Consider the following 57671-nt stretch of genomic DNA (forward strand, 5'->3'; position numbering starts at 1 on the left):
GGCGGTGCTATGGGAGAAGAAAAAGATCTGATGGGGAACCTGGTCTCTGAACTCAGGAGGGGAACCCTGATTTTAAGTGTACTGAGCCAGTTAGGGGAAGCAAAGTACGGATATGCACTCGTACAAAGTCTGGAGCTGAAAGGTGTGGAGATAGACCCGAATACTCTCTATCCGCTGCTGCGGAGACTTGAGAAGCAGGGACTGTTAAGCAGCCAGTGGGATGTAGGAGAGGCGAAGCCAAGGAAGTATTACAGAAGGACACTTCTGGGAGATGACATTTTCAGAGAACTGAAGGAACAGTGGGAAAGATTATCGGCTAATATGGAGCAGATTTTACGGGAGGAATTGATATGACAGACAGAGAGCGGGAGTTGGTTAACCGGTATATATATGAAGTGACGAAACGTGTTCCGAAGGCACAGCGGGAAGAGATCGAGCTGGAGCTTAAGGAACTTATAGATGATATGCTGGAAGGGCTGACGCTGGAACAAGTATTTGCAAAGCTGGGGGATCCGGCCGTGTTTGCAAAGAAGTACAGGGAAGATAAGAACTATATGATCAGTCCGGAGTACTATGACAATTATATGTGGGTGATGAAGATTGTACTTATATGTACGGCCGGGGGACTTTTTATATCTGCAGTTGTGAAGTGCATCATTGACTATAGTAGTATTTTTTATATCATCGTCCGCTTCTTAAATGACATCATCATAGCAGGGCTGACAGTATTCGGGGCAGTGACACTGATTTTTACATTTATGGAGCGGCAGAAGGTCAGGATCGACCTGAAGAAGGAGAAGGCATGGACACCGGATATGCTGAACCCCATACCGGACAAAAAAGCAAGGATCAGCCGGGGAGACTGTATCGCATCCATCGTATTCCTGATCCTGTTCAGCTGTCTGCTCATTTTTGCACCACAGCTGTTCGGTGCATACTCGGTGAAAGGGGATAAAGTGGTGAATGTTCCGCTGCTTAATCTGGCGAAGTGGGATATCATCCTGCCGGTGTTCCTGTTTAGTATGCTGGTTAGTTTTGTGGATGAGATCATAAAGCTTGTGACGGGATGTTACTGCAGGCTTGTAATGCTGAGCAGTATTATAACAAACGCAGTGGGACTTATTTTATCCGTGATTGTGCTGAAAGTGCTTCCGTTTTGGAATACTGATTTTGTCCGGGAAGTAGCACAGTTTGATAATGATTTTAAGTTGAAAGTATTCTGGCAGAAGAAGATGGTATTGGGATGGGACGGTCAGACGCTTTCCAATGTTATTCTGGCAATTATTGTATTTGCGTGTGTAATTGAAGTTGCAACAACAGTATATAAAACAATGCGGTATGGCCGCGATATGTGACAGTATATGGCTAAATAGACAGAATAGCCTGCCAATGAAGTTCAAAAGGGTCAGACCCCTCTGCAGAGGGGTCTGACCCTTTTGAACTTTTTGGATTCTCCATGCATGTTGACTAGATACTCTATCCTATTTTCAGATAAATTATGTTAACTTTATCTTATCAAGTATGTAGGAGGAACGAGTGATGTTAGGTTTATCCAGAATTCTAATTAATTATCAGGAGAATCCTGTCGGGATTGAAAAAATTGAACAGGTTGGCTGGGTGATTGTGTCGGATCAGAAACATGTGATACAGAAGAATTATGAACTGCAGATCAGCAGGGACGAGGAGTTTGGAGAGCTGGTTTATGACAGTGGTGTAACAGAGAGCGGGGAATCGGCCCATGTTGTAATCGACAATGAATCTCTGAAACTCCAGTCATCCACGAAGTATTTCATCAGGGTAAGGATCTCTGCAAAAGATGGGGGGCCAAGTGAATGGAAGACAGGCTTCTTTGTGACAGCGCTGCTGTCTGAGGAAGATTGGAAGGCGGAGTTTATTACGATTGAGACAGAGGCGGATAAGGATGACAGCAGAGGGTCTTATGTGAGGAACGAGATTGTAATCGGAAAAAAGGTAAAGGCTGCATACGCGCATGTGACCGCACTTGGCCTGTACCAATTGTATATCAATGGGAAAAAGGTCGGTGATGATGAGTTTACACCCGGATGGACTTCTTATAATAAGCACTTGCTTTATCAGACCTATGACGTCACGGATTATCTGTATGGTGAAACAGGGGAAGAGGGCAGTGTAAATGCAGTAGCGGGCCATATCGGGGCAGGCTGGTATAAAGGTACGGTTGGATTCGTGCGTATGCGGAATCATTATGGGACAAGAGCGGCCTTTGCCTGCCAGATTGCAGTGGAGTATGTGGATGGGTCACGGGAAACATTTTTGACGGATACATCCTGGAAGGGAATATACAGCCCGGTGCTGTTTTCAGAAATATATGACGGAGAGATTTATGATGCACGCAGAGAGATTCCCGGCTGGAATGAGGCGGGGCTGAATACGGAAAACTGGGCGGACGTGGCGGCAGTACCTTTCCGGGCTGATGTGCTGTCAGCGCAGAGTGGCTGTAAGGTGAAACAGATTACAGAGGTTCCGGCGAAAAGAATCTTTCAGACACCGCAGGGGGACACGGTCATTGATTTTGGACAGAATATGACGGGCTGGATCGAGTTTAAGGTCAAGGGCAGATCAGGCGACAGGGTAGAACTGAACTGCTTTGAAGTGCTGGATGCAGAAGGGAATGTTTATCTTGATAATCTGCGTTCGGCGAAGGAAACGATTATCTATACATGTAAAGACAGCGAAGAAGTAACATTCCACCCTCACTTCTCATTTCAGGGATTCCAGTTTGCGAAAGTTTCCGCATATCCGGGAGAGTTGAAAGAGGAGAATTTTACAGCGTATGCACTGCATTCGGACATGGCTGTCACGGGAGAGTTTGAGTGTTCTAATCCGGATATCAATCAGCTGCAGCACAATATTATATGGGGGATGAAAGGCAATTTCCTCGATGTGCCGACCGACTGCCCGCAGAGGGATGAACGTCTGGGCTGGACGGGGGATGCACAGATTTTCTGCCGTACGGCTACATTTTTAAAGGACACCTATACCTTTTACAGCAAATGGCTCCGTGATGTGGAGGCAGACCAGACAGATGAGGGCGGGGTGCCCCATGTCATACCGGATATTCTGATCGGGAAGTCTTCTGCTGACCGGCTGATGAAGGACGGGGACCATTCTGCGGCGGCGTGGGCCGATGTGGCGATTATTATGCCCTGGACACTTTATCTGACTTACGGGGACACAACCGTTATCGAAAGGCAGTATGACAGTATGAAAGCATGGATCGGATTCATGCAGGAACATTCCGTAGGAAACATCTGGAATTATAAGCTTCAGTTTGGCGACTGGGTGGCTCTGGATGCCGAAGAGGGCAGTTACTTCGGCGCAACGCCGAATGACCTGACCTGTACCGCATATTATGCGTATTCCACAAGGCTGTTTGTGAAAATGGCAGAGATCATCGGACGCACGGAGGATGCAGAAGAATACAGGAAGCTGTACAATGAGATTGTGGATACCTATCAGAAGACATTCTTTGATGAGACGGGACACATGAATGTGCAGACACAGACCGCACAGATCGTTTCTCTGTACTTTGACCTTGTGCCGGAGGCGTTCAGACAGAATGTGGTGGATGATCTGTTAAGGCTTCTGGATAAAGAAAACGGACATCTGGTGACGGGATTCGTCGGCACTCCTTATTTCTGCCATGCACTCAGCCAGAACGGGCATACAAAAGAGGCTTACGAACTGCTTCTGAAAGATGATTTCCCGTCATGGCTGTATCAGGTCAGAATGGGTGCGACGACAATCTGGGAGCACTGGGACGGCATGAAGCCGGACGGGACGATGTGGAGTCCGGATATGAATTCCTTCAACCACTATGCTTACGGGGCCATCGGCGAGTGGCTGTACCGGGCGGCGGCAGGAATTGAATGCGACGAGAAGCATCCGGGCTACAAGCACAGCATCATTGCTCCTCATCCGGGAGGCGGGCTGGTTTACGTGAAAGCTTCCTATGAAAGTGTATATGGAAAAATCGTATCTGACTGGAATGTGGATGGAAATAGGGTGACACTCCACGTAGAAGTTCCATGTAATACAACCGCATCGATCTGCCCTTACAATGCGACAGAGATACTGGACTCATGCGGGCTGGCTTTTGAGGAAACAAGAGAGGGATACCGGGCAGAGGCAGGTTCCGGAATCTACGAGATTACCTATCTTATGGAATAAAAACATTTGACTGGATTTTCAATATCGGTTTGTAAGATTATCCATGTTAAGCGAAAAAGAATCATGTTAACATAAATTTATCAAAAGCAAGGAGGAAATTAAGAAATGAAAAAGAAAATAGTTGCAGTGCTTTTATGTGCCACCATGATCGCGGGGATGGCGGCAGGATGCGGATCTTCTGACAAAGGATCAGGCACATCATCAGACGGAAAGGATATGACAGAACTGACACTTTTGATCGACACGGATGTTACCACGGCAGGATTTGAAGCAGTTGCGAAAAAGGCAGAAGAGAAGCTCGGGATTAAGGTGAATATTGAAACAAGGCCGGGCGGGGCAGACGGAGACAACATTGTGAAGACAAGACTTGCATCGGGCGACATGGCAGACCTTTGCCTTTACAACTCAGGTGCCCTGTTAAACGCACTGAATCCGGCGGAATACTTTATCGATATCTCAGGGGAAGATTTCGTATCAAGGATCGATGACAACTACAAATCAGCAGTTTCCGTCGGGGATAAGGTATTCGGTGTCCCATACCAGTCCGCACAGGCGGAAGGAATCGTTTACAGCAAACCGATGTATGAGAAATACAATCTGGAAATCCCGAAGACATGGGACGAGTTCCTGGCTAACTGTGATGTGTTAAAGGAAAACGGCGAGACAGCCATCTTAGGTACATATGCAGATTCATGGACAGCACAGGTCCCATTCTTAGGAGACGCCTACAATCTGGAACAGAGTGATCCGGAGTTCGCAGAAAAATTTGATGCGGGAGAGGCAAAATGGGCGACTACACCTGCAGCCTTAAGAAGCTTTGAAAAACTGGCCGATACAACAGAATACTATAACAGCGATTACCTTGCAACGACATATGATGACGGCTGCGATATCATGGCTAACGGCGAAGCGGGCCACTGGTTCATCTTATCCCAGGCATTATCTAACATTTATGAGCTGTACCAGGATCAGGTCAATGACCTCGGCGTGTTTGCAGTACCGGGAGATAGTGCAGAAGATAACGGAATCACACTCTGGTACCCGGCAGCTCTTTACGGCAACAAGAACAGTGATAAGACAGACGCGATCCTGAAATTCATGGAATTCTATATTTCAGATGAGGCACTTGACGCATACTCAGAAGCAGTTCTTCCGGACGGCCCATACTGTGTAAAAGGTTACGAGATGCCAGATAACGCGTACGACCCGGTAGCAAACGATATTCAGGCATACTTTGAATCCGGAAAAAATGCACCGGCGCTGGAATACATCAGCCAGGTAAAAGGTGCTGATTGTCCGGCAATCTGTCAGGAGCTTGGCTCAGGGCAGACAACAGCAAAAGAAGCTGCTGAAAAATACGACAAAGACTGTGCAAAACAGGCAACGCAGCTTGGATTAGACTGGTAAAAATTTAACAAGCAGGCTCAAAGGGGTCAGACCCCTTTGAACCTTTCGAAAATTGGAGGGTGGAAATGGACAAGAAAAAAATATATTCGAATTGGTTTATCGTACCGGCGATGGTGATTTTCACAGTATTCTTCCTCCTGCCGATGGTCATATCATTTTTCTTCAGTATGACGGTATGGGATTTCAACAGTTTTACGTTTTGCGGATTTGATAATTTTAAGACATTCTTCTCAGATTCGTCTTTGTACAGCTCTGTTATCAACACTCTGATTTATGCAATACTCACATGCGGGCTGAAACTTATCATTGCATTTTTCCTGGCGGTATTTCTGACAAGTAAGATTAAAACGAAAAATTTCTTGAGATCTGTAGTATTCTTTCCAAACCTGATCAGTACTATTGCAGTAGGTATTACATTCTGCGCTTTAATGCATCCGTCCAAGGGTCTGATCAACCAGGTGATTACTATGCTCGGCGGGACAGGGATGGACTGGCTCGGCAATACAAAGACAGCTTTATATGCAGTCATTCTTACGGATGTCTGGAAGGGCGTCGGGGTTGCAACCGTTATTTTCATTGCGGGCATGCAGTCGATTGACAAGACTTATTATGAGGCAGCTTCGATTGACGGCGCTACTGCATGGGAACAGCTGAAGGCAATCACAGTGCCGCTCAGCCGGCCGGCCATGAATTCCGTTATCATACTGGCATTCATCGGCGGCATGCGGACATTTGACCTGATCTGGGCGATGACAGGCGGCGGCCCGGGATATGCGACAGAGGTCATGGCATCCACCGTTTATAAGCAGTATGCAGCAGGATTCTACGGATTGTCCACGGCAGGAAATGTAATTATGTTTGCTGTCATAGCACTTCTGGCATTCCCGCTTCAGAAATTCCTGCTCAGCAAGGAGGCAGAATAACCATGAAAAAGAAAAAAAGATTATATCTTCTGGGTGATGTATTAGGAGTTGCGGCTGCATTTATCATATTTATTGTACCATTCGCTTTTATGCTGGTAAATGCACTCAAAGAACGCAGGGAAGCCAATCTCCTGAGTATCGCACTGCCGACAGAATTCCACTGGGAAAACTTTGCCGAGGTGTTTAAGGCGAATAATTACCAGATACTTACGGCTTTTAAAAACAGCGGACTGATCGTGGTCGGTTCCGTCCTGATCCTCATTATCGTAGGTTCTATGGGAGGCTATGTTCTCCAGAGAAGAAAAGACCGTGTGATGGGTATTGTAAATTCACTGATCATGGCAGGGCTGATGGTTCCGGCCGCAATACTGCCTACGATCTGGGTATTGCAGAGAATTCACCTTTATAAAACAATATGGGGAATGATCCTGATAGAAGTGGCCCTTCAGATTCCATTTACGATCATGCTTTTCAGAGGATTTATGAGTTCAATCCCGATAGAACTGGAAGAGGCAGGGTATATGGACGGATGTTCAAAATGGAAGATCTTTTCCGCTATTATTTTTCCCTTGCTCAAGCCGGTTACATCCACTGTGATTATCCTGAATGCAGTTACTATCTTTAATGACTTTACCAATCCTCTGTACTTCCTTCCGGGGGCAGAGAACGCAACCGTACAGCTTACACTTTATAACTTTATGGGGCAGTACTCCAGTTCTTACAATATGCTTTTTGCCGATGTAATACTGATAACAATTCCGATGCTCATACTTTTCATATTCTTCAACAAGAGGATTGTAGAAGGAATGGTTGCAGGAGCAGTCAAAGGATAAATAAGAAAACTATAAGACCGGATGCAGAACCGTGACAGATACGGTTCTGCTGCCAGTCTTTTTGTGATATAATGCATTTACTTGGAGAGGGGGGACGGCATGAAGTTCCAGAAGAAAATCATTCTTGTTTATACAATTTTTTCTGTCCTGATCACAGGAATCTTCGGGGCGGCATACTATACTTTGAATGTCAGGCAGTACAAGGAGCGGGAATACGGGAATATCCGGACTGTCTCGAATGTGAAGCTCCAGCAGATGGAGGATACGCTTGAGAGCATGGAATCTGCCATTACATATGTCCTGTCGGATATTGAGGTGCTGGATGCCCTGAAAAAGCTTGCCACACTGAAAACAGACTCCTATGCGGACATGTATTTCAGCGACTCCACTGCCACTGTCCGTGCAAAAATTAACTCCTACTATTTAATGGAAGAATTTTACCGCATGGTCTTTTTCAATAAGAACGGGAGGACCATTGCAAATAATAACTATACAAACACCGCCCTGAATACAGATGCCTCCTATCAGACCTACCCGTGGGTGGAAAGGGTGAGCGGGAAGGGCGGCAGGAATGTGCTCATAGGACTCCATGAGGATGACTGGGGCAGCCGTTCCAAACCGCAGGTGATCTCTGTCGTGAAAGAGATACAAGGGATGGAGATGGGATATCTGGAGGTGCAGAAGGACAAGGCTTCACTGGATAAAATGATCGCGAATACAGATGAAAACATAACCTATATTTTCATGACGAAAGAAGGGGAATTCCTGTATTCGGATGCACGTCAGGTCAAGGCAGAGTATTACTGGAACCTGATGCAGGGCCGTGATAAGGATATCGAGGAGATTGAGACCGCGGATGGTGAGAAGGCATTGTGCCTGATGCAGGAGTCGGATACAGATGATATTGTCCTTATGACAGTCGCACGCATGGACATCAGCCAAAGCGCAGCTATGGAGGTGCTCCCGGTATCTTTGCTTCTGTTGTTCGTGGCTCTTGCCCTCTCACTTGGGTATATTTACCTGACTTCACGGCAGCTGACCCGGCCGATCCAGCAGCTGCAGCATTTTATGGAGACGACCCGGCTGGATAATATGGAGGCTGAGATTCCGGAAAAGATTTCAAATGATGAGATTGAATCCCTGTATGTCTCCTACAAAGACGTGCTGAACCGCCTGAACACATCTATGCTAAAAGAAAAGCGTATGTCACTGCTTTCGCTCCAGGCACAGTTCGACCTCCTTCAGGCACAGGTGAACCCGCATTTTATCTATAATGTACTGAACGTAATTTCCAACCGGGGCATGGTGTCGGATGATGAGGTGATCTGTGATATATGCAGTGAACTGGCGGGGATGCTGCGCTACTCGACAAACACGAAGGATAAGTACGCATCGGTGAAACAAGAGATCGAATATCTGGAACTCTATCTCGGCCTGCTGAAACACCGTTATGACTATAAGCTCTCCTATGAGATCCGGATAGATGAGGCACTTTATAACAAGCCGCTCCCGAAAATTGTCCTTCAGCAGATCGTGGAAAATGCGGTTAATCACGGGTATGGGTCAAGTTCTGATATCATCAGGGTGGAGGTTGCCGGGGCACTGACAGAGGATGGCTGGTTCTTGAAGGTGCATGATGATGGAAATGGAATAACGAAAGAGAAACTGGACGAAATAAATAATAATATTTCTTCCATAAGGAATAAACTGACAAATGACCGCAGCAGTGTAGAACTTGAAATTGGTGGAATGGGATTGGTTAATACTTATGCACGCCTGTATCTTTTGTACAACGATGATCTTATATTTGAGATCCGTCCGGGAAAAGAAAAGGGGACGGATGTGATCATCGGATGCAGGGAAAAAAGAAGGCAAAGTGCAGAAGATCTGAGTATAGAACAGAGGAATGATAAAAATGTATAAAATTATGGTAGTAGAAGATGAGCCTACGGCGCTGAACCATGTATGCATGATTCTGGAAAAGAAATGTCCACAGTATGAGATTATGGGGACGGCGGAAAATGGCGGTGAAGCACTCAGGTTGATCCGGGAAGAACAGCCGGACATCCTGATCTCTGATGTAAAAATGCCCGTGATGGACGGAATACAGCTTGTTGCAAAGGTGAAGGAAGAGTTCCCGGAGGTGCTTTCAGTAATCGTCAGCGGCTATTCTGAATTTGAATATGCCAAGGGTGCCCTCCAGTCAGGGGTATGTGATTATCTCTTAAAACCGCTGGCTCCATCGGATATGAAGAAGCTGATGGACCGGCTGGAGCCGAAGCTGAATACGTTATATTATGAAAAACGAAACAGGCTGTTAAGATCACTCTGCAATGGGAAACAGGCGGAGGATGCAGACCGGCTTTACCGCTATTTCCCGGCAGGAAATTACTATGCGGCCATATACCGGAAAAACGGCCTTCCCAAAAGATTTTCCAGAAGAACAGGCGTCGAAATATTTTCTATGGAAGAGGAAAAAGTGTATATCTATGGGCGTGACGAAATGGAGGCACTGTATCTTTTCCCCGAGGAACTACTGTTTTCCGGAGACTTCAAGGGAATGGCGGAGCGCATTTTTGAGAGGGAAAAAAGTGGTTATACATATCAGACGGCAGTTGTGTACAACGAATCATTCCCTTTGGAAGCACTTCCCGAAATCGTGAAAAAGCTGTACAGGAGGCTGGATGAATCGGTGGTAATCGGAGAAAACCAGGTGTTGTACCTGAACGGCGACAGCCAGGAATGCCGGAATCCGGGGGAGGAGGAGACGGCCAAAAAGCAGCTTGAACAGGTAGAATACTGCATCCGATATAAAGAGGATAAGAAGTTTCCAACAGAATTGAAGAAATTATTCGATATATTTAGGAAACAGAAAAGTAGTCAGATTTATGTGGAATCTGCAGTGAAATATATTTTTCAGCTGGTACGCAACCTTTATCCAATAGAGAGGGAATTTGTCGATCTGGAGTTTATGATAGACGATGCCTTTTACTATGCGTCCGATATGGATGAACTGAAGGAGAATATACTGACGGTCATCAGACAGTGCATCCCGGATATGGGGAAGGAAAAGATTGATAATAAAGAACAGCTTTTCCATTCTATCTGTTCTTACATGAAGGGACATATGGATGAGGCAATGACGCTGGGCAGTATCTGCAGGCAGTTTGGTGTATCCCAGACATCCTTAAGCAGGATGTTCCGTACGTATGAGGAGACATCTTTCAGCAATTACCTGACCAGTATCCGTATGAAAAAAGCGATGCAGATGATGGAACAGGATCCGGAGGCCTATATCAAGGATATTGCGGAACGGGTGGGATATACAGACCAGTTTTACTTCAGCCGCATCTTCCGGTCAGTGACCGGGGTCTGCCCTAAGGAATATATGGAAAAAGCAATGTTGCAAATTTAGTTCAGAAGGGGTAAAATCCTTTTATAAAACGATTTATGGAAGGAACAGGGGATATGCATAAGGACAGCGGCACGGATAAGAAGAAAGCAAATTTAATCAGGGTAGCCAGGTTCATCCTGCACAGGCGTGTGACCTCTAAACCCGAGATCGCGGCAACATTAGGTTTAAGCATGCCAACCGTCCTGCAGAATGTAAAAGAGCTTATCCAGCGTGGGATTATCATTGAGAGCGGGGAATATGAGTCTACAGGCGGCCGGAAGGCAAAGGCACTTTCTGTCAATGCAGGCTTAAAGTTTGCCGCTGGTATTGATATAACGAGCAACCATATCAGCTATGTCATGATCGACCTGACAGGGGAACTTACGGCAAAGGTAAGAGTCCGTGAGAAATTTGAAAATTCACTGGAATATAATGAAACCGTATACCGCCATTTCAGGGAATTTGCAGGCCAGTCAGGGATTGCGCACGATAAGCTTCTGGGGGTCGGGATTTCCTTCCCGGGAATCATAGATAAGCAGTATGAGACACTGCTTATTTCCCACATTCTGCGGGTTCAGAATTTAAGCCTGAGAAACTTAAGCCAGCTCTTTGAATATGACGTGCGGTATGAAAATGATGCAAACAGTGCCGCGATGGCAGAGATGTACAGACTGGAAAAAAATGCAGTGTACCTGTCCCTGAGCAATTCTGTAGGCGGATCATTCTATGTCCACAACGGGATATATGAAGGCGACGACTACAGAAGTTCCGAGTTCGGCCATATGGTCATCGTTCCGGGCGGCCGCACCTGCTACTGTGGAAAACAAGGGTGTGTCGATGCATATTGTTCTGCGCAGGTACTGGCCGGGCACACAAACGGAAATCTCGAACAGTTTTTTGAAAGGCTGGATAAGGGCGATACCGATTTTCAAAAGATCTGGGATGAGTATCTTGAGTATCTCGCAATTACTGTGACCAATCTCCGCATGGCTTACGACTGTGACATCATCCTGGGAGGATATGTGGGCGGATATATAGGTAAATATATGGCGGAACTGAGTAAAAAGGTTGTAAAATATAATGGTTTTGAAAATGATACCACTTATCTGAAGACATGCAGCTTCAAAAAAGAAGTTTCGGCCGTGGGGATTGCCATGAGTTTTGTGGAGCAGTATTTTGAATCGCTGGAATAAAATACTGATAAAAAAATCGTTTGACAGCCCCTTTTATTTTAAACGGACATAGCAGGTGGATTTTCCTGAACCTTCCCGCTTTAATTCACCAGAAGATATGAGCTTTCTAAGTGAACCTTCAATGGAACTGATACTCAGGGAAGGACAGAGATCATGGATGTCCTGTTTTGTAAATCGTCCGATTTTATTTTGTGTGGCAATACGCACCATATCTATAGCGGGCAGTTTTTTTTCCACAATAGAATATCTATCATCAAAATCCTTGTATGCTGCAAGTATAGTTCCAAGGATGTATTTGACAAATGGAACAGCGTCCTCAGTACCTTCATGCCATCCATGCTGTACCTGATTAAGTGTATTATAATACAGGTCCTTGTTTTTGGCGATCTTTGCTTCTAGAGAAATGTATTTACCTACATAGAAACCATTTCGATAAAGCAGCAGTGTAGTCAGCAGCCGGCTCATGCGCCCATTTCCATCATTGAAAGGGTGGATGCAGAGAAAATCATGGATAAAAATAGGAATTACAATGAGCGGTTCCACTTCAAAATTTCCAATGACACGATTATATTCTTCACAGATTCTATCTAATGCTTCTGGTGTTTCAAATGGTGCAAGTGGAGTAAAAAGAATCTCAGTATGGCCATCCGGATAGGTGGCACTAATATAATTCTGATTATTTTTTGTATGGCCGGCCATTGGATTGTTCATGTGGCTGTACATGATTTTATGAAGCTGGAGAATGTAGTTCTGAGTAACCGGTATAGTGTCAAAATTTTCATGGATAATGCTGAGTACATCTCGATATCCTGCGATTTCCTGTTCATCTCTATTCCTGGGAGTAGTTTTTTCTTCGACAAGCTGCTTAATACGGGTACTTGTTGTGACAATACCTTCAATTGCATTAGATGCTTCAGTACTTTGGATTTTTGCTATCTCAACCAACTTTTCAAGTTCATCGGGCCTCTGCTTTAGGTACATCTCTTGTTTGCCAGCTTCCTTATAGATAGCTGCTATCAGACCAAGGATTTCGGAATCCCACTTTTGGTCTTTGATTTGTGAATAGTTAAATGTCCTCATTCCCTTAATCCCCCTTTCTTTCCCTTAGAACATAGCATGAATTAAGGGAAAAGTCAATGAAAAAGGGGGCTTAACCCTTATAATAGGACGACAATTAAGGGAAAATGTTTGATTTCTGTAGCGATTATATAAAGAATTCTGTATAATCAGGGGAAAGAACAAAAGAAAATTCAAAGGTGCTGGCTGCCCGGAGGTTCATTTTGTTCGATTAGGTCATTTCAAAATTGAAGCAGGAAGGGATATTTTCATGGAAAACACATCCGAAAAAAGGAAAAATGGACAAATAAAGATACAAAAGAAGCATATCTGTTTAGGGATTCTGGCACATGTATAAGCCAATAGACGGTCACTACGAACCAATCTTGTAGGCATTTTTGATAAAAACATGAATGTGCCCGGTAAAAATAAAAATTGAATAATATTTCCTGACAAGCCCAGCGCCCCACACTCATCGCACGAATGGTCAGGTGGAACGCACGAATGGTCGAACAAAATGAGAGAGAATCTGATATAATAAAATTGTATACTGTTTTGCGGGTAAGGGAAACTATACCCTTTTTTATCAGAAAATTTTCGGGAAAGGAATTGACAAGTTATGCTGATGGATCCAAAATTTGACAGACAAGTTGTATCCTGTCCTTTCCGCCCAAATGGTAATATTGTCCTATATGGCAGCAGATTCAGCATTTTACAAAAATGTCAAGCCTGACTGCCGTTTATTAATATAGGACATTTCATTTTTTCTCATAAAAAGTTCTGTGAGGATTGCACTGTGAAAGGAGGGAGGTATTGGATTGCGTATAGCGATATGTGATGACAGCATACAGGAGCAAAGACAAGTGATTGAGGCGCTGCATGCGTATGACCCTACAAGACAGCCGGAATGTTATACAAGCGGCAGGTCGTTATTGACAGCGGCAAGCCAAATACCGCCATTTGACATTGTATTTTTGGATATCTATATGCCGGGAGAAAATGGTGTGAAGACTGCGGAAAAGCTGCAAAAAATTTCCCCATCCACCGGCATTGTGTTTGTGACTACCAGCGAGGAGCATGCGGTGGACGCCTTTTCCCTCCATGCCCTCCACTATCTGGTAAAACCTGTGACAGCGGCAGGTGTGACCGAATCCCTTCGCCGGCTGGCAGAGCTTCGGGAGAAGAAACGGCCGGTAGTGGTGCTGACAAGCGGCAATGACAGTTACACGGTATATTTGGATGAAATCAATTACATTCAAAGCGCGGCCCATGCCAAAGAAGTGGTGCTGACAAGCGGCCGTGTGATAAAGGGGTGGATGTCAATGGAAGAATTGAAAAATAAACTGGGGGAATCATTCCTAAAACTGAACCGGAGCAGCATGGTCAATATGGAGCAGATTGAACGAATGAGTGCAGACGCTTGTCTGTTGAAGGATGGCACACGCTTGGAATTTGCCCGCAGGGAACGGGGAAGAGTCCGGGCGGCCTATGATAATTACCTGTTCACAAGGTTAAGCGAGCCGAAAAACCCGGCGGGGGAGTGGCTGCCATGAGTTTCTTTTTAAGACACTTTGCAGGCTTTTCCCTGCAGATTGGAGCCGGGATGCTGCTCTGCCTGCTCCCGTTTGGAAAAGAAGTGTTCCGATATCCCCGCAAATGGGTCATCACCGGATATGGCGTATTATCCCTCCTGTTTGCCGCAGGTTTTCCCCTTGTTATGGGAATGGCGGCCCTGCAGGGGGGGGGCGTATCGATCAATGATAGCCAACATCTATATGTTCCTTTTGATTCTTATTCTTACTGTTCTGTACTTATGGATGATCCGGTCAGAGATGATCAAGAAGCTGGTGGTGCTGGTATTGGTGATGTTTTATGCGGCAACACAATACCTGCTGGTCAACTTAGTGACCCCCCTGTTTCCGGGCGGTGTGCTGCCGGATGTGTACCCTCCTTTGACCTTAGCGGTTTACGCTGGCACAACGGCCATATTTTTTCCATTGGCAGCGCTGCTCATGCGGCGGGCTGTGCGGGAATATCTGGCGGAGATGGAAATGAAAAATATCCGCCGGGAATTTGGTGCGGTGCTACTGGCAACCTTTCTCTATTTTGTCATGCTGATGATTTACGCCTCCCGGCCGGACGGAATGTTAGCCGACTTCTGGTGGTGGATCATCCCGCCCCTGTTATTGACGGTGGCTGTGCTTGGGATTTTCTACTGGACTTTATTTCGGGAATCCGTCCGGCGAAAACGGGATGACGAGCAGAAGAAGGCATTGGAGATCCAAAAACTCCAATATGAAAGCATTACCCGGGAGATGGAGCAGACAAGGAGAATACGCCACGATATGCGCCATTCCTTAAACCGAATTTCACAGCTGCTCTCACAGGGCGATGACGAAGCCGTAAAAGACTATCTGTCGGATCTGACCGTTCAGGTCAGCCATCGGGATAGGACGGATTATTGCAAAAACACCACCGTCAACAGCCTGCTCCAATACTACGTGGGGTGGGCAGAGGATAAGAACATCCGATGTGAGGTACAGGCAGACTGCGGTGACATTACGATCGCCCCGGTAGATTTGACGGTGCTTTTGGGAAATGTGATGGAAAATGCTATCCGTGCCTGTGAGAAGATGAGCGAGAACCGCTGGATTACCGTAAAGATTGGTGTGATTGGCGGCTCACTGGTGATGCAGATTGCAAACGCCTGTCAGGAGATTCATCCCTCCGGCAAATACAAGCTGGACGGCAGTTTCCTCCCTGCGGCGGCCTTTGTGAGTAACCGGACAGGCGGCGGGTACGGACTGTACAGTTTAGAACATACGGCAAAAAAATACAGCGGAAACACAAGATTTTGCTATGACGAACATACAAAAACATTTATCACGAGAATTCGGCTGAACCTGCATCCGGACTTGATATAGAAGATCCACTTCTCAAAAGGTGACGCCCAGCGCCATGAACGACGCAAATATAGAAACTGTGCTGATCGTGCAGCAGAAAGGAGACAGACAGAATATGAGAAGAAAAAAATTCACGGCAATCCTGCTAGGCTTGTGCTTGATTATCAGCAGCCTGTCCAATACCGTTTTGGCTGCTGATTTTACAGAAAAAGATGTGGTATATGAACTTAACGATAAACCGGAAGAAGAGCCGGGACAAGCAGGGGAACTGAAATCAGCAGAAGAAACGGAACCGGAAGAAGAGCCGGGACAAGCAGGGGAACTGAAATCAACAGAGGAGCCGGAACAGGCAGAACAACCGGCGCCAGCGGTGTTTGCATCGGCTGCGGCCAATGAAGAAGTCGCCTATTTGAAAGAGGATAAAAGCGAAGGGCAATGTACTAACTACACTTTGGCTGACGAAAATATGACCCAGTGGGGGACAACCGGTGAGGAAACCTGGTATGTGGCGGATGGAAATGTGACAATATCCGGGCGTATCAATATTTCGGGCGATGTGCACCTGATTCTGAAGGATAACTGTGAACTAAAGGCCGGCGGCGGTATCAATGTGAGCTCCTCTCATTCCATCACCATATATGCACAGTCTGAGGGAAGTGATATGGGCAGGCTTGCGGCGTCCGGCGGCGCATGTCAGGCAGCTATTGGGAGTGCAAGGTCAGAGGCGGCCGGAAATGTAACCATCCATGGCGGTGCAGTCACTGCTTCCGCTCCTGCTTCAGAAGGAGAGCCTGCGGCTATTGGTGGGGGTGGATATGGAGATGCCGGCAGTATTCGGATTACAGGTGGCGTGGTCTATGCAGCCGGCTGCGGAAAAGGTATCGGAAACGGGGCAAGAAAAGAAAGCGGAGAGATACAGATTTCCGGTGGCGTGGTCTATGCAAACGGGATCGGTACAGGGGGGTACGGTGAATCTGTAACGACATACATTACCGGGAACAGCGTCGTAGTCAGTTCCAATAAGATCAATGAGACAGAGAAGACAGACTGGGAAGGATTCGTATGCACGGGAGCAAAAATATCTGACTCCGGCGGGGATATAACGGCTTTCGATGCAATTGGACAGGTCTATGGAGATGTGACACTGGATAAGGCGATGCCGCTGCCGGATATATTACAGTTGGATATTCCGTCTGGCATGAGCCTGACGATTCCGCAGGGATTGGCAGTGATTCTTCAGAATAATGCAAGTGTGACAGTGGAAGGAACGCTGACGAACAACGGAAAGATTTATATGGGCTATGGCAGCAGCTTAAATATTTTGGACAGCCTGAGCGGTGAGGTATATTATGAAGTTTTCATCGATACCTCATTAAAAGTTGACATTACCGGAGAAAGCATGGAAAGCTGTGCAGGGAAAATATATGTGAAGCCTAATAACAGCGTTTCCATAAAGGAAGTAATCAGTGGTTCTATGGAAAGTCCTGTCGTCAGGAAAAAGGATGGGGCAGAAGTTACATTTTCAGAGAATAGTTTTCGGATGCCGGATGAACCAGTACAATTCTCCTGTACCTGTCTGCATCCATATAATACAGATGATGTGTGTGACGCCTGCGGCAATTATAAACCGGCTGACCTTATTGACGGCGTTTACCAGATTAACAGCCTGCATCAGTTTTATTGGTTTGCAGCGCTGGTTAACGGGAATTTTGAACATACGGAGTTGAAAGAGCAGGATGTGTCGGCCAATGCAATCCTGACGGCCGACATCGGAACGACAGAGAATCCGGTGACACAGAGGATTGGCTTAAACGGTTCTTATAAGGGGACCTTTGATGGGGGCAATCATACCATAACGCTGAATCTGAACGAGCCGGATAAGTATATAGCGCTATTTTACAAAATAGATGGGGCGACTATTCAGAATCTGCATACAGCAGGAACGATTACAACCAGCCGGACGTATAGCGGAGGGATTGTGTGTGCAACGTATGGTTCGGTTACTATGAGAAAATGTATGAGCTCTGTGACAATCAACAGCAGTGTGGATGGGGACGGAACTCATGGAGGGCTCATCGGGGTGGGCTACGGAACTGTGACTATGGAAAACTGTGCCTTTACCGGACGCATACAGGGAAGCAGTACACACAGCTGCGGCGGTTTGATTGGGTTTGCAGAGGAGGCAGCCACTTTTACGAACTGCATGGTGGCAGCCGAGTTTGCTATTTCAAATCAAAACTGTGAAAATTTTGCGAGAGGGTGGACCACCAGGGAGATTAAAAATTGCTATTATCTGAATCCACTGGCTGGCTCACAGGGCACGCAGAAGTCCAGGGAAGCCTTTGCCTCCGGCGAGGTGGCATGGCTGCTCAATGGCGGAACCTCCGAGGGGATGCCGGCCTGGCATCAGAACCTGGATAATGAAGAGCAGGCAGATGACGTTCCGGTACTTTCGCCGTCCCATGGAACGGTATATTATGGATATAAGGGATGTATCCTTGCCTATATGAACAACAGTGGATCATTGGAAAAGGGTGCACATAGCTTTGCCGAGGACGGCTTTTGTACCCAGTGCGGCAGCTATGAACCGGCGAAATGGAATGAGACAGAAGAATACTATGAGATTGGCAATGCCGGGCAGCTTTATTGGTTCGCAGCTTTGGTCAATGGCAACTCTGAACATGCAGATTTTGAAGAAAAAAATGCGTCTGCCGACGCTGTACTGACGGCAGACCTGAACCTGTCAGGATGTGGAAATTATGAGCCTATCGGAATGGTGGGTGGTCTTTATCAGAATGCATCGAGTGAAAGTGATATTGCCGACTGGGGTTATCAGGGTACCTTTGACGGACAGGGTCATGTGATTACAAAGCTTGAAGTACCGAGCATGCCGGGAAAGGCGGCAGGTGTTTTTGGTACAGTGCGTGGTACGGTGCAGAATCTCGGTGTGGATAATTTTTACTATTATACGTGGAATGGTGATGCGCGTGCCGGCGCCTTGACAGGACAGCTGCTGCCGGGAGGCGTTGTAAAGAACTGTTATGTGACTAATTCACAGCTTTATTGCAGCAGTGGTGTAGTCGGAAGTCTTGTGGGCGGCAACTTCGGCGGTTCCATTGAAAGCTGTTTTGCTTATAAAAACTTCACACAGGGTGCTCGTTGGGGCTATTTTGTGGGAGACAATAAAAATGATAAAGAGGCCCCGCTATTCTATGGGACGATTAGGAATTGCTATGTGGATAGTAATGACGCCCCAGTGGGTCTGATGGCAGTGGTGAATGACGTCACATACAAATCCAGCGCGGATTTTTCCTCGGGAAAAGTTGCTTATCTCCTCAACGGCGGGAGTTCTGAAGGAACGTCTGTCTGGCGTCAGAATCTGGACAATGGAGAGACAGAAGATGCTTATCCGGTATTAAACAGAGCGCATGGGATTGTATATGCCGGTTATAAGGTATGCGCCCCAATCTACAGTAATAAATTGATTGCGGAAGAAGTGGGAATCCCCCATGATTTTGGTTCGGACGGCATTTGCAGCGTATGCGGATTATATCAGCCTGCAGTTCGGGGCGGCGAGACACAGGCGTATCAGATCGGTAATATCGGACAGCTTTATTGGTTCACCGCATTGGTCAACGGAGATTCTGCCCATGCTGAATTTGAAACGAGGGATCTGGAGGCAAATGCAATTCTGACGGCGGACATCGGGACCACAGAAAATCCGGTGTCCCAGAGGATTGGCTTAAATGATTCTTATAAGGGAACCTTTGATGGGGGCAGTCATACCATAACGCTGGATCTGGTCGAGCCGGACAGCAGAGCAGCGCTATTTTGCAAAATAGATGGGGCGACTATTCAAAATCTGCACACGACAGGAAGGATTGCCGCCAGCAGACAGTTCAGCGGCGGCATCGCGGGAGAGGCATTTGGAAACAGTACCTTGAAATGTTGTGTGAGCTCGGTGACGATTGACAGTAGTGTGAATGGGGACGGTACCCACGGAGGACTTATCGGTGTGAGCCGGGGAAACGCGAGCTTGGAGAATTGTGCTTTCATCGGCCGCATACAGGGAAGTAAAACAACGGACTGCGGCGGAATGATAGGATGGACAGAAGAGAGAGTTGTTTTAAGAAACTGCATGGTGGCGGCGGAATTCGGCATTAACGCCGATCCAGATGATAGTAAAACTTTTTCGAGAGGATGGAACGAGCTAATAACGCTGGAGAACTGCTATTATCTGAATCCACTGGGTGCGTTACAAGGCACACAGAAGACGGCGGAAGCCTTTGCCTCAGGCGAGGTGACGAGACTTTTGCAGAATGGACAGGGGACTCTTGTATGGGGGCAGAAGCTGTCCGGGCCGGATAAGGATCTGTTTCCGGTGCTGGCCTCTGATCTGTCGCAGAAGGTACTGCAGGTTGACATCCGTCTGGTGACGGAGGGCGCCGCCACAGATCCTTTGACTATCGGTTATGTCAACTATGGTGAAAGTTTCCATGATTACCCTGTATATGATGGGGAGGAGTTTGCCAGAAGCTATACATTTTATGAGGATGAAGCCTGTCAAAAGCAGCTGAATACAGCGACATATACGTATACTGAGGATAAGACGATTTACGCTGCAGTTACAGTTAATGCACCGGAATATATCGTGACCATTCCGGCTTCGGTAGAGCTGGGGCAGACGGCCACTGTCAGCGCAGATAAAGTGACGATGACAGAAGAGAAAAAGCTGGTTGTCACTCTGTCCGGTACAAGCGGCAAGGATAACGCCTTTACCCTGTCAAACGGAAAGACGGCGGTGCTCGCCTATACTGTGACGGCAGATAAGGGCAGCGGTGCTGTACCTGTGACTGCAGGCGATACCATCCTGGAGGTGGCAGGCGGCGTCAAGGATAATTCCGGAAGTACCGGGATGGCTTTTTATGCACCGGCGCAAACCCCGGTGTATTCTGGAGAATATACCGGTAAAGTGACTTTTACAGTCACTGTGGAAAATAACGATTGATCGGCGTCAGGCGCTGTCAATAAATAAAGAATTAACGGAGGACATAAGCTATGAAGAAAACATTATCAGCCATTCTCACCCTTGTACTCTGCGGTACCATGTTATTGACTGTATTTGCGGCAGACCAGACGGTAGATCAGGATACGCAAGACCCGAAAACCGGCGAAACACAGGTTACATTCAATGTAGACCCGACCTATACGGTCACCATTCCGGCAGCCATTACACTTGACAAAGATGAGAGCGATGGTATCCGGTACATCGGTTCCGGCACGATCAAAGCAAACGCCGGACTTCGCCTGCATGAGGGCAAGAAAGTGGAAGTCAGACTCACCACCTGTGATTACAAGCTGGAAACCGCCGTAAGTTCTGATTACAAGCTGCCTTACACCGTATGAGCCAAAGGACGGTAACAACCCATGAAATTCCACTTATGCCTATGGATTCTTCCTTGTTTATAATAATGGCAAAGAGGGATTATGATGAGAAAGAGAAAATACTATCTATATTTGGATAACATTGAAGTTAGTGTACTTATGCAGAGCCTTGTTCGTTTGAAAAACACCCTTATAAGTGAGGGGCGATATACCGATTGTGTAGATGAATTGATTGTGAAAGTCATGGAGGCTCCTGTGAAGCGAATGAAAATTTAATATGGAAATACATACTTTGCCGTTTATTCTAATTTTAGAGTAAGCGGCTTTTTTTGTTCCCGTACATAGCCGCCTGTTTCGCCACAGGGGGCTAAATTTTTGGAAAGGAGGAAGTTATTATGGCGAAAACAAAAGTGATTGCCGTTGCCAACCAAAAGGGCGGTGTAGGGAAAAGTACCAGTGTATATAACATCGGTGCAGGAATGGCTATGAGTGGAAAAAAGGTTCTGCTTCTGGACGTGGACCCACAAGGTGATCTTACAAAAATGTTGGGTTTGAGAAAGCCTCATGAATTGCCTTTATCTCTTGGCACAGCCATGAATGATGTGATTGCAGGTGCAGAGCCAGCACAACACCCGGAAATTCAACACCATCACGAGGGTTTTGACTTCGTACCGGGGAATCGTATTTTATCAGCCGTTGAGGTGGGATTGGTTAATGTCATGAGCCGGGAAACTGTGCTACGGCAATATGTGGACAGCGTGAAAAAGGATTATGACTATGTACTGTTGGATTGCCGCCCTTCATTGGGAATGTTGGTTATCAATGCGCTGTCAGCATCAGATTATGTGTTGGTTCCAGTGCAGGCGGATTATCTGGCGGCAGAGGATATGACAGAGCTTTTGGGAACGGTGCAGAGTATCAAGCGTCAAATCAATCCTAAGCTGCAGGTGGGTGGTGTATTCCTGACTATGACCAATGAAACCAACTTCCGCAGGGAAACTGTTTCAGCGGTTAAGGAGAACTTTGGAAAGCACTTGCCTGTCTTGCACACAGTCATTCCGGCAACCGTCCGTCTGGCGGAAATCAGCACAGCGGATAAAAGCATTTTCCGGCATGAGCCAAAAGGACGTGCGGCAGATGCCTACCGAAGTCTGGTAAAGGAGGTGCTGAAGATTGGGGAAAAACAACGTAGCCGATCTGCTGAGTGTAGATAGCCTCTTTACCACTCAGGCAGAGCGTGAAGAAGCGCAGAGAGAAACTGTTGTGGATATTCCTTTGTCAGAAATCAGTGACTTTCCTAATCATCCGTTTCAGGTGCGTATGGATGAGAACATGATGGAAATGGCAGAGAGTGTCCGCCAATACGGTGTACTTGTCCCCGCATTGGTCCGTCCGAAAGCAGAGGGCGGCTATGAAATGGTAGCCGGACATAGGCGGAAGATGGCAAGTAAGATGAAACTGGACGCTATGAAGCGACAGGGGCAGAGGACCGATTTAACTTTATCGCCAGTGGCGACAAAGTTGGATTCCGCAACAGAACTTGGAAAGCAAAGTGGAGAAAGCCGAGATCAAGTCTTTCGGCATATTCGTTTGACGAAGCTGATTCCTGAAATTCTGGAATTGGTAGACAATTCTGTGCTGAAAGAAAAAGGGATACTTCAAATGGCAATGCGTCCGGCGGTAGAACTTTCTTATCTGACGAAAAATGAGCAGTATAGCTTGTTGGAAACTATGGAGAGCGAGGATTGTACACCATCCCATGAACAGGCAATCAAGTTGCGGAAGTTTTCTAAGGAAGAAAAACTGCACCCGGATGTGATTCTATCCATTTTACAGGAGGAAAAGCCAAACCAAGTGGAACAGTTTCGTATGCCAAGAGACCGAATCAGTAAATATTTTGCGCCGGGGACGCCCGCTCAGAGAATTGAAGATACCATTATCAAGGCTTTGGAATTATACCGGAAACGGCAGAGGGAACAGGAACGATAATTGCTACACCAGGGGGAAGTTATACCCTTTGGATGGGGACTGTTTTTTGCAGTTCCCCCTCTCCACACCTCACCCCCTCTAAACCTGCTGTACCAGCCGAAAAAGAAAGATAGTCAATGGGGCAGTATAACAAGGATAAGAGGGAATGAGCAGTAACACGGCTGAGACTTTCTTTTCAGCCGGTAATCAAGCAAACTGAAATTGGAGGTTATTATGAAATTCAAAAAATTCTTTAAGAGGGCTGCGGCTGTTGTAATGGCTGCAGTTACTTCTTTGTCCGTACTGCCGGCAACTACCGCTTTTGCAGCTACGGGCGAGGTTGGGACAATTACATTCTCCCGCACTTATGACTCGAATGGAAATATCATGCACTACAATTCCAGTGCAGTCATCAATGGCTATACCGCTGGAGGAACAGGTGCAATGAAGTACCGTATGTTTGTGGATGGCGATAATGCTTTCTGTCTCCAGCCTGGTGTTCCGCTTCATACAGGGGATAAACTAACAGAGAGTGCTTCTGCTGCATGGAACGCTCTTTCAGACAGTCAGAGGAAAGCGGTTGGACTGGCGCTTTTGTATGGCTATCAGGGCAATCGAGGCAGTCTGACCGGAAGCGATGATGAGAAGTGGCTGGCAACACAGACCCTTGTATGGGAGTTTGTTACCGGATGTCGTAATGCCGGAGCGCCGTATAATCGGACCAGCACTACGATTTATTCACTTCACTTTGGCTCGAACTATCCAAATAGCGGAGCAGCGGCGGCGTATGACCAGATTGTATCTATGCTGAATCGTCACAATACGGTTCCCAGTTTTATGAATGGCGGCTCCAAAGAGTTGGAGTATAAGGACGGTAAATATACACTTACGCTGACAGATAGTAATGGGGTGCTGTCCGAATACAATTTTTCCAGTCCGGATAGCCGGGTAAGCATTTCTAAGTCGGGTAATAAGCTGACTTTTACATCAGTAGAGCCTTTCCGTGGTTCTGTCCGCATTACCGCAGCACGAAATAATGTCCCGGTGGTTAGCCAAAGCGCCAAGTTGATTGCGTATGGCAGTGATACCTTGCAGGACCTGATTACCGGTGTGGAAAACACCAATGTACCGCAGGCGTATTTAGATTTGGAGACTCCTACCGGAATTGTAGCGCTGAAAAAGACTTCTGAGGACGGCGTTGTGGACGGCATTACTTTTACAGTGTCTGGAAATGGAATCAATCAGACAGTGAAAACCAATGCTGCAGGTGAATTTCAAATTGATGGACTGACACCGGGGATTTATACGGTGACGGAGCAAAGCTATGACCGATATGAACCGCAGAACGTACAGCGTGTGACAGTCATCGGCGGACGTACAAGCACGGTTACTTTTAACAATGTCCTGAAACGTGGCGATTTAGTGGTGACAAAAACCAGCGAAGATGGTCTGGTGGAGGGCATGAAGTTTCACTTGTATGGCACTTCCCTCTCTGGGATTCCAGTAGATGAATATGCCGTTACAGACAATTCTGGAAAGGCGTATTTCAACAAGGTACTCATTGGTACAGGATATGTACTAGAGGAAGTGGACACGCCAATTCGTTATGTGGTGCCTGAAAAACAAGAGGCAGCCGTGGAATGGAATACAGTGACCAATAAGAGCTTTTCCAATGTACTGAAAAAGTGGAACGCCACCGTAACTAAAAGTGACTGTGAAACAGGCAGCGCTCAAGGGAATGCTTCCTTAGGCGGTGCGGTGTACGGTGTCTATCAGGGAGAGCAGCTTATTGACACCTATACAACGGATGCCAATGGTCAGTTTGTGACAGGCTATTACGTTTGTGGTGATAACTGGAGCATCCGGGAAATATCCCCATCGGAGGGGTATCTGCTGAATAATACTTCCTATCATGTGGGTGCAGAGCCACAGCTTTACGAAGTGGAGTATAACAGTACCGCATTGGATGTAAATGAGCAGGTTATCAAAGGGAAAATAGCTTTGATCAAACATACGGATGATGGTGAAACGCAGCTTGAGACACCAGAAGCCGGGGCAGAATTTTCCGTGTACCTTAAATCCGCTGGTTCCTATGATGGAGCAAAGGAGAGTGAGAGGGATTACCTGATCTGTGATGAAAATGGGTTTGCTCAGACGAAAAACTTGCCTTACGGTATCTACACGGTGCATCAGGTGTCCGGCTGGGATGGCCGTGAACTGCTGGCAGATTTTGATGTGTATATTACCGAGGATGGACACGTCTATCGTTATCTTGCTAACAATGCTAATTTTAAAAGTTTTATCAAGATTATCAAAGTGGACGCAGAGACTGGAAAAGTTATACCGTATGCAGGTGCAGGTTTTCAGCTTTTCTGTCCGGATGGCAGCAAGATTGAAATGACTTTCACTTATCCGGAAGTCACTACCATCGACACGTTCTATACCAACGATGAGGGGGATTTGATTACCCCGGAAACACTGGAATATGGCACTGGCTATTCTCTTGTGGAGGTATCTGCTCCGTATGGATATGTGCTGAACACAGAGCCGGTGTATTTTGATGTGACCGCTGATAATGCCACTGAGGACAGCGCTGTAACTGTGGTGGAAGTGACTAAGGAAAATATGGCGCAGAAAGGAATTATCAAAATCAGTAAATCCGGTGAGGTATTTTCCAGTGTTGTGGAAAACAAAGGGATTTATCAGCCAATCTATTCTGTACAGGGACTCCCAGGTGCCACCTATGAAATTACTGCCGCCGAGGACATCTATACATTGGATGGTACACTCCGTGCTTCTGCCGGAGAAGTGGTAGACACGATCACTACCGATGAAAATGGAATGACAGAGAGTCAGCTTTTGTATCTTGGCAAATACGAGATACGAGAAACAGAAGCTCCTAACGGTATGGTCCTAAATACGGTAGTACGCACAGTAGAACTTGTATATGCCGGACAGGAAGCAGAAGTGACCGAGACTGCCTCCAGCTTCTATAATGAGCGTCAGCGTGCAGCCGTTCTGCTGAATAAGGTAATGGAACAGAACGATAAGTTTGGTATTGGTCAGAATAAGGAGTATACCGCTGTTTCCTTTGGATTGTATGCTTCTGAGGAAATGACAGCAGCAGATGGTACAGTAATTCCGGCTGATGGTCTGCTGGAGATTGTATCTGTGGATGAAAACGGATATGGATACTGCGGCACAGACTTACCTTTTGGAAACTACTATTTCAAGGAACTATCCACCGATAATCACTATATTCTTTCCGACCAGAAATATTCGGTCATCTTTGAGTATGCAGGACAGGATACTGCACTTGTGGAAATCAAGGCGAATGACGGAGAGGCAATCAAGAATAAATTGCTATACGGTGAAATTCACGGTGTGAAAAAGGATGACAGCGGAAAGGCTTTGGGTGATGCACTGATTGGATTGTTTAAGCCGGATTGTATGGAATTTACAACTGAAAATGCACTGATGACTGCCACCTCTGCTGAGGACGGCAGTTTTTCTTTTGTCAAAGTGCCTTATGGAAACTGGGGTGTTCACGAAATTAAGGCACCGACCGGATATGTATTGTCTGAGGAAACCTATCCGATAGTGATTGATGCGGACGGTACCGAGGTAGAGATAGAGATTGAAAATACCCTGATTCGAGGTACGGTGCAACTCACTAAGGTTGATAAAGATTACCCGGATCACAAGCTGACCGGTGCAGAATTTGAACTTTATTGTGATACCAACGGAAATAAGGAACTGGACAGCGAGGATGAGAAGCTGGGTACGCTCAATGAGGTTAGTGTTGGTGTTTATGAAATGACAGAGCTTTTGTATGGCGGTTATTTTGTAAAGGAGACAAAGGCTCCAGAGGGCTTCTATCTGGACAGCAATGCGTATTATTTTGAAATCGCAGAGCATGGCAAGACCATGACTGTGGAAAATGAGGCAGGAAAAGGATTTATCAATCAGGCACAGGTGGGCAGCTTGAAAATCATTAAGGTTCCCCGCCAGGTACAGGATGTAATTCCTATTAAGCGTATTTGGGAGGATGGGATTTTTCTCGCAGGCAATCAGTTTTGCCGTACATGGAAGTTTACGGACATTAACTATCAGGTGGCTAGTGAGGAAGATAAAAAATCCATGTTCCTAGATTACTCAGAACTTTTGAACAGTCTGAACGCTGGCTCTACTGCCAAGATTACCATTAACAACCGTACCTTAAACCGGGTGAATTTTGAACAGGCAGTCCTCATGCCTATGCAGGGGGATTCCCGTGATCACTATCGAATAGAATACAATGATGTTATCTTAGGGAAAGCCACTGCTGGCAATGGTATCATACAGGAAAAATATATCACCATTTCTGTTCCGAAAAAGAGCATTGAGGATGCCCGCACTTATTTTGCACGTGTAGGTGCTGATTTGAATGGTCACTATATAGCTCTTGGATCTAAATGTGTGGAACTGGACGCTGCAGAAAAGCTACGTGTCCTCCATGACTTCTATCGGCAGGGTGAGGAGGCAGACTTCCATTTTGAACTGCGTGACATGATGAGAAAGGGACATGACTTCCGGGATTATATCTGCCCGGACTATATCGAAAAGCACAGTGATTATCTGATTCTTGGCGGAAAATACTGCCGTACTCTCTATTTGAAAGATTATGCCAACTACATCCGGGATTCCTTTGTATCTGAGCTGACAGATCTAAACCGGAACATGATGCTGTCACTGAATGTGGTTCCCATTCCTATGGATGAAGCTGTCCGGGAAGTGGAGAACAGGCTGTTGGGAGTAGAGACCAATGTGACGAACTGGCAGCGCCGACAGAACGCCAATAATAACTTTTCTGCTGTGGTTCCCTATGATATGGAACAGCAGCGCAAAGAGAGCAAGGAATTTTTGGATGATCTGACTACTCGTGACCAACGAATGATGTTGGGAATTTTGACAATGGTGTTGACTGCGGATACCAAAGAACAGCTTGATACGGATACGGACCAGATTTTATCACTTTCCAGACAGAAGATGTGTCAAATGGCTGTGCTAAAGTATCAGCAGACAGACGGTTTGAATACAGCGCTGCCCATTGGTACACGGAAAATCAATGCGTTCCGTACCTTAACAACAGAATCATTGGCGGTGTTTATGCCATTTAAGGTACAGGAGATTCAGGACAAGGGTGGTATTTACTTCGGAGAAAATGCCATTTCCCACAATCTGATTCTTTGTAACCGGGAAAACCTTTTAAATCAGTCCTCGTTTATTCTTGGTGTACCCGGTTCTGGCAAGTCCTTTTCTGCAAAGGAATTGATTGCCTTTTTGATGCTGAATACCAACGATGATATTTTGATTTGTGACCCGGAGGGAGGGTTTGCACCGATGGTGGAGGCTATGGGAAATGACATCGGTACAGTCATCCGTGTAGCAGCCGGAGGCAGAGACCGACTGAACGCTATGTACATGGTGGAGGGATATGGTGAGAACAATCCGATAGTGGAAAAATCTCAGTTTATCATGTCATTGGTGGAACAGATTGATAAAAATGGTGTTGGTCCACGTCACAAATCTATCATTGACCGCTGTACGGCTTTGGTGTACCAGGAGGCGGCGGAGACGGGTATCATACCGACACTTTCTACCTTGCGTGAAAAGTTGCTTGTACAGCCGGAGGCGATTGCCAGGGAGATTGCGCTGTCATTGGAGTTATTTACTACTGGCTCTTTGGACATCTTCGGGCATGGTAGCAATGTGGATTTGGATAAGCGTGTGGTGGTGTTCAACATCCATGATTTGGGTGAACAGTTAAAGCCGACCGGATTATTGGTAATCACCGACACCATGCTCAACCGTGTTACCTTAAACTGGAAGCGTGGTAAGCGAACCCATGTATTTATCGACGAATTTCATGTTGTTTTTGAGAATGAATACAGCGGTAATTTCTTCAACAGTGCATGGCGTCAATTCCGTAAGAGAAATGCGTATCCTACTGCCATCACGCAAAACGTCGAGTATCTGTTGGATTCCGTACAGGCAAGCACCATGCTCAGTAACTCTGAGTTTATTATCATGCTTAATCAGGCGGCATCTGACCGTGATAAGCTGGCAAAACTTCTGAATATTTCCAATGAACAAATGAGCTATGTAACCAATGCGGACGCCGGATGTGGACTAATCAAATACGGCAGTGCGTTAGTGCCGTTTGTCAATCGGTTCCCGAAAGATACGGACCTTTATAAATTGATGACAACCAGACCGGGTGAAGGTGTATTCGGCGGAGAAGGACGGGAGGTATCGTAATGAAAGTACAATTTGCTTCTAAAGCCCATAGGGATTTCTTTTTCGACATGATGGATCAGTGCCGGAAGCAGGACTGCTATCATCAGGCATTTTTCTATGTCATGGGCATTGCCCCGGAGACACGGGCAAATATCCGACGAATGTTTGATTTCAAATCAGACTGTCTTGAGCCGGAGGGGATGCACGGCGGTTGGCAGACAAGTGGTACAGTGAGAGTATGTCATCTTGCTTTTAATCTCTGGAATGGATATACCGAACAAGAGCGCTACGGTGATTACACACCGGAGGAATTATTCTGCTGTGAGTTTTCCCCTTATTTTATGGAGGGCATTAAACTTCGTTACCCGGAGTATTGCCGTGAATTATCCCCTGTCAAGACAGCAGGGGAAGCACGATAACAGAAAAAGGAGGGAAACATAATGGCTGAGCAAGCGTTGGCTCTGCGGGAGATTCCGCAGATTATGGAACTGTTTGCTGTTTTGGAGCAAAATGGTCTCCACAAGGAAAAAGAGGAAGTATCCGCACTGGTGGACTATATTTCAACAATGGAAAACCAAGTCATTCAGATGATGGGTGAGCTTCAAGAAATGCACGCAGATGTACAGAAACTCAATGATAAGGGGCTTCGGATAAGATGTGAGCATCTACTGGACAGTGCACAGGATAAGTTGGTACAGATAAAGGCTATGGTATCCACCGTAAAGACTAATTTTCTTCGTGCAGCGGGGAAAGCATTGACAGAGTTTAAGGAAAAGGGGCGGTCTGCGCTGGTGCAGGCTGTTCATGCCATGAAGATTCCGGCGCTTCTTTCTAAAATGAAAGAAGCGTTTCGTCATGGAGCGCAGTCTATGCAGGAAGCCGCTATGCAGATAGACGTCCGTCGGGAACAGCTTCACGAAGCGGGGATGTATATGAAAAATGCAGGACGTGTTTTGGTTGGAAAAGAAGCTGTGGAAACAAAGACGTTAGAACAGGATAAGGGAATTTTAGCAAAAGTACGCAAGGTATTTGAGGGCATGGCTCATTCCTTTACAGCTATGGAGCAGCGGACTGATGGGATGAAAGAAAAAATCCCGGAATCAAAGGCAGAGAAAAAGTCCTCAGTAAAGTCGGAATTGAAAGCATTGCGGGCAGAACATTCTATAAAAAAGACCATGCCGCTACAAAACGAGCAGACACGGTAGGATGGAGGTAGTATTATGAATCATAAAATGAAACAGAGGCTTTTTCTTTGTGAGACGGCAGCATTTGCCGTCCTCTTTCTTTTCAGCGGGATTATGTTTATCCGGCAGATGGTAGATCAGAAACAAAGTGCCGAAGTATTTGAAGAAATTGCTGCATTGGTGGAGGAGACAGGGGAGCAATCTGATGGCGAGGAAGAAAAGGAAGATACGGAGGAAGTTATCAGCGCTGTTGAAAAATATGGGGCGGTTTATGAACAAAATTCAGATTTTGTAGGGTGGCTGACAATTCCTGATACCCGGATTGATTACCCTGTTATGCTGACATCAAATGAACCGAACTTTTATTTGAAACATGGATTTGATAAGAAGTATAGTAATTATGGTGTTCCGTATATGCAGGAGAATTGTGACCCGGAGCTTTCAGACAATACGGTGATTTATGGACACCACATGAATGACGGCTCCATGTTTGCGGGACTGTGCAAGTATGAAAGTGAGAAATTCTATCGGGAACACACTCGTTTCACCTTTGATACACTGGCGGGATATGGACAGTATGAGATTGTGGCGGTGTTTAAAACGGTTGCCTATTCATCAGAGGGATTTAAGTATTATCATTTTGTCACAGCAGAGAATGAAGCTGACTTTACGGAGTATGTCAGGGAGTGCAAGGCTTTGTCACTCTATGATACCGGGGTTAGTGCCAAGTATGGCGATAAGCTCCTTACTTTGTCCACCTGTGAATACAGCCGCAGCAATGGGCGAATGGTGATTGTTGCCAAGCGTATTGTTGACCCGCCTGTGGAGGTGGGCGGTGATGCCTGATATTAAAACACGGGATGCTGTCAAGGGTACGATTAAAACTTTGGATAAATCTGCAATAGCCGGTCAGCGGATGAAAGAATCTTATATCCGTACTAAGGAAAAAGCAGAACAGAGTGTCTATGCTTCAGAACATGCGCCGGAGGAATATGCAGCGGACCGCATGACAGGTGGTGTGGAGATTGCAGGCTATGAGACGGTTCACCAATTTGATAAACAAGGACGGCGGGCGGTAAAGACAACAAAAGAGAATATTTCTAAGGTTAAGAATCGTGTGGAACAGCAAAAGGCTGACCTGCCGAAAAAGCAGGCACGAAAAAAAGCGGAGCAGAAACTACGCAGCCGTACACAGGAGGCTGCCCGTACCTCTATTAAGACAGTGGAGCGGGAACATCGTACCATTAAAACTGTGGATCGGAGCGGTAAGACCATCAGACAATCGGCAAAATCCTCAGGTAAAGCCTCTGTAAAGACTGCCGGGCGCTCCATTAAGACTGCTCAGCAGACTTCACGAACTGCTATTAAGACTACTCAGGCAAGCGCTAAAGCGGTACAGAAATCGGTGCAGGCTGCCGCTAAAACCTCGCAGCGGGCAATACAGGCAGCGAGAGCAGGAGCGAAAGTGACTGCAGCCGGGATCAAGGCGGCGGCGAAAGCTACCGCAGCGGCGGTTAAGGCGATTATTGCTGCAACGAAAGCCTTGATTGCTGCTCTTGTTGCCGGTGGATGGATTGCGGTGGCGGTGATTATCATTATTTGTTTGATTGGATTGCTTTTGGGTTCCTGTTTTGGAATTTTCTTTTCCGGAGAGGATAGTGGAACAGGACAGACCATGCAGACTGCTGTGCGGGAAATCAATGAAGATTATGAAACTCAGATTGAAACGATCAGGAACAATCTCGCCTATGATGTGCTTGAGATGTCAGGTTCCCGTGCCGTCTGGCCGGAGGTATTGGCTGTCTATGCGGTGAAAACAACTACTGACCCTGACAATGGACAAGAGGTGGCTAGTATGGATGATTCCAAGAAAGCTATCCTGAAAGATATTTTCTGGCAGATGAATGAGATTTCTTCCCGGACAGAGACAAGCAGCGAGACTGTGATTACCGAGACAGACGATGGAAATGGTAATATTGTAGAGACAACCACTACGGTAACAAGGACTACGCTTTATATTACAATCAGTCACAAGACCGCAGAGGAAATGGCAGACCATTTCAATTTCTCTGTAGACCAGAGAGAACAGCTTGCAGAACTTTTGGCGGCTGAAAATCATTCCATGTGGTCTGCGGTGCTTTATGGTATTGGTGCTTCGGATGACCAGATTGTTTCTGTGGCTCTCTCTCAGGTGGGAAATGTAGGAGGTCAGCCATATTGGTCGTGGTATGGATTCAACAGCAGAGTAGAATGGTGTGCATGTTTTGTCTCCTGGTGCGCTAATGAGTGCGGTTATATTGATATGGGTGTTATTCCAAAATTTGCGGGCTGTGTCAACGGTTCTCAGTGGTTTAAGGACCGAGGACAGTGGGCAGATCGTTCTCACGAACCGTCAGCCGGAACAATCATTTTCTTTGACTGGGAAGGTGATGGTGTGACCGATCCTGTAGGCATTGTTCAGAAATGCGAAAATGGTACGGTCTATACTGTGGAGGGTAACTCAGGCGATAGTTGTCGCACAAGAACCTATCCGGTTGGCAGTGGCTTGATTTACGGCTACGGTATTCCGGCATATTAAAAGAATAGGCAGCCTCACACCGAGACTGCCTATTACATAAATTCTTCCTCATCCAACCCCTCAAAGAAGTCATCGTAACTGCACCCGTAAATCTTACGCAGGGCGATCAGCACACTGATACGGATGTTCAGTTCCCCAACTTCGTATTTTTCATAGGTGGTCCTTCCGATGTCACAGTTCATACGCTGCAGCTCGGCACACAACTTCTCCTGCGACAATCCATGCTCTAGCCGGAGCCTGCGAAGATTAGCGCCCATGTTGCGGTCTCGCCGTAATTTCTGTTCCATCGAATCACCTCTTTTCTCCTTTTCTGCCTGTCGAAAATTGACCAGTATTGGTTGCAATTTCTTATATTGTATGCTATACTGAGGCAAAATATTGACCGCTATATTGGTCTAATTAAAAATGAACCATTCAACTGAATCTTGGTTTGACCGCTATACACACAGTCCATTTTTAGGGAAGCCTTGACTAAGTAGAACATACCCGAACAGCAGCCGTCCCGCTGTCTTAAAATGCAACCGATAGCGAGTCAACAGGAGATAACCCATCGACTTGTTCGATGGGATTTTTTATAGCAAAACGGGTCGAAAACCCTCACCCATCGCACGAATGGTATAGGTTCAACGCACGAATGGTCAAATCGGAAGGTCGAAAATATGTTATAATAAGGTTGTGGTTTTTTCACGGGAGGGGGAAATTATACCCTTTTCCAAACACAAAAATTTTTTCAGAAAGGGTTGACAAGCTATGCTGACTGGTTCAAAATTCGACAGACAGACAGACAGACAGACAGACAGACAGACAGACAGACAGACAGACAGACTTCTGGTGGTGGATTATCCCGCCCCTGTTATTGGCGGCAGCGGTGCTTGACATTTTCTATTGGACACTTTTCAGGGAATCCGTCAGGCGAAAGCGGGATGACGAACAGCGTAAGGCTATGGAAATACAGAAGTTGCAGTATGAAAGCATTAACCGAGAGATGGAACAGACAAGGCGAATGCGCCATGATATGCGGCATTCCCTAAACCGCATTTCAGAACTGCTTACTCAGGGAGATGGAGAGGCCATGAAAGCCTATCTTGCCGACTTGACAACGCAGGTCAGCCATCGGGAAACTGCCACCTACTGTAGCAACACTACCGTCAACGGACTGCTTCAATATTACGCAGGCTTGGCGGCGGACAAGGACATTCAGTGTGAGGTACAGGCAGACTGCGGCGAACTTACTACCTCACCGGTGGACTTAACGGTGCTTTTGGGGAATGTGATGGAAAATGCCATCCGTGCCTGTGAGCAGATAAAGGAGAACCGATGGATCACCGTAAAAATCGGTGTCATCAGCGGCTCATTGGTGATGGAGATAGTAAACCCCTGCCGGGAGATACATCCCTCCGGCAAATACAGACTGGATAGCAACTTCTTGCCTGCGGCAGCCTTTGCGAGCAGCCGTGCAGGCGGCGGATATGGACTATACAGTCTGGAACATACAGCGAAAAAATATAGCGGTGACGCACGATTCCCCTATGACGATAAAACGAAAACCTTTACAACACGCATCCGGCTGAACCTACACCCGGAAATGCTGTAGATAAAGCGATTTGAAAGGAGAACTTAGATGGCTCACAGAAGAAAACGGGGCGTGACGATCTCGAAAAAAGCCCTGATTGCGATAATCATCGCTATACTGCTCTTGATTATAGGGGGAGTCCTGATAGGACTGAACTGGAACAGATGGTTTGGCGGCAACCCCTTTACACCGGATGTAGACCCCAATGCCGGAGCGTGGCAGGGACAGCAGCTCCCCAACAAAAGCGGAGAGGAAGCGGTGGGGATTCAAATCCCCGGCTATCCGTCCATTACCATTCCGGCAGATACGAAAAATGTGACGGTGGCATTCCTAAACCCGGAGGACAATCCCTGCTACTTTACCTTTGAATTGGTATTAAAGGACACGGATGAAGTGCTTTACACTTCCAAAATGGTGCCGCCGGGACAGGCAATTTATGAAGCGGAGTTATCAAGACCGCTTGAAAAAGGCGAATACAATGCAACAATCAAAATCAAAACGGCTTCCCTTGAAGACGGCAGCGCCATGAACGGCGCAGATGTGGAAACCGTGCTGATTGTGCAGTAGATGGGAGGTTAAGACATGAGAAACAAACATAGTATGGGCAGACGCTTTCTTGCTCTCCTTCTCTGCGCCCTTATGATGGTGGGGTTAATGCCTACCACTGCACAGGCAGCGACAACAACGGTGAGCAATGCCACTGATCTGCAAAATGCTATCAAGAATGCCAAAAGCGGCGATACCATCACACTGGGGGGAAATATCACTTTCAACAATTCCTCTCAGATTACAACCGTGGCGGATGTGTACCAAAACTGGGAAATATTGACCTATAAGTTGACGAGATCACACTTTGCTGAAAGACGCCCTTCTCTGGCCGGCATACCAATGGGTTCTTGGGAAAATCTATATAACCCACCGTGGCAAATATCCACCGCTGATTTTTCAATTCCGTCAGAACTCAGACCGGAAGATAAGAGAGGATTAGTGATAAAGGAAGACGGACTGATCTATGATGGATACAACGAGACTCGTGTAAGAGAGAACGGCGACGCTACCACCTATATGCTCATTAAGGACAAAAACCTGACTATCGATTTGAACGGCTATACCATCAATGCGTCCTACACGGATGCCTATTTTCCGCTTTGTTCGTCACCGGGAGTTCCAGCGTGACCATCAAGGGAAACGGAGGTATCAACCGTAACCATTCCCCAAAGCGTGGCTTTGGGGCAGACCGCTACCATCAGTGCAAAAGATGTGGTGGTGGCAAGCGGAGAACAGGTAGCAGTTGCATTGACCGGAACCAGCGGTGATGGCAATGCCTTTACGCTGAAAAGTGCAGAAGGCGCTGTCATTTCCTACACCGTACAAAAGGACAGTCAGAATGTTTCATTGAATGATACGGTTCTGACCGTGAATCCGAAAGACGGAACAACCGGCAGCACGACCCTATCCTTTATCGCACCGAGCAGCATTACCTACGCAGGAGAATATACAGGAACAGTTACATTTACGATCAGTGTCGCAGATGTACCAACCACTTAATTTTAGGAGGAAAACAATATGAAAAAGAAAGCATTATCCATCCTTCTCGCCCTTGCACTCTGCGGCGCAATGTCAACGACTGCTTTTGCGGCAGAAATCAATCCGGATTCCAATCCGCAAACCGGCAACACACAGGTTACATTCAATGTAGACCCGACCTATATGATCACCATTCCGGCAACCATTGCACTTTCAAAGACCGATGTTGACGGTACGGTAAAGTACATTGGCAATGGTACGCTGAAAGCAAATGAAGGTCTTCGTCTGTTGGAAGATGAGAAAATTGAAGTCAGACTGACTGCCTGTGATTATCAGCTCGATACCGCTGCTACGGCAACCTACAAGCTGCCTTATACCGTAATGGCGGGCACAGCAGATATTACGGCTGACAGCAACCTCGTGGCTACCTTTACCACAGAAAACAATGCCGCAGTTCAGGAAAGCCTGCTGACCTTTACCGCAGGCGATCCGACCTATGCAGGAGATTACAGCGACACCGTAACCTTTACCATTGCGGTAGTAAAGAAATAAGGGGGCGGATGACTGATGAAAAAAATAATTGCTACCATTTGTGCATTGGCACTTACACTTGGATTATCGACAACGGCATTTGCGGCAGAGATCGATGAGAGCAGCCCCGAAAAAAATACGGATGTGACACTCACCGTCTCGATTGCTCCGACCTATACCGTGACAATCCCGGCAGATACGAACATCGATTTTAATGCGGAATCCACCGACTTCGGAAAGATTGAACTGACTGCCGCACAGATCGACCCCGGCTATGTCGTAAAAGTTTCGGCTGAGGCAGGCGAATTAAAAAATGGTGCTGACCAAAGCAAGACCATTCCCTACGCACTGAACGCTACAGCTGCTGAAGGCACAGAAAAAAGCACCTTTACCTCTGCGGAGTATCTGACAGCCGGCGATTATACGCCCCTTACCATTGACATTACGAAAGATGACTGGAACAAGGCGTTCGCAGGCAGTTATACGGGTGTTGTAACTTTCAAGGTAGCGTATATTCAAAAATAATTCGGAGGTGACACAATGAAGAAAATTGCAATATTCATTGCCATGTTGTGTCTGCTGTGCTGCCCCTTAAGCGTTTATGCTGCGGAACTGAGCGATAGTACATCCAGCAGCGGTACAGTAATCTCCGCCGAAGTCCCAAGTACGCATACATTAACCGTATCAGCAGACAAGGCAGCAGTAACCTTTGGCGGCAAGACGGGCAATATCTTTGAAGTCCCCCGTCTGATAGAGTTTGTTTTGCAGATCAGCACAGACAACGGCTACAAAGTAACCGAAGTGCGGCTGAATGATGAGGATGTGATGAAAGCCTATGCGGACGGCAAGCTGACATTAAGCGGTATCTACGAAGACGCAACCCTCACGATCCTTACCGAAAAGATTCCGGTAACGCCCGGCGGCGATCCCACATCCCCTCAGACCGGTGATAACAGCCATTTGAGCCTGTGGATAAGCCTATTGTTCGCCTCCGGTGCAGCTTTGCTTATTTTATATAGTTTTATGGGTTACAGTAAACGCAGAAGAAAGGAAAAATAATTGTCTATGCTTAAGGTTGTAGTAAAAACAGACCATACAACCAAACGGCAGCTCAGCAAACAAATGGGCGCCCGGTTTAAGAGAAATCTTAAATCGGGCGCCTTTCCTTTTGCCTGCGAAATTTGTTAGGTCAACACACAATATAGGAACTTTTGCAGAAATGAGGTGAATCCGATGTCGAATCAGGGAGACGCAGCGGAGCAGGAAACAGAAAGTCAGACACAACTGAACAGGAAAAAGATTTGGCGCTGTAATATCGCCTAAGTAATCCCGCTGCAGTCGGCGGTGTTACCGTGCGATTGGAGCGACCGATGAAGGACGATTACTTTTAGATATGCGGCAGCGTATATCTTTCTCTTAAATTACCCTGTCGGTCAGTTATTTTACATATCTTTTCGACAGGAACATCCATACTTCAATCGCCAGGCCGAATTTGCCCCTGTTTTTTCAAGGGGTGACCCCGGCTTTTTTTGTTACGCCCTTTCTGTTTGTGTTTGCAGACGCCATCATTGCCGTGATCCCCCGGTCAATCGTTTTGAATTTTTCAAAAACGATTGATTGGAGGTACGCAGCATGGATGCTGACAGAAAACATATATGGATTAACGGTCAGTTAATTGAGGTAACGGATGAGATTTATTCTGTTTACATGAAAGGTGACCGGAAAATGCGCTATTTTGAAGCAGACCTGAAATCGGAGCGTGTCATATTGGATGAAGATGGACATGTTCTGCAGACTGTTCCCAGCCGTGAGGATTCTTTGGACAGACTCATGGATGACAATGCAGCGTAGTTTCCGGACAAGCAGGATAGTGTTGAGGAAATGGTTCTTCGCAAATTATCCATTGACCGGTTACATGGGGCGCTTGCCCAACTTACCGAAAAAGAGCGTCATCTGATTATTGCGTTGTTTTTCAGGGAAATGACGGAGCGTGATTACGCTGAGGTGCTTGGTGTATCACAACCGGCTGTTCATAAGCAGAAAAACCGGATTCTCAAAAAACTGAAAGTTTTTATGGAAAATAAGAATTAGTGGTTATCAGACCTCTCACTCAACGGCAAATAGAGTGAGAGGTCTTTTTATATTCTCGACGTACCTTGACAAGTGAATACTCATTCATCAGACACATTCCCATTGCTATTGTGATGAGCATAAGCCAGTTTGGCGGCTGCGCCATGATATGCGAAAAGGCAGAGGCAGCGAGATTCCAACTATTTAAAAGACGGTCTGCGTGCCGTTTGCCTTTTTGTAAGAAGCGATAAACAGCAGGCTGACACTGTCGGGCAGTTCCCGACAGGGCGATAACAGGCAATGGGGTGATACTCCTGTCCGGCCAAAAAGTCGAGCGTGATTAAACCGTCGCAACAAGTGGGGGCAGCTTGGAGAGAACCTCGGAGGGGTGAGATTCCCGTGGCGCTGGTACGCTGCCAGCCGTTTGATGATTTCCCTGTGCAGATCGGGGTGTCAAGGACAAATAGATTTGCGCTACATAGGCGGAATAAGCCGCCTAAAATTCAAGGGAGGTCATCAATTATGAACAGAACATATTTGCGGGGCGATATATACTATGCTGATTTAGGTCAGGGTATCGGCTCCGAACAGGCAGGTAATCGTCCGGTGGTAATCATTCAAAATGATATAGGTAACAGGCACAGTCCAACTGTTATCGTTGCGGCTATCACGAGCCAGACAGTACAAAAATCAAAGCTGCCTACACACTATTATATTGGAGCGGGAAAGGGGCTTGAACATCCATCTATCGTCCTTTTGGAACAGATTCGTACCATTGACAAGCGCAGGCTAGGAAAGTTTATTGGACCGCTAAGGTGTAGTGAGATGGAAAAGATAGATTCTGCTCTTGCAATAAGTATAGGATTGGAAAGATATACTCTAATAGGAAGTGATATACGGAGGAAAGAGTGATGATTGCCTCTAAAATCACCAAAGAGTGTGTAACAATAGTGATTCACGATGATTATTGCTGTAACAATACAAAGGATACAGTGAAAATCATTCTGGATAAAGTATCGACACTCATTTCTGATTCTTATGGACGTGATGAAATAAATATAGAAGAAAGAATAGGGCTGCAGCAATAGGCTGTGGCCTTTGTACGTTTTGCTAAATCGCACCTTTGATAGTTACGACCAAGTAAGATACGATAGCAGCAGAAAAGGAAAGAAAGGAGGGAGAAACCAGTGGAGCTCTATTTGATGTATTTACGAAAATCCAGAATGGATTTGGATTTTGATGAAGTTTCTGTGAGGGAAACACTGAACAGGCATCGGAAGATATTAGAGGCTTTTTGCAGAGAACGAAAGCTGAATGTTGTGGAAGTTCTGGAAGAAGTGGTATCTGGTGAATCTCTTTCTTCCCGACCAGAAATGCTTAGGTTGTTGGAACTTGTAAATACGGGGTTGTATGCAGGCGTCATCTGTATTGATATTGAGCGGCTTTCTCGTGGTTCCTCATTGGAATCAGGATATATTATGCAGGTCTTTCAAGCAAATAACTGTAAGATTGTTACCCCTTCCAAAATATATGATTTGCAGAACGAAGCGGATGAGCAGTTTACGGATATGAAATTTATGTTTAGCCGTTATGAACTTAAAACCATTACAAAGCGTTTGGTCAGAGGACGAAATCAATCGGCATCAGAAGGAAAATTCATGGGTTCTATTGCACCGTATGGCTATCGTGCTTATAAACTACCCGGTGTCAAAGGAAACAGTCTTGAAATAGTACCTGATGAAGCAAAGATTGTACGAATGATCTATGATATGTACGGTCAGCAGGGTATCGGATATAATACTATTGCATATCAGCTTAATGAGATGCACATTCCGTCACTGAATGGATCATGGGGACAAACTTCTATTACCAATATTCTCAGTAATGAGGTGTATCTTGGAAAAATCCGTTGGAGACGTGAACCAACAAAGCGTATCATACGAGATGGTATGGTTGTCAAAAAGCGGGTTCTGAATAATAACTATGAATTATATGATGGGTTGCACGAGCCTATTATTACACAGGAACAATGGGAACGTGTGGTGAGTGTACGCAACAGCAGAAATCATTCTTCTGTGCATTCAACCAAACAATTATCTAATCCGTTTGCTACAATACTTTTTTGTGAAAAATGCGGGGCAACTTTGAAACGAAATGTTCCGGGAAAGTCACAGAAAACAACTCCGTGGTATCGTTGTCCGACAAGAGGGTGTGACTGCCGTGCTATAAAATGTCATGTTATGGAAAGTTCGGTTATTAGTGCGATGGAAAGTTGGCTTCATGACTATTTGATCTATATTGGTTCTGATGTTCAATCCCAAAATGACCATCTGGAAACTGCATTAGGTATCATTCGCAGTCAGCTTTCAGACCTGCAAATGCAGCAGGACAAAATATGTGATCTGCTGGAAAAAGGGGTATATACGGTTGAGATGTTCTCAAAACGGAACGCTTCGTTAGTGGAAGAAATCCGAAAGGCTCAAACAGCGGAATCAGATTTATTAAAGAAATGTGAAAATCAGAGCCAAGTAGAGTCAGAGGCTGGTAAAATTATTCCTGCTACGCAACATATACTGGATAATTATGAACACCTATCCCCTGCAGAAAAGAATAATCTATGGAAAATCGTACTGGAAAAGGTCAGTGCGTACCGTACTCCGGACGGAGAATTGAGTGTCCATATTTATCTTAAACTTCCTATGAAAAAGTAAATAGATTACTGGCTTACGAAAGAAACCATCTCGACGATTGCCTCCTCTTGTGGTAAAATAGACACAGTTTATTTCCACGAAAGGAGGCCCTTTTTATGGGCGAACAAGACATTATAAAACCCAAAAAACATATTAGTGCTGGTCTGTTGGCCCATGTCGATGCAGGAAAAACAACTTTGTCGGAGAGTATGCTGTATACAGGGGGCAGTATCAGAAAGCTTGGGAGGGTGGACCATCAGGATGCCTTTCTGGATACTTACGAACTTGAGCGTGAAAGGGGGATTACAATTTTCTCGAAACAGGCTGTTATTTCGTGGAAGGATCTGGATATTACCTTGCTGGATACTCCGGGACACGTAGACTTTTCGGCGGAGATGGAACGTACGCTGCAGGTTCTGGATTATGCAATTCTTGTGATCAGCGGTGCAGACGGCGTGCAGGGACATACCATGACACTCTGGCGTTTATTGAAGCAATACCGGATTCCTGTCTTTCTCTTTATTAATAAGATGGATCAGGAGGGAACAGATCGTGAGTCAATCTTAAAAGAATTAAAGAAACGTTTAAGTGACGGATGTGTTGATTTTACGCCGCTGGATGATCTGGGATCGGCAGATGATGCGTGGCTTGAAAATCTGGCTGTCTGTGACGAGGACATGCTGGAGGAATATCTGGAGACAGGGGGCGCAGCTCCATCCACTGTTATCAGGGCAGTGGCCGGCAGAAAAGTATTTCCCTGTTATTTTGGTTCTGCGCTTCGTCTGGAAGGGGTGGAAGGGCTTATGGAAGGGCTGCGCAGATTTACGGTCTGCGCGGATTACCCGGAGGAATTCGGGGCAAAAGTGTATAAGATAGCCAGAGATGAGCAGGGCAGCAGGCTGACATATTTAAAAGTGACGGGCGGTGTTCTCCGGGTGAAGGACGTGCTTCCGGGAATGGAAGAAAAAGTGAACCAGATCCGTATTTACTCCGGGGCAAAATACGAGGCAGTACAGGAAGTAGCCGCCGGAGGGGTCTGTGCAGTGACAGGATTGGGAACAACTTACCCGGGGCAGGGGATTGGAGCAGAACGGGCAACGGATATGTTTGTTCTGGAGCCCGTCCTGACGTACCAGATCCAGCTTCCTCAGGGGTGCGACGTACACAACATGCTAAAGAACTTAAGACAGCTGGAGGAAGAGGAACCACAGCTCCATATTGTATGGGAAGAACAGCTGGGGGAGATTCATGCACAACTGATGGGTGAGGTTCAGATTGAGATACTGAAAAGCATCATCAGAGAGCGGTTCGGTGTGGATGTTGAATTCGGGACGGGGAATATTGTTTACAAGGAAACGATAGAGTTTCCTGTTGAAGGAGTCGGACACTTTGAGCCGCTGCGCCATTATGCGGAGGTGCATCTGTTACTGGAGCCGGGAGAGCGGGGGACAGGACTGCAGTTTGCGGCGGACTGCAGTGAAGATATTCTGGACAGGAATTGGCAGAGACTGATCCTGACGCATTTGGAGGAAAAGGAACATAAGGGGGTACTGACCGGTGCCCCTGTTACAGATATGAAGATCACCCTGATTACCGGAAGGGCACATTTGAAGCATACAGAGGGAGGAGATTTCCGGCAGGCGACTTACCGGGCGGTCCGTCAGGGACTGAAGAAGGCGAAAAGCATCCTTTTGGAACCTTGGTATGAGTTCCGGCTGGAAGTACCTCAGTCATGTATCGGGCGTGCGATGGCGGATATCCAGAGGATGCAGGGACGGTTTGAACATCCCGGGACGGAGGGGGAACTGTCCATATTAACGGGAACGGCCCCGGTATCCGAGATGCGTGGATACCAGACAGAGCTTTTGTCCTATACAGGCGGACAGGGACGGATGTTCTGCAGCCTGAAGGGATATGAAGCATGTCATAATGCAGATGAGGTGATCGAGGCGGCCGCATATGACTCAGAATCCGATCCTGATAACCCGACGGGATCTGTTTTTTGTGCGCATGGGGCAGGCTTTATTGTCAAGTGGGATCAGGTAGAGGAATATATGCATGTTGAAAGCGGCTGGAAATCAGACACAGAAGTAAATGATCCGGTCAACGTATCAAGAGAAAACAGGTCTGTATCAAGGATTGAACTGACACAGGAAGAACTGGATGCAATCTATAGAAAGACACCGGACCCGGTGAGAAAAAAATGGAACACGTCTCCGGTTACGATCCGGGCAAAGGAAAAAGGTGCCCCGGACCCAAAATGGGAAGAACGTCAGAATGAGAAACAGAGACAGGAAGAATATCTGCTTGTGGATGGCTATAATATTATCTTTGCGTGGGATGAACTAAAGGAACTGGCAGAGGTCAATATCGAGGGTGCCAGGGACAAGTTAATGGATATTTTATGTAATTATCAGGGGTATAAGAAATGTACACTGATTCTTGTCTTTGATGCCTATAAAGTAGAGGGCAATCCCGGTGAAGTAATAAAGTATCATAATATCTATGTCGTCTACACAAAAGAAGCAGAGACCGCGGACCAGTATATCGAGAAGACAGTACGAAAAATGGGGCGGAAATATGCGGTTACGGTAGCAACATCTGATGCACTGGAACAGGTGATTATCTTGGGGCAGGGGGCACAGAGGCTCTCTGCAGCAGGGCTGAAGGAAGAAGTGGAACTGATGCTTCAGGAGATACGGCGGGAATTTTTAGGCAGGGGGCCAGAGGAGAGAAACTATCTTTTTGACTATTTGGGCAAGGAGCTTTCGGATGAGATGGAGGCGGTCCGTCTCGGGGACCGGACAAAAGAATAAAGCTATAAGCATAGAGATATGTATAAACAGGATTTTTGATGACAGGAGCTGTTATTAAGAGTCCTGTTTTTTGTTTCACAGAAAATACGTTCTATGAAACAAAAAGCCCTTCTTGTGAACCGGATTTAGGTAAAAATACATAAATATGCTTCGGAGTTTTTGTGGATTTAGCTGAAATGAAAAAACTTTCATAATATTTCTTGACATTTTTTGGATCTGGAACAATAATGTAATTACTTTAATAAAACATTTAATAAAAGATAATATCAAACAAAATTTAAAGGAGGAAACAATTATGCTGCAGCAAGTCATGACAGAACCGAAAGTAATCACATTCAGGGAGGTGCCGGCACCAGAGCCAGAGCAGGGGGAGATTTTGGTTAAAGTAATGAACATTGGAATCTGCGGTTCAGACATCCACGTTTATCACGGACAGCATCCATTTACATCCTATCCGGTTACCCAGGGACATGAGGTATCCGCAGAGATCGTAAAGCTGGGGGAAGGAGTAGAAGGCTTTCACGAAGGTGAAAAGGTTACAATCCAGCCACAGGTGGTCTGCGGGGAATGTTATCCGTGCCGGCATGGAAAATATAACCTTTGCGAGGATCTGAAGGTCATGGGATTCCAGACAACAGGAGTGGCCTCGGAGTATTTTGCCGTAGATGCGGCAAAAGTGACGCCTCTTCCGGAAGAAATGAGTTATGAAGAAGGCGCTATGATCGAACCGCTGGCGGTTGCCGTCCATGCAGTAAGACAGGCCCAGGATGTCAAAGGAATGAAGGTCGCCGTTCTCGGGGCCGGCCCTATTGGGAATCTGGTGGCACAGACGGCACTTGGCATGGGTGCAGAGTCTGTCCTGATCACAGACATCAGTGACCTTCGTCTGGAAAAAGCACGTGAGTGCGGAATAGAACATACAGCCAATACACGGAATGAAGATTTCGGTGATGCCATGCTCAGAGTATTCGGGCCGGACAAGGCGGATGTCATTTATGACTGTGCCGGAAACAATGTGACGATGGGGCAGGCGATCCAATATGCAAGGAAGGGCAGCACGATCATTCTGGTAGCTGTCTTTGCCGGAAAGGCAGAGATTGACCTGGCAGTACTCAATGACCACGAGCTGGACCTGAACACAACCATGATGTACAGAAACGAAGATTACATAGATGCGATCCGTTTAGTAAACGAGAGTAAAGTCCATCTGCGTCCACTGATCTCAAAGACATTCTCATTCAGAGATTATGACAAGGCTTACCAGTATATAGACGAAAACAGGGAGACAACCATGAAAGTAATCATAAACGTACAGGAGTAGTCGTAAAACCGCAAAGGGGTCAGACCCCTCTGCAAAAGGGTCTGACCCCTTTGTGGTTTATGATTATTTATGACTGTAAACGGGGGATTTTATGAAAAGGAGATTTATGAATGAGTAGTAGAGCATTGCGTGCAGAGATACCTGTGAATGTGAAGAAGAGGACAGATACCAATGTCAGGATTCCGCTTATCAGTAAGGTTGCATACGGCATGGGGGATGTTGGATGTAATTTTAGCTGGATGTTTGTAGGAAACTTTCTGATGATATTCTATACGGATGTATTTGGAATCAGTATGAGTGCAGTGGCAGGATTAATGCTGTTTTCCCGTTTCTGGGATGCAGTCAATGATCCTGTGATCGGGAGCCTGACAGATAAGACGAAGTCGAGATGGGGACGGTACAGGCCCTGGCTGCTGATTGCAGCACCTATTACGGCAATCGTTCTGATGCTGACCTTCTGGGCGCACCCGGACTGGCCGAATACTTCCAAGATCGTATATATGGCCGTAACATACTGCATCCTTGTGCTGGGGTATACCTGTGTCAATATTCCATATGGTACCTTGTGTGGTGCCATGACCCAGAATATTGAGGAGCGGGCGCAGATCAATACATTCCGGTCCGTAGCGGCTATGATTGCGATTGGTATTATTAATATTATTACGGTTCCTCTGATCTCGAAACTGGGGGCAGGAAATGATAAAAGAGGATATCTGCTGATTGCAGTTATATATGGATGTATCTTCGCGGCATGTCACATTTTCTGTTTTTCCAAGACGAAAGAGGTTGTGACAATTCCTGAAAAACAGAAGGTTTCTATTAAAGAACAGTTAAAGGCAGTATCCGTAAACAAACCGTATATACTTGCTTTGGCAGGACAGCTGCTCTTTGGTTTTACCTTATACGGCAGAAATGCCGATGCACTTTATTACTTTACATATGTGGAAGGGAATAAAGCCTTCTTCACAACCTACTCCATGTGTATTATCATTCCCTCTATCATAGGCGCCGCATGTTTCCCGCTGCTTTTTAAGTGGACAAATAATAAGGGGCGTGCTGCATCCATTTTTGCATTCCTGACAGGGATCAGTATGTTAAGCCTGTACCTGTTCAGCGTTCGTACATCCCCAATACTTTTTTATGGGATATCAGGACTGACACAGTTCTTCTTTTCTGGATTTAATACTGCGATCTATGCGATTATTCCGGACTGTGTGGAATACGGGGAATGGAAAACAGGCCTGCGCAACGATGGGTTCCAGTATGCATTTGTATCCCTTGGCAATAAGATCGGTATGGCTCTTGGAACTTCCCTGCTGGCCCTGGTCCTTGGAGCAGCAGGCTATGTGGCGAACCAGCAGCAGAATGAAACGGTGATTGCTGTTATGAAGCACTCCTTTACGACGATCCCCGGAGTATTCTGGGTGGTGACGGGGATTGTTCTGTTCTTCTACAGGCTGAATAAGAAACGGTATAATGAGATTGTCGGGGAAATAAAGATCCGGAAAGAGCAGTAAAATTAGAAAAAATATGAAATATAATGACAGGTGAAAAGACTGTAATATATCTGTAAAATAGTATATATTACAGTCTTTTTGTTGTAAAAACATAATTTATAAAATAATTGCATTTATGACTCACGTGATACAGAAAAATCACTTGCATTCTTATATAATGAAATTACAAAAGGAAGAGAACGAAAGTGAAGAAGTAAAAGTAAAATTACGTAACTGTTCATGGCTCTGAACAGTTACAAAATTACAAAGAACATGAGGAGGTAAGAAATATGTTATGGTCGTTTGAATTTAATTTGATGCTTTTCTGTGTGATCGTATTGATAGCCGAGGTGATTTCAAAGAAAACTTCTGCAAGAATTCCATCTGTGTTTCTGGTGGGTGCCATCTTTATGGTTTTATTTGTCGGAAAGATCATCCCTTCCGATTTTATAGACAGCTCCTATATGGAACTGGTCGGAAGAATTACGCTGACTATGTTGATTATCAATATGGGGACAACCTTTGACATTATGCAGATTAAAAAAGAGTGGAAGACTGTTTTAGTCTGTCTGGCGGTATCACTCAGTCTGATTCTCATTGTAGGATTTGCATTGCGCCCGATCATCGGAAGAGAGCTGGCGATTATGTCACCGGGACCAATCGCAGGCGGAGGTGCGGCAGCGGCAATGGTAGCGGCAGCAATTGGAGGGATCAAGCCACAATTGGCATCTTATCCCTGGCTGATTTTTATGCTTCAGGGACTGATTGGATTTCCGCTGTGCGGCTGGGCTATGCGTAAGGAACTCCAGCATAAAAAGATGCTTATAGATAAGAATGGTTATGTCAAAAGTACTGTACAGCAGACACAGGAGAACCATAAGAAGAAACTTTGCGACAAAGTTCCCCAGTCCTATAAATCCACGGCGTACTACTGGTCCACATTATTGATATTTGCTGTATTGAATATTGCAGTCAACAAGGCATTTCTGGGGCAGTTTAAAATCAACACGAATGTGACGGCAATTATTTTAGGTATCGTACTCAGTCATTTTGGTATCCTTGAAAAAGACCCTCTCAGCAAATCTAATTCAATGGGGATGCTGTTTCTCGGGCTGATTGCCAGTATGGCAAATAGTTTTGCTATGGTTGGGGCACCGGAACTTCTGGCGATGATCAAGCCTCTGGTTATTGTTTTTGCAGTGTCTACACTGGTTATGTTTATCATCGGGATCATTGGATCAAAGATATTCAAAATGTCTAAATACAGAGGGATTGCAATTGCACTGAACTGTTATGTAGGGTTCCCTTACAACTTCATGCTGTGTAGGGAGGCAGTCACATCTATGACAGATGATAAGGAGCAGCAGAAACTGCTTGAGGATGACCTGATGCCGACGATGATTGTTGCATCACTGATCTCAGTTACACTGGTGTCCGTAATCGTTGCCGGACTGATGCTTAGTTTCTTATAATCCTGTAAATAAAAATGGCGAAATTGATTGGAGGATGGTACAATGGGATTAAAACAGGAAGACGAGTATCCGGTGTTTCCGGCCACAGAGGTAAGGCCAGCGCATTCTAAGATTCTCAATGCAGTGATATCGGACGGAAACTGGTATCGGAAACAAGCTGAGTATGTGTTTACATATGTCAGGGAACTCAGGCGTTATTTCCATAATAACCCTGAACAGGTAATGGAAGAACGGGGAACATCAGAAAAGATCTGTGAGGAACTGGAAAAACTTCAGATTCCATACACGATCATACCGCCATATGGAGTTGTCGGTATCATAGAGGGGGAAATGCCGGGCAGGACGGCTGCGCTTCGGGCCGATATGGATGCCCTTCCGATCCAGGAGCTCGGGAATCCGCCCTATAAATCAAAAAATGACGGCTGTATGCATGCCTGTGGTCATGATGCCCATATGGCAATGCTTCTGGGGGCGGCAAAGATTCTGGCCGGGCACAGGGAAAAACTATGTGGAAATGTAAAACTGATTTTCCAGCAGGCAGAAGAAATAGGCGCAGGTGCACTGATAATGCTAAGGGCGGGGGTACTTGATGACTGTAGTGCGATCTTTGGACTTCACCAGTCAGCAGAATATCCAACAGGAAGTTTTTTTATGGATGAGAAAGATTTTACCGCGGCAAATGTAATCTTTAAAGTCAAGGTGAGCGGGGGCGGCGGGCACGGCTCACAGCCGCAGTTGTCCGTAGATCCTGTGGTAGCGGCTTCCGCTATGATCCAGTCGCTCCAGACACTGGTAAGCCGTGAGACTGACCCGGAGGAGATGGCGGTTGTAACAGTCGGTTATATCAACAGTTCCACAAGCAGGTGCAATATTATTACAGAAGAAGTAGAATTCGGGGGAACTATCCGCTACAGGAAAACAGAGCTGTGCGAGGTATTTGAACACTCATTTTACAGAGTCCTTAGAAACATAGGAGCAGCCTACCGTGTGGAGGTCGGGATCGAATATCATAATGTCTGCGTACCTGTTTATAATGATCCGGTGCTGGCAGATTTTACACGGCAGGTATTAGAATCGCTGGCCGGAAAAGAACAGGTAAGTGACCGAATGAAGACTGCGGCTGCAGAGGATTTTGCATTTTATCAGCAGCAGCTTCCCGGTATGTATTTTTTCATGGGTTCAGGGGATGCAGAACATACGAAACCTCTCCATAACCCATACTATGATATAAATGAGGATGCGCTGATCGAGGGGACTGCAGCCTACAGCAAGCTGGCAGCGGATTATCTGCTGAGTACAAAGGAGCAGGATTATGAGCCGGAAGGAAAAAGATTCGTGGAAAAAAGTTGACTTAAAGGAAAAACAGATAACCGGATGTCTGAAGGAGGCCTCAATTTTTAGAGACGTACCTGAAAAACAACTGGCGGAACTGGCCGGGGCCTGCTTCAGTTTTTTTATCAAGCGTGGCGGGTATATCTACAGGCGTGACAGGGATGTGCCGTATATGGTAATCATTTATTCCGGCTGTGCACTGGTTTACATCGGATTTGAAGGGACAGAAGAGATGCTGGTTAAGATCAGGCGCAGAGGAGATTACATCGGTGAGATGGGGGTTCTTGGAAATCAGCCGCAGCCCTGCAATGTTATTGCACAGGAGGACACCATAGCCGTACTGATTCCGAAACTGGCGTTTTGCGAATTTTTGAAGAAAAACCATAATGTGGTCTCTGCCTTGTTTCAGGATTTAATAGGACGGATCAACCAGTCGAGCAGGAAACTGATCAATACGATTTACATGGAGGCGGACGGAAAACTGGCCTATTCGATTGCCAGGCTGATGGTTAGTGCCAAAAAGTGTGAAGAAGGTATGTATATCACAGTCAGCCAGAAGAATCTGGCAATGGCCTCGGGCTTGTCGAGACAGTCTGTTGCGCGTGTACTGACACAATGGAAACAGGAGAACTGGATCATGACGCGGCGGAACAAGATTATTATATTAAATCAGGATGCAATCCTAAATACAATCGTTCTCAATGAAATGAAATAAAAGAGGGGGAAGCCCGGAGCTGACAGAAGAACTCCGGCTTCCCTCTTTCTGTTATTCCAGTCATTATTTATTGAATTCCCCCGCATTTTAGTATATGATATTTTAGTATGGGAATGTCATGATTGTACGAAAGAAAGGAGAGCTATTTTGCTTACGATTAACAATTATGTGAAAGCGAAATCCCTGGAGGAGGCCTATGAGCTGAATCAGGCAAGGAACGCCCGTGTGATGGGCGGTATGATGTGGATGCGGCTGGGGAACGCGAAAGTACAGACGATTATAGATTTGTCGGATCTGGGGCTGGACCAGATCGAGGAGAACGACCATGTTTTCAAGATCGGCGCGATGTGCACACTCAGACAGCTGGAGCAGCACGAGGGGCTGAGGGAGATGTATGGGGACGCTATCGCAAAGGCACTGCATCATATCGTAGGGGTCCAGTTCAGAAACCAGGCGACTGTAGGGGGGAGCATCTACGGACGGTTCGGATTTTCCGATGTGCTGACATGTCTGCTGGCTCTTGATACATTTGTAGAATTATATAACGGCGGAACAATCCGCCTGTCTGAGTTTGTGAACCACAAGAGCGATAAAGATATTTTAGTTTCTATTATTATCAGAAAAAGTAACCGGAAGCTTCGTTACGATTCCATCCGACAGACGAAGACAGACTTCCCGGTTCTGGCGTGTGCGGTTGTAACCGGGCCGGTACATGGGAAAGAAACATGGTATTTTTCAGTGGGGGCACGTCCGATGAAGGCGGCTGTTCTGGAAAAGGAGTGGGAGATCCCGAAGGATATTTCTGACGAGCAGCTGGAAATTTATGCAAAAGAGGCGGCATCACAGTTTACCTATGGTACGAATATGAGAGGCAGCGCGAAGTACCGCCAGCATCTGGCGGAAGTACTGATCCTGCGTTCCATGCGTTCTATTTTAGCGGAGGGCAGATAGATGGAAGTGAAGTTTATATTAAATGGAAAACAGACGGCAGCAGAAGTCGGTGCGGATACGATACTTCTGGATGTTCTGCGCTCTCTGGGCTGCCACAGTGTAAAATGCGGGTGTGAGACGACCAACTGCGGGCTTTGCACAGTCTGGATTGACGGCAGATCACGCCTGTCATGTTCGGTTCTGGCAGCGGCTATGGAAGGGCATGAGATTACAACGCTGGAAGGGGTAAAGGAAGACGCAGAGGAATTTGGCCGTTTTCTGGCAAATGAAGGAGCAGAACAGTGTGGATTCTGTTCTCCCGGATTCATCATGAATGTTCTGGCGATGGTTAAGGAACTCCACAATCCGGATATAGAAGAGATCAAGGAATATTTATCAGGAAACCTGTGCAGATGTACCGGCTATATGGGACAGCTGCGTGCAATCCAGAAGTATTTACAGAGCAAAGAGGAGGTGTGTTCATGAGAATCGTGAATCAGCCGGTTCCGAAAGTAGATGCGAAGGCGCTTGTAACGGGACAGGGAGTCTATACAGATGATTTAGCGCCGTCCGACTGCCTGATCGTAAAGGTATTAAGGAGTCCTCATGCACATGCCCTGATCAAAGATATTAACTTGACAAGGGCTCTGGCAGTACCGGGGATTGAATGTATCCTGACCTATGAAGACTGCCCGGATAAACGATTTACAATGGCAGGACAGAGCTATCCGGAGCCGAGCCCTTATGACAGGCTGATTCTGGACCAGCGTGTCCGCTTCGTGGGAGATGCAGTGGCAGTGATTGCCGGGAACAGCAAAGAGGCTGTGAATAAGGCTATGAAGCTGATCAAGGTGAAGTATGAGGTTTTGGAACCTCTCCTTGACTTTCGAAAGGCAAAGGACAACCCGGTTCTTGTGCATCCCGAAGACAACTGGCAGAGCCTCTGTCCGGTGGGGGCAGATAATAAAAGAAATCTCTGTGCACATGAGGAAGACTCGGCAGGCGATATCGATTCGGTTCTGGACTCATGCGAATATGTTGTGGACAGGGTTTACCATACAAAGGCAAACCAGCAGGCCATGATGGAAACGTTCCGTACATACACATATCTGGATGCATATGGCAGGCTGAATATTGTATCCTCCACACAGGTTCCGTTCCATGTCCGCCGGATTCTTGCAAATGCACTAGATATCCCGAAGTCAAAGGTCCGCGTAATCAAGCCAAGGATAGGCGGTGGCTTCGGGGCAAAACAGACCGTGGTTACGGAGGTTTATCCGGCACTGGTAACCTGGAAGACGGGAAAACCTGCAAAGATCATTTACACGAGAGAAGAATCGTTTATTGCCTCCTCCCCGAGACATGAGATGGAAGTCCATGTACGTGTGGGGGCAGATAAGGACGGCATCATCAAGGGAATCGACGTATATACGCTGTCCAATACCGGTGCATTTGGTGAGCACGGCCCGACGACGGTCGGCCTTTCAGGACATAAATCGATCCCACTGTATGGAAAGGCGGAAGCATTCCGTTTTGTTTACGATGTTGTTTACACAAATGTCATGTCTGCCGGCGCGTACAGAGGATATGGTGCGACGCAGGGGATCTTTGCAGTCGAATCCGCGGTTAATGAACTTGCGGGTAAGATGGGGATGGACCCGGTCGTACTCCGGGAGAAAAATATTGTCAGAGAAGGTCAGGTTATGCCCGCATATTACGGGGAAACGGCAAACAGCTGTGCACTGGACCGCTGCTTACAGCGGGCGAAGGAAATGATAGACTGGGACAGCAAATATCCGTGCCGGGACATGGGAAACGATAAGGTCAGAAGTGTAGGTGTGGCAATGGCAATGCAGGGGTCCGGAATTTCCGCACTGGATACTGCATCTGTCGGGATCAAGGTAAATGACGATGGTTTCTACAGCCTGATGATCGGTGCGACAGACATGGGTACGGGCTGTGATACCATACTGGCACAGATAGCTGCAGAGTGTCTGGACTGTGAGATGGAAGACATCATCGTGCATGGGGTCGATACGGATTCGTCACCTTATGACTGCGGGTCCTATGCCTCCAGCACCACCTATGTTACAGGTATGGCGGTCGTCAGAACATGTGAAGCGTTAAGAGAGAAGATTTGTGCAAAGGGTGCAGAGTACCTGAACTGTCCTGTCGGGGATATCGAATTTGACGGGAATCAGGTCGTGAATTTAAAAACAAGTGAGAGCATCTCAAGGGCAGAGATCGGAAATCGTGTCATGTGCAGCAACGAAGATGCATTGTATGCGAGTGAGGCCTTCAGTTCCCCAATTTCACCGCCGCCTTTCATGGTCGGCATGGCCGAGGTGGAGATTGACAAGGCGACAGGACAGCTTGAACTTATAGATTATGTGGCAGTCGTGGACTGTGGTACCGTGGTCAACCCGAATCTTGCGAGGGTACAGACAGAGGGCGGTATCGCGCAGGGAATTGGCATGGCGTTATATGAGGATGTTGTATACAGCGACAAAGGGAAAAATTACAGCAATTCCTTCATGCAGTATAAGATTCCAAGCCGTCTGGACGTGGGAGAGATCCGTGTTGAATTTGAAAGCAGTTATGAGCCGACCGGGCCGTTCGGGGCGAAATCAATCGGCGAGATCGTCATCAACACCCCGCCTCCCGCAATTGCAAACGCCGTCCAGAATGCGACAGGCGTCATGATCCGGGAATTACCAGTCACATCCGAAAAAATCTATTGGGGGATGCGTGGGCAGAACCTGTAAATGAAATTAAAGTTAGTATGAAAAAAAGGACGACTCTGAAATTTAACAGAGTTGTCCTTTTATCGTAAAAAAGTAATCAGGATTCCAATACAGCCTTATCCAATCTTTTTCTGATAGGCAAGCCGTTCAGTCCCGTCCTCGGAATAAATAATTCCACAGTATGTAAATCCGTTTTTGTCCAGCATGTGCTGCATTACCATGTTATCTCTGTGCGTATCGATCTTCAGGTTCCCGCATTGTTTAAGTGCCCAGTTCAGACAGAACGTGGCGGCACCCCTGACTGTACCGTTCGAGGTGATCCTGTGGACGACACCGTAGGGACTGTCATCCAGCCATTGTCCTTCATAAATTTTGGCATAAGTGTCATCTTTTCCCAGTTTATAGTAGAAGGTGGCAACAACTTTCCCCTGTTCTTCACATACATAACTATTGCCTTCCTCAATATCTCTGGCGAGCAGAGGCTTCGGCGGATAGGAATTGCCCCATTGTGAGGGATTTCCGTGACTCGTCATGAAAGAACGTGCGCCTTCATACATTTTCATAAGAATATCAAGGTCTGCCAGCTGCGATTTTCTAATTTCCATAATAAAAATTAACCTCTCGTAATAATACTGACATGCAATCAGAACCTGTCCAGCATCTTCTGGCATGTAATATTATTGTAAAACGGATTCAAAAATTAAGCAATTAGAAAAAATACTGAAATATGCAACCTTTTGCCTTGAAAATCCGTCTATTTAATGTAAAGATAGTAGTATACCCGAAGGGCATACCGTAACACATGCCCTGCGGGCAGATCTGCAGCGCAGACTGCAGAATAAGGTTCACCCTAAAGGGCATACCGTAACTCATGCCCTGCGGGCGGGTCTGCAGCGCAGGCTGCAGAATAAGGTATACACATGAGGAGGGCACAGCAGATGGGCAGCAGAAAAAAATTATTACTTGTATTGGGAATTTTGGCAGCGGTTATTGTTTGTATTTATTTAGGTTTTTCTTTCTATTTCATGAGTCATTTCTATTCCGGCACTCATATCAATGGGGCCGATTTTTCCATGAAAACCGCAGAAGATGCGGATAAATACCTGCAAAAACAGATAGCGGGCTATACACTTACCATCATCCCGAAGGAGGGGGAGAAGGAAGAAGTGGCCGGTGCAGACATTTCGATGAAATATGTTAAGAATAAAAAATTAAAGCAGGCATTAGAGGAACAGAATGCATTTCTGTGGCCATCCATGTTTTTCGGGGACAGCAGTATCAAGGCTGACTTGGGCTTTACCCTTGATGAGAAGAAGCTGGAAGAAAAGATTGAGGGGCTTAGCTGCTGGCAGAATGAAGGAAAGACTGATCCCCAGAGCGCGAAACCGGAATTCAACGGGGAGAAGTTTGTAGTAAAAGAAGAAGTACTCGGTACAAAGGTGGATCAGGAAAAGATGAAAAAAGCAATCACGGATGCGGTATTTGGCCTGTACGAAGAAATCAGTCTGGAAAAAGAAGACTGCTACCAGAAGCCAAAATATACTTCTGATTCAAAAGAAGTGGCAGCGGCCTGCGACACTCTCAACCAGTACTGTAAGGCAAGCATCACTTACGACATGGCGCCGGCAAAAGAAGTCGTGGACGGCAAGCTGATTGCCCAATGGCTGACATGGGATGACAATATGAATGTAACCTTCCATGAAGACAAGGTGGGCGAGTATATGAATAATTTTGCCGCAAAGTATGAAACGCTGTATGCTTCCAGACCCTTGACAACACCTTGGGGAAAAGCGACGGAAGTCAGTGGAGGGACCTATGGATGGGCGATTGACGAAGCTTCGGAGACACAGGCATTGCTTGCAAGTATCAAGGCCGGTGAAACGGTAACAAAGGAACCTGTCTATGAGCAGAGGGCGGCAACCCACGAGGCGCAGGACTGGGGAAAAACGTTTATCGAGGTGGATCTGAGCGCGCAGTACATGTGGTATATCGTGGATGGAAATGTGGCATTTGAGAGTGCGGTCGTGACAGGTAAACCGTATGATCATTCTACGCCGTCGGGAGTGTATGACATTTTATTGATGTCTTTGAATACGACACTGGTAGGAAATATTGTGCCCGAAACCGGGGAACCGGAATACCGCACGCCTGTGGATTATTGGATGCAGGTGACATGGGGCGGTGTTGGTTTCCATGATGCGACATGGCAGCCGGCATTCGGCGGTGACCTGTACTGGAGCATCGGATCGCATGGGTGCATCAATATGCCCCTGGATGCGGCGGGGACATTATACAGCATGATATCCACCGGGACCCCGGTCGTCATGCACTATTAGGATTGGTACATTTACATCTTCTACGGTCACTGAAAGTAGTGGGTGAGAACAGGATTTGACACTAGATATTGTATAAAATTGCGTACAATGCATCAAATGATAACGATTATCACTTAAACTCTTGTCTTTTATTTAACGTGATGTTATACTAGGCGAGGAAAAAAGATAAACCTTATTTACTAAAGGAGGATTTTCGAATATGACACATTTTGAGCAGTGGGACGGATTTCAGGGGAGACTCTGGAAAGACGACATTAATGTACGCGATTTTATCCAGCACAACTACACACCTTATGACGGGGACGAAAGTTTCCTAGCAGGACCTACAGAGGCAACGAATAAACTCTGGGGAAAACTTCAGGAATTACAGAAGGAAGAACGTGCAAAAGGCGGCGTTCTGGATATGGAGACAGAGGTTGTTTCAGGGCTGACAGCTTATGGGCCGGGATATATTGATGAAGAGATGAAGGATCTGGAAACAGTTGTGGGACTCCAGACAGACAAGCCTCTTAAGAGAGCTTTTATGCCGTACGGCGGTATTAATATGGCAGAGAAGGCCTGCACCACATACGGATACCAGCCGAGTGAAAAGCTGCATGAGATTTTCACAAAATACCACAAGACACACAATCAGGGTGTATTCGATATTTATACACCGGAAATGAAGAGAGCACGTCACAATAAGATCATTACAGGGCTTCCAGACACTTACGGAAGAGGGCGTATCGTCGGTGATTACCGCCGTGTGGCTCTTTATGGAATCGATCTTCTGCTTGAGAAGAAGATGGACGATTTCAATGAGACAG

The 57671-nt window shown here is 46.3% G+C and carries 46 protein-coding genes and 1 pseudogene (1 of these 47 only partly in view); 44 read left to right on the forward strand and 3 right to left on the reverse strand.

The features are described 5' to 3' along the window. The first annotated feature begins 9 nt into the window (after positions 1-9). From ABIN22_RS09785 to ABIN22_RS09825, 9 genes are all read left to right on the forward strand, one after another. Entirely contained in the window at positions 10-354 is a 345-nt protein-coding gene (locus ABIN22_RS09785; RefSeq protein WP_346908252.1) for a PadR family transcriptional regulator, read from the forward strand. Beyond that, positions 351-1355, forward strand: a complete 1005-nt coding sequence (locus tag ABIN22_RS09790) for an HAAS signaling domain-containing protein (protein WP_346908254.1) — start codon at positions 351-353, stop codon at positions 1353-1355. Before ABIN22_RS09785 ends, ABIN22_RS09790 begins: the two co-directional genes overlap by 4 nt. A gap of 184 nt (positions 1356-1539) precedes the next feature. After that, positions 1540-4209: an alpha-L-rhamnosidase gene (locus ABIN22_RS09795; RefSeq protein WP_346908791.1), complete on the forward strand. Its 2670-nt coding sequence runs from the start codon at positions 1540-1542 to the stop codon at positions 4207-4209. 105 nt (positions 4210-4314) lie between these two features. Continuing rightward, positions 4315-5616 carry an ABC transporter substrate-binding protein gene (locus ABIN22_RS09800; RefSeq protein WP_346908256.1) on the forward strand — a complete coding sequence of 434 codons (1302 nt, stop codon included), beginning with the start codon at positions 4315-4317 and terminating at the stop codon, positions 5614-5616. A 65-nt stretch (positions 5617-5681) separates the two neighbouring features. Beyond that, the gene (locus tag ABIN22_RS09805; RefSeq protein ID WP_109732948.1) at positions 5682-6539 is read left to right on the forward strand and encodes a carbohydrate ABC transporter permease; all 858 of its coding nucleotides are present in this window, start codon (positions 5682-5684) and stop codon (positions 6537-6539) included. Between the two features lie 2 nt (positions 6540-6541). After that, a complete protein-coding gene (locus ABIN22_RS09810) occupies positions 6542-7372 on the forward strand; it encodes a carbohydrate ABC transporter permease (RefSeq protein WP_346908258.1) in 831 nt (276 codons plus the stop codon). Between the two features lie 99 nt (positions 7373-7471). Then, positions 7472-9295: a sensor histidine kinase gene (locus tag ABIN22_RS09815; RefSeq protein WP_346908260.1), complete on the forward strand. Its 1824-nt coding sequence runs from the start codon at positions 7472-7474 to the stop codon at positions 9293-9295. Further along, complete coding sequence (locus ABIN22_RS09820; protein WP_118618078.1) at positions 9279-10787, forward strand: response regulator transcription factor; 1509 nt, start codon at positions 9279-9281, stop codon at positions 10785-10787. The genes ABIN22_RS09815 and ABIN22_RS09820 overlap by 17 nt, the downstream gene beginning before the upstream one ends. A 35-nt stretch (positions 10788-10822) precedes the next feature. Continuing rightward, positions 10823-11959: an ROK family transcriptional regulator gene (locus ABIN22_RS09825; protein WP_346908262.1), complete on the forward strand. Its 1137-nt coding sequence runs from the start codon at positions 10823-10825 to the stop codon at positions 11957-11959. 33 nt (positions 11960-11992) lie between these two features. Here ABIN22_RS09825 and ABIN22_RS09830 read toward each other — a convergent pair whose 3' ends face one another. Further along, on the reverse strand, positions 11993-13039 hold the full coding sequence (locus ABIN22_RS09830) for a Fic family protein (RefSeq protein WP_346908264.1): 1047 nt from the start codon (positions 13037-13039) through the stop codon (positions 11993-11995). Positions 13040-13833: 794 nt separating this feature from the next. Here ABIN22_RS09830 and ABIN22_RS09835 point away from each other — a divergent pair. The 12 genes from ABIN22_RS09835 (at position 13834) to ABIN22_RS09890 (ending at position 33312) form a co-directional block, all read left to right on the forward strand. After that, positions 13834-14568 (forward strand): LytR/AlgR family response regulator transcription factor, encoded by a 735-nt coding sequence (locus ABIN22_RS09835; protein WP_346908266.1) that lies wholly within the window; start codon positions 13834-13836, stop codon positions 14566-14568. 204 nt (positions 14569-14772) lie between these two features. After that, positions 14773-15939 carry a sensor histidine kinase gene (locus tag ABIN22_RS09840; protein ID WP_346908268.1) on the forward strand — a complete coding sequence of 389 codons (1167 nt, stop codon included), beginning with the start codon at positions 14773-14775 and terminating at the stop codon, positions 15937-15939. Between the two features lie 34 nt (positions 15940-15973). Further along, on the forward strand, positions 15974-20926 hold the full coding sequence (locus tag ABIN22_RS09845) for a hypothetical protein (RefSeq protein ID WP_346908270.1): 4953 nt from the start codon (positions 15974-15976) through the stop codon (positions 20924-20926). 50 nt (positions 20927-20976) lie between these two features. Further along, entirely contained in the window at positions 20977-21324 is a 348-nt protein-coding gene (locus tag ABIN22_RS09850; RefSeq protein ID WP_346908272.1) for a hypothetical protein, read from the forward strand. 81 nt (positions 21325-21405) lie between these two features. After that, positions 21406-21579 carry a hypothetical protein gene (locus ABIN22_RS09855; RefSeq protein WP_346908803.1) on the forward strand — a complete coding sequence of 58 codons (174 nt, stop codon included), beginning with the start codon at positions 21406-21408 and terminating at the stop codon, positions 21577-21579. A gap of 119 nt (positions 21580-21698) precedes the next feature. After that, on the forward strand, positions 21699-22517 hold the full coding sequence (locus tag ABIN22_RS09860) for a ParA family protein (protein ID WP_346908274.1): 819 nt from the start codon (positions 21699-21701) through the stop codon (positions 22515-22517). Further along, positions 22477-23292: a ParB/RepB/Spo0J family partition protein gene (locus ABIN22_RS09865; protein WP_346908276.1), complete on the forward strand. Its 816-nt coding sequence runs from the start codon at positions 22477-22479 to the stop codon at positions 23290-23292. The genes ABIN22_RS09860 and ABIN22_RS09865 overlap by 41 nt, the downstream gene beginning before the upstream one ends. A gap of 213 nt (positions 23293-23505) precedes the next feature. After that, the gene (locus ABIN22_RS09870) at positions 23506-29571 is read left to right on the forward strand and encodes a VirB4-like conjugal transfer ATPase, CD1110 family (protein ID WP_346908278.1); all 6066 of its coding nucleotides are present in this window, start codon (positions 23506-23508) and stop codon (positions 29569-29571) included. Next, the gene (locus ABIN22_RS09875; RefSeq protein ID WP_346908280.1) at positions 29571-29969 is read left to right on the forward strand and encodes a DUF6075 family protein; all 399 of its coding nucleotides are present in this window, start codon (positions 29571-29573) and stop codon (positions 29967-29969) included. The genes ABIN22_RS09870 and ABIN22_RS09875 overlap by 1 nt, the downstream gene beginning before the upstream one ends. A gap of 21 nt (positions 29970-29990) precedes the next feature. Then, positions 29991-30755: a DUF6674 family protein gene (locus ABIN22_RS09880; protein WP_346908282.1), complete on the forward strand. Its 765-nt coding sequence runs from the start codon at positions 29991-29993 to the stop codon at positions 30753-30755. Positions 30756-30770: 15 nt separating this feature from the next. Further along, positions 30771-31580 carry a class B sortase gene (locus ABIN22_RS09885; protein ID WP_346908284.1) on the forward strand — a complete coding sequence of 270 codons (810 nt, stop codon included), beginning with the start codon at positions 30771-30773 and terminating at the stop codon, positions 31578-31580. Continuing rightward, positions 31573-33312 carry a CHAP domain-containing protein gene (locus ABIN22_RS09890; protein ID WP_346908286.1) on the forward strand — a complete coding sequence of 580 codons (1740 nt, stop codon included), beginning with the start codon at positions 31573-31575 and terminating at the stop codon, positions 33310-33312. Before ABIN22_RS09885 ends, ABIN22_RS09890 begins: the two co-directional genes overlap by 8 nt. A 32-nt stretch (positions 33313-33344) precedes the next feature. On the opposite strand, the gene ABIN22_RS09895 is transcribed toward ABIN22_RS09890, so the two are convergent. After that, the gene (locus tag ABIN22_RS09895; protein WP_346908288.1) at positions 33345-33599 is read right to left on the reverse strand and encodes a helix-turn-helix domain-containing protein; all 255 of its coding nucleotides are present in this window, start codon (positions 33597-33599) and stop codon (positions 33345-33347) included. Between the two features lie 463 nt (positions 33600-34062). Here ABIN22_RS09895 and ABIN22_RS09900 point away from each other — a divergent pair, with 463 nt between their 5' ends. The 21 genes and pseudogenes from ABIN22_RS09900 (at position 34063) to ABIN22_RS10000 (ending at position 54550) form a co-directional block, all read left to right on the forward strand. Beyond that, positions 34063-34188: a hypothetical protein gene (locus ABIN22_RS09900; RefSeq protein ID WP_346908290.1), complete on the forward strand. Its 126-nt coding sequence runs from the start codon at positions 34063-34065 to the stop codon at positions 34186-34188. A 67-nt stretch (positions 34189-34255) separates the two neighbouring features. After that, positions 34256-34906 carry a sensor histidine kinase gene (locus tag ABIN22_RS09905; protein WP_346908292.1) on the forward strand — a complete coding sequence of 217 codons (651 nt, stop codon included), beginning with the start codon at positions 34256-34258 and terminating at the stop codon, positions 34904-34906. A gap of 27 nt (positions 34907-34933) precedes the next feature. Then, on the forward strand, positions 34934-35452 hold the full coding sequence (locus tag ABIN22_RS09910) for a hypothetical protein (RefSeq protein WP_346908294.1): 519 nt from the start codon (positions 34934-34936) through the stop codon (positions 35450-35452). 15 nt (positions 35453-35467) lie between these two features. Further along, positions 35468-36061 (forward strand): hypothetical protein, encoded by a 594-nt coding sequence (locus tag ABIN22_RS09915; RefSeq protein ID WP_346908296.1) that lies wholly within the window; start codon positions 35468-35470, stop codon positions 36059-36061. Between the two features lie 45 nt (positions 36062-36106). Next, on the forward strand, positions 36107-36433 hold the full coding sequence (locus ABIN22_RS09920; protein ID WP_346908298.1) for a hypothetical protein: 327 nt from the start codon (positions 36107-36109) through the stop codon (positions 36431-36433). 18 nt (positions 36434-36451) lie between these two features. After that, a complete protein-coding gene (locus ABIN22_RS09925; RefSeq protein WP_346908300.1) occupies positions 36452-36964 on the forward strand; it encodes a hypothetical protein in 513 nt (170 codons plus the stop codon). Positions 36965-36979: 15 nt separating this feature from the next. Continuing rightward, positions 36980-37468, forward strand: coding sequence for a hypothetical protein (locus ABIN22_RS09930; RefSeq protein ID WP_346908302.1), 489 nt, complete (start codon positions 36980-36982; stop codon positions 37466-37468). Between the two features lie 15 nt (positions 37469-37483). After that, on the forward strand, positions 37484-38002 hold the full coding sequence (locus tag ABIN22_RS09935) for a hypothetical protein (protein ID WP_346908304.1): 519 nt from the start codon (positions 37484-37486) through the stop codon (positions 38000-38002). Positions 38003-38575: 573 nt separating this feature from the next. Then, complete coding sequence (locus ABIN22_RS09940; RefSeq protein ID WP_346908306.1) at positions 38576-38794, forward strand: hypothetical protein; 219 nt, start codon at positions 38576-38578, stop codon at positions 38792-38794. An 18-nt stretch (positions 38795-38812) separates the two neighbouring features. Continuing rightward, positions 38813-39034, forward strand: a pseudogene (locus ABIN22_RS09945) (sigma-70 family RNA polymerase sigma factor); the annotation flags it as partial. A 501-nt stretch (positions 39035-39535) separates the two neighbouring features. Next, positions 39536-39925: a type II toxin-antitoxin system PemK/MazF family toxin gene (locus ABIN22_RS09950; protein ID WP_346908308.1), complete on the forward strand. Its 390-nt coding sequence runs from the start codon at positions 39536-39538 to the stop codon at positions 39923-39925. 275 nt (positions 39926-40200) lie between these two features. After that, complete coding sequence (locus tag ABIN22_RS09955; protein ID WP_346908310.1) at positions 40201-41724, forward strand: recombinase family protein; 1524 nt, start codon at positions 40201-40203, stop codon at positions 41722-41724. 95 nt (positions 41725-41819) lie between these two features. After that, positions 41820-44519 carry an NYN domain-containing protein gene (locus ABIN22_RS09960; protein WP_346908312.1) on the forward strand — a complete coding sequence of 900 codons (2700 nt, stop codon included), beginning with the start codon at positions 41820-41822 and terminating at the stop codon, positions 44517-44519. 295 nt (positions 44520-44814) lie between these two features. Beyond that, on the forward strand, positions 44815-45840 hold the full coding sequence (locus tag ABIN22_RS09965) for a zinc-dependent alcohol dehydrogenase (RefSeq protein WP_346908314.1): 1026 nt from the start codon (positions 44815-44817) through the stop codon (positions 45838-45840). A gap of 110 nt (positions 45841-45950) precedes the next feature. Then, positions 45951-47357, forward strand: a complete 1407-nt coding sequence (locus ABIN22_RS09970) for an MFS transporter (RefSeq protein WP_346908316.1) — start codon at positions 45951-45953, stop codon at positions 47355-47357. Between the two features lie 269 nt (positions 47358-47626). Continuing rightward, positions 47627-48808 (forward strand): hypothetical protein, encoded by a 1182-nt coding sequence (locus ABIN22_RS09975; protein WP_109732958.1) that lies wholly within the window; start codon positions 47627-47629, stop codon positions 48806-48808. Positions 48809-48850: 42 nt separating this feature from the next. Then, positions 48851-50158: a M20 metallopeptidase family protein gene (locus ABIN22_RS09980; protein ID WP_346908318.1), complete on the forward strand. Its 1308-nt coding sequence runs from the start codon at positions 48851-48853 to the stop codon at positions 50156-50158. Further along, on the forward strand, positions 50121-50855 hold the full coding sequence (locus ABIN22_RS09985) for a Crp/Fnr family transcriptional regulator (protein ID WP_346908320.1): 735 nt from the start codon (positions 50121-50123) through the stop codon (positions 50853-50855). Before ABIN22_RS09980 ends, ABIN22_RS09985 begins: the two co-directional genes overlap by 38 nt. 147 nt (positions 50856-51002) lie before the next feature. Next, positions 51003-51806, forward strand: a complete 804-nt coding sequence (locus ABIN22_RS09990) for an FAD binding domain-containing protein (RefSeq protein WP_118618092.1) — start codon at positions 51003-51005, stop codon at positions 51804-51806. Next, a complete protein-coding gene (locus ABIN22_RS09995; protein WP_118618094.1) occupies positions 51807-52271 on the forward strand; it encodes a (2Fe-2S)-binding protein in 465 nt (154 codons plus the stop codon). Next, positions 52268-54550 carry a xanthine dehydrogenase family protein molybdopterin-binding subunit gene (locus tag ABIN22_RS10000; RefSeq protein ID WP_346908323.1) on the forward strand — a complete coding sequence of 761 codons (2283 nt, stop codon included), beginning with the start codon at positions 52268-52270 and terminating at the stop codon, positions 54548-54550. The genes ABIN22_RS09995 and ABIN22_RS10000 overlap by 4 nt, the downstream gene beginning before the upstream one ends. A 95-nt stretch (positions 54551-54645) precedes the next feature. Here ABIN22_RS10000 and ABIN22_RS10005 read toward each other — a convergent pair whose 3' ends face one another. Beyond that, a complete protein-coding gene (locus ABIN22_RS10005; protein WP_109732966.1) occupies positions 54646-55134 on the reverse strand; it encodes a GNAT family N-acetyltransferase in 489 nt (162 codons plus the stop codon). A gap of 333 nt (positions 55135-55467) precedes the next feature. Here ABIN22_RS10005 and ABIN22_RS10010 point away from each other — a divergent pair, with 333 nt between their 5' ends. Both ABIN22_RS10010 and pflB read left to right on the forward strand, forming a co-directional pair. Continuing rightward, positions 55468-56865 carry a L,D-transpeptidase family protein gene (locus ABIN22_RS10010; RefSeq protein WP_118618098.1) on the forward strand — a complete coding sequence of 466 codons (1398 nt, stop codon included), beginning with the start codon at positions 55468-55470 and terminating at the stop codon, positions 56863-56865. A gap of 199 nt (positions 56866-57064) precedes the next feature. Continuing rightward, a protein-coding gene (pflB, locus tag ABIN22_RS10015) for a formate C-acetyltransferase (protein ID WP_346908326.1) crosses the window boundary here: on the forward strand, positions 57065-57671 show its start. The gene runs 1646 nt beyond the window's last position; 607 of the gene's 2253 nt are visible here — the first part of the coding sequence; it begins with the start codon at positions 57065-57067; the stop codon falls past the right edge of the window.

The organism is Faecalicatena orotica (assembly GCF_905197545.1).
In the GTDB taxonomy this organism is placed as follows: domain Bacteria; phylum Bacillota; class Clostridia; order Lachnospirales; family Lachnospiraceae; genus Faecalicatena_A; species Faecalicatena_A orotica.

Excerpts from the sequence above, each read along its gene's own strand:
- ABIN22_RS09785 (WP_346908252.1), top strand. The coding sequence starts at position 10 with ATGGGAGAAGAAAAAGATCTGATGGGGAACCTGGTCTCTGAACTCAGG.
- ABIN22_RS09790 (WP_346908254.1), top strand. The coding sequence starts at position 351 with ATGACAGACAGAGAGCGGGAGTTGGTTAACCGGTATATATATGAAGTG.
- ABIN22_RS09795 (WP_346908791.1), top strand. The coding sequence starts at position 1,540 with ATGTTAGGTTTATCCAGAATTCTAATTAATTATCAGGAGAATCCTGTC.
- ABIN22_RS09800 (WP_346908256.1), top strand. The coding sequence starts at position 4,315 with ATGAAAAAGAAAATAGTTGCAGTGCTTTTATGTGCCACCATGATCGCG.
- ABIN22_RS09805 (WP_109732948.1), top strand. The coding sequence starts at position 5,682 with ATGGACAAGAAAAAAATATATTCGAATTGGTTTATCGTACCGGCGATG.
- ABIN22_RS09810 (WP_346908258.1), top strand. The coding sequence starts at position 6,542 with ATGAAAAAGAAAAAAAGATTATATCTTCTGGGTGATGTATTAGGAGTT.
- ABIN22_RS09815 (WP_346908260.1), top strand. The coding sequence starts at position 7,472 with ATGAAGTTCCAGAAGAAAATCATTCTTGTTTATACAATTTTTTCTGTC.
- ABIN22_RS09820 (WP_118618078.1), top strand. The coding sequence starts at position 9,279 with ATGATAAAAATGTATAAAATTATGGTAGTAGAAGATGAGCCTACGGCG.
- ABIN22_RS09825 (WP_346908262.1), top strand. The coding sequence starts at position 10,823 with ATGGAAGGAACAGGGGATATGCATAAGGACAGCGGCACGGATAAGAAG.
- ABIN22_RS09830 (WP_346908264.1), bottom strand. The coding sequence starts at position 13,039 with ATGAGGACATTTAACTATTCACAAATCAAAGACCAAAAGTGGGATTCC.
- ABIN22_RS09840 (WP_346908268.1), top strand. The coding sequence starts at position 14,773 with ATGATAGCCAACATCTATATGTTCCTTTTGATTCTTATTCTTACTGTT.
- ABIN22_RS09845 (WP_346908270.1), top strand. The coding sequence starts at position 15,974 with ATGAACGACGCAAATATAGAAACTGTGCTGATCGTGCAGCAGAAAGGA.
- ABIN22_RS09850 (WP_346908272.1), top strand. The coding sequence starts at position 20,977 with ATGAAGAAAACATTATCAGCCATTCTCACCCTTGTACTCTGCGGTACC.
- ABIN22_RS09855 (WP_346908803.1), top strand. The coding sequence starts at position 21,406 with ATGATGAGAAAGAGAAAATACTATCTATATTTGGATAACATTGAAGTT.
- ABIN22_RS09860 (WP_346908274.1), top strand. The coding sequence starts at position 21,699 with ATGGCGAAAACAAAAGTGATTGCCGTTGCCAACCAAAAGGGCGGTGTA.
- ABIN22_RS09870 (WP_346908278.1), top strand. The coding sequence starts at position 23,506 with ATGAAATTCAAAAAATTCTTTAAGAGGGCTGCGGCTGTTGTAATGGCT.
- ABIN22_RS09875 (WP_346908280.1), top strand. The coding sequence starts at position 29,571 with ATGAAAGTACAATTTGCTTCTAAAGCCCATAGGGATTTCTTTTTCGAC.
- ABIN22_RS09880 (WP_346908282.1), top strand. The coding sequence starts at position 29,991 with ATGGCTGAGCAAGCGTTGGCTCTGCGGGAGATTCCGCAGATTATGGAA.
- ABIN22_RS09885 (WP_346908284.1), top strand. The coding sequence starts at position 30,771 with ATGAATCATAAAATGAAACAGAGGCTTTTTCTTTGTGAGACGGCAGCA.
- ABIN22_RS09890 (WP_346908286.1), top strand. The coding sequence starts at position 31,573 with ATGCCTGATATTAAAACACGGGATGCTGTCAAGGGTACGATTAAAACT.
- ABIN22_RS09895 (WP_346908288.1), bottom strand. The coding sequence starts at position 33,599 with ATGGAACAGAAATTACGGCGAGACCGCAACATGGGCGCTAATCTTCGC.
- ABIN22_RS09900 (WP_346908290.1), top strand. The coding sequence starts at position 34,063 with ATGCTGACTGGTTCAAAATTCGACAGACAGACAGACAGACAGACAGAC.
- ABIN22_RS09905 (WP_346908292.1), top strand. The coding sequence starts at position 34,256 with ATGGAAATACAGAAGTTGCAGTATGAAAGCATTAACCGAGAGATGGAA.
- ABIN22_RS09910 (WP_346908294.1), top strand. The coding sequence starts at position 34,934 with ATGGCTCACAGAAGAAAACGGGGCGTGACGATCTCGAAAAAAGCCCTG.
- ABIN22_RS09915 (WP_346908296.1), top strand. The coding sequence starts at position 35,468 with ATGAGAAACAAACATAGTATGGGCAGACGCTTTCTTGCTCTCCTTCTC.
- ABIN22_RS09925 (WP_346908300.1), top strand. The coding sequence starts at position 36,452 with ATGAAAAAGAAAGCATTATCCATCCTTCTCGCCCTTGCACTCTGCGGC.
- ABIN22_RS09930 (WP_346908302.1), top strand. The coding sequence starts at position 36,980 with ATGAAAAAAATAATTGCTACCATTTGTGCATTGGCACTTACACTTGGA.
- ABIN22_RS09935 (WP_346908304.1), top strand. The coding sequence starts at position 37,484 with ATGAAGAAAATTGCAATATTCATTGCCATGTTGTGTCTGCTGTGCTGC.
- ABIN22_RS09940 (WP_346908306.1), top strand. The coding sequence starts at position 38,576 with ATGGATGCTGACAGAAAACATATATGGATTAACGGTCAGTTAATTGAG.
- ABIN22_RS09950 (WP_346908308.1), top strand. The coding sequence starts at position 39,536 with ATGAACAGAACATATTTGCGGGGCGATATATACTATGCTGATTTAGGT.
- ABIN22_RS09960 (WP_346908312.1), top strand. The coding sequence starts at position 41,820 with ATGGGCGAACAAGACATTATAAAACCCAAAAAACATATTAGTGCTGGT.
- ABIN22_RS09965 (WP_346908314.1), top strand. The coding sequence starts at position 44,815 with ATGCTGCAGCAAGTCATGACAGAACCGAAAGTAATCACATTCAGGGAG.
- ABIN22_RS09970 (WP_346908316.1), top strand. The coding sequence starts at position 45,951 with ATGAGTAGTAGAGCATTGCGTGCAGAGATACCTGTGAATGTGAAGAAG.
- ABIN22_RS09975 (WP_109732958.1), top strand. The coding sequence starts at position 47,627 with ATGTTATGGTCGTTTGAATTTAATTTGATGCTTTTCTGTGTGATCGTA.
- ABIN22_RS09980 (WP_346908318.1), top strand. The coding sequence starts at position 48,851 with ATGGGATTAAAACAGGAAGACGAGTATCCGGTGTTTCCGGCCACAGAG.
- ABIN22_RS09985 (WP_346908320.1), top strand. The coding sequence starts at position 50,121 with ATGAGCCGGAAGGAAAAAGATTCGTGGAAAAAAGTTGACTTAAAGGAA.
- ABIN22_RS09995 (WP_118618094.1), top strand. The coding sequence starts at position 51,807 with ATGGAAGTGAAGTTTATATTAAATGGAAAACAGACGGCAGCAGAAGTC.
- ABIN22_RS10000 (WP_346908323.1), top strand. The coding sequence starts at position 52,268 with ATGAGAATCGTGAATCAGCCGGTTCCGAAAGTAGATGCGAAGGCGCTT.
- ABIN22_RS10005 (WP_109732966.1), bottom strand. The coding sequence starts at position 55,134 with ATGGAAATTAGAAAATCGCAGCTGGCAGACCTTGATATTCTTATGAAA.
- ABIN22_RS10010 (WP_118618098.1), top strand. The coding sequence starts at position 55,468 with ATGGGCAGCAGAAAAAAATTATTACTTGTATTGGGAATTTTGGCAGCG.